Origin of the sequence: Clostridium saccharoperbutylacetonicum N1-4(HMT) (assembly GCF_000340885.1) — a bacterium.
Taxonomy (GTDB): domain Bacteria; phylum Bacillota; class Clostridia; order Clostridiales; family Clostridiaceae; genus Clostridium; species Clostridium saccharoperbutylacetonicum.
This window is the reverse complement of record NC_020292.1, coordinates 1-57671: the sequence shown is the minus strand read 5'-3', so window position 1 is coordinate 57671 and position 57671 is coordinate 1. Positions and strand designations below refer to the sequence as shown.

Genomic DNA, 57671 nt, shown 5'->3' with positions numbered 1-57671 from the left:
ATAGGTATATTTATGATCTCTATTATCTTCTATGACATATGGACCTACTTCAGTTTGAGTTATAAATTCACTGTGCTCACTGTCATCGGCAAAAATTGAATCTGAATAAAAGGTAATGCCATCTCCATCGACTTGCGTATAGTCATGATCTTTAACTGGATTGTCCCATTTAAATTGTACATAACCGCTATCTGGTGAAATAGTTTCAAATACACAATAATATTTCTTATTTATTACTGATTTTGACGTATCAAAAGTATTCATATTAACATGAAGATTCTTTAATCCATCCTTACTGCTTTCAAAGTCTCCATTAATTACTCCAGTAAGTGGATCATAATCTTTTGTTGGATACCATTCAACATATTCCTTAGTAAGCTTAGTAGCCTTTGCTCCAACTGTGAACATATGGTCAAAGTAACCATGTTCACTCCAAGAAAAGGAATTATTATTTTTTATAGCTCGTCCACCATATGCCGGGCTATATACCACAGCTTCACCAGAGGTATTAAAAATTTCTATTGTAAATTTATATCTCTTTTTATAATTTTCTACTAAAAGCTTAGGGAAAAATTGATATAAATATATTTCTGCAACTTGAACCTTATCGTCTAAAGTGTAAGTTAAGTTCTTTTTACTTACCATAGGCTGTCCATAAAGCATTTCACCTTTTGAATCAGCTAGGATATTATTGCACTCCTGTGCTGTAACTCTCACTGTAAAGGCTGCGTTATATCCCAGATATGGAACTTCCCCAACTAATTTAAATCTATACTTAAATTTTATAGCATGATGTTTTATATCATTACTTGCCCTTATACCATAAATCTTATTGTATAGCTTAAACTTATGATTTAAACTTAAATCACTTGCTTTGCATAACAAACAGTCATTATCATCTCCAACTCCTGAAGCAAAAGCTTTTAGTTTACTTGGATAATCTTTGTTTATTTCACAAATGGTCTCATCTCTATCTTCAACTTCAAAAACAGGATAAGTGCTTTCTTCTGCTTGCTCCAATAATGTTATGGAACAAGGCAGTGATTGTAATTTTTCTAAGGCTGAATTTACAGCACTAATGTATCTAGTATAGGTTGCACCTGTTTTTAAATCGCCTTCAATATAATATCCAATTCCACTTGGTACTTGATAAATTATATTATCATGTTCATCTTTAAGATATTTTATTTCTTCGCTGGCTTCCCAATACCACTTAACTACATTATTGTATAGCTGAACGCACTTTAATACTGGCTGCACCTTTGTAGCACTTAATTTTGCCATTATAGCAGGTTCAGGACTAAATACATTAGTATCATCAGTATTAAAATAAACCTCTATTCCATCAGTATTAGATGTAATTTCATAACCATATAGTGCTAAATCCTTTTGACTTATGGTATTTCTTGCACAAAATCTTCCTATTTCCCTTGAAAAATAATCTATTAAATTATGTTTTTCAAGCTGTACTGGTTCCGTACTTGATAAATCAATATTTTGTTTTGTAATCGTCTTTGATAAGTCAACTAGGGAATTCATTACCAAATTCTCTATTGTAATGGTTATTTTATATTGAAATTTTTCAATTACCATCTTTCATATCCCCCCTTATCAAAATAGCCATAATCACTAAACCCTTTGATATTAGAATCATATGTAGCTGGGATAAATCCAAAGGTATCTACCTTATATTCATCACTATTTTGTATCCAGCATGCTTCATTATACATAAAATCGTCCCACATAATGCTGCCGTTATTCTTAATATTTTTTACATACTTTAGCATTAAATCTTTGGGCATTCCATTAGCATTATAGGTCTCATTGCTAAATTTATTATTACTATGATCTATTAATGCCTTTATTTCAAGTCCGCTTATATAACTGACATCAACATATGTTTCATTAGTTCCAAGAGCTTTAATCACTAAATATCCTTCTGGTGTATAAAGTATTTCTTCTTCCTTAACAATTTCATTTTTCACTTTAATTAAATTAGCTATAACCATAGAATCTTTAATTACAAAATCTTCATTTGTATCTTTCCATATTTTATGCTTTCTCATACCAAGCTCCCTTGATATACCATTAGCTAATCCTTTTTTACTTGAATTTGCAGGATTTTTAAAGACATCTAATATTCTATTTTTATATTCTTCATTTTTTTCTCCATATAATCTTGGACATGAAAGTAAAGCTCCAAATTCATCAAAGTAATTCCAAATTTGATGAATAGATAATGCAAAAGTATTAACAGTTCCATCTTTTAATTCTACAGTTATCTGACCACCTTCATAATTATCATCAATATCATAAGCTTCCCTTACATAAATAATTTTATTTTCAATGTCCAAAAAATAATAGTCTGGCTGCATAATATTATTATCTATTATTCCATAATTATATCCGAGTCCAAAAAAATCATATAATTTATCAGCTTTACTCAATAGCTCGTGCTTAGTAGAAATAATCTTGATACTACTCATATCATAATAAGAAGGCAGTATTGCTTTATATACAATGTCAACAAACTTAGTATCTGCATCTTCTATTCTTGTTTGCTTATATGCATAATTTAAAATATATTCTATGTCGTCTAGCTGAATTCCAAAAAAATTTAAAAATTGCAACCCGATAGACTCTGCGGGTTGCTTTCTCATTTGAAACCAAAATGGTAACATGGATCTTATTTTTTCAGTATATTTGGCGAACTTAAAATCTGACATCTTTAAATCATCACCCCTCTAAAAACTAATCCTTTCAAATCTCCATTAATACTATTTAGTGTTTTATCTGATTGATCTACAACATCTGTAATTAAAAATAGAAATATATCTAAAATAGTTACAGTTTTAGTATAAGCGTCAGGATAAAATACTGAGCCACAAACATTTTTAATCATATCAACAGCTATGCTTTGTCTATGACTATTCCATAACTGATATTTTTCTAAAACAATTTCTAACACCTTTTTTTCTTCTGTAGAATATGATGTATCACTTATGTAAAAATAATTTAATTCATTTATTATTTTACTAAGCACCTCAACACTTCTATTTTCCAATTGGTTATAATCAATATCCTCATTGTTATCTACATATTTTACAAAGTCTTTTAAGAAAAACCTACAAATATCTAGATGTTTACTGATTATTTCTTTAAATAATATTTCTTTACCCTTATTTTTCATTTCAAAACAATTTCTAATTGTGTTTTTGTTATATTCAATCCTTGTAAATACAGGATGATAAATTAACCTTAGTTTATCATTTTCTTCATCATTGGAATTTTTTCTTCTTTTTCTCTTTATTCCAACATATGTGCCAATTATAGCTATTATTGAAGTTAAAACTGCCGTTACTGCTTTTACTATTTCAACTTGTACTTCTGGCTCACTATTGTAGAACATCGTATTCTCTCCTTTATGCTACTGTAATTGCGTCTGTATCTGTTGATACCTGAAATTTTTCATCCCATCTTAAGCCTTGATTAATAAACAAGCATACTTCATCATTTACCTTCAATAAATTACATGCATAATTAACTATTTCGTTATTATCTTTTGTATTATTTAAAGTAGTTTGCATAATTACTTTAGTAAGTTCATTTATAATAAGAACATCTCCAATAGAAATGGAATTAATATAATCTATAATATTTGTCCTTACAGCAACAGCTAAGGATTGCTTTTCTGTATCTGTAAGATTATTTGAATAAGTTAGAGATATTGATAGCTTAACATATTTCAATGTTGGCAGTTTAATAATCACCTTTTCTCCATAGGAGCATACATCTAATATTGCTTTTTGTACTTTGTTTAAGGTATCATCTTCAGCTTTAGCAAATGAACTTATTATTGGCATAACCGTAAAACTTCCTGGACCATTAGAATATTTCTTCATAACAATATCATCTACATATTTAATTCCTAAAGCTGCAAGCCTTATAGATGTTTCATTAGCTTTTGAAAGACTTAAGCATTGATTAGTTATCCTATTCCTATAATCTACATCTACTTCATTAATTGCTCTTTTGCAGGCTAATAACTTTCCAATAGCGTCTAAAAATTCTCCTGTTGCAGTAGTTACAAAGGCTTGTACATGATTTAACTCTAAAGTGTCATAAAACTCTGCTAGATTCTTTGCTATTATATCTGCAAACAACTTTGCAGTTCCTCCAGGAGTAGTTGTAAATCCGTTCTGACTAAACTGCTCATTCAGCTGCTCACATATTTCATTAAAACTCTTATTGTTTATAAGTTCCATAATTTATCTTTACACCTCCAACTACATCAATTCGTACATTTATTAAAGAAGTTGAATTTCCATACTGGCTGTTTATAAAAACTAATATTCCAATGCTGTTTTTTCCCAGTTGTGATATGCAGTATATTTCCTTTTTAGATAAAAAACCATCATAGGAAACTGAATTTTCTATTGCACTTATTATCTTTTTAGCTGTAGTTTCATTACAGGCTTCACCTATAAACTCTTCAAGATTTGCCCCAATATTAGTGTTAAACCAGTCATTAACTACAGATTTAATCCTGCATAATGCAATTTGTCTAATTAGACCATCTTCTATGGCTCTAGCAGCATCTTTTTGGCTTATATCAAATTTAAGCTCCCCGTTATCACTTATTGCAAAATCCCTTACTATCACTTATTTCACCCCTGTTATATTATCAACATTGAGCTCTAATTCCCTCGCTGTTATGGTTATTTTATCCCTTGCTTTAATATCTATACTATTAGTAATTACCGACCAATTTTCTGTTTTAGTACATACATTATTTCCTAATATCTCGATTGTTTTATTAGTAGGATCTATTTTAATACCTGTGTTTGTTTCTACAAATATATTTATAATGCCCGTATCAGTAATTTTAATCACACTCGACGACACAGGATTATATATTCCAATATCCTGACCATTAAAATTTCCTTTTGAATACATGAGCTTATCTGCATCACTTATAGGATTAGAATTTGAGTATTCACCTGTTTTTATTAAACTTTTATTATCCTTATCTATCCATGTTTTACAAGATGGTGAGGTTATTTCACCATATAAAGTATCTTGATTTACTGTAAGCTCACCTTTTCTTAAGTGCCTTTCTTTTATTCTTGTATTATAAGCATATACTTCATCTGCAATACCAACTATCTTAGGTTGAAAAAGGGAACTGTTTGCAAATTGTATATATACAATATCATTTATACCAAGTCCACTTGAATGAACGCCTTTTGAGGAAATTTGTATAGGAACATCTGTTAGAGTAGTATTTCCTCCACTTGATAAGCTATCAATATAAACATCTGCTAAATTATTTGTGCTATCATAATTTAATACTGTTCCTTTAACTAAATTAATGTTAGATCTAGTGGTATTTTGAACGGTTTCTGATATTTTGTTAATTATACTCAAAACTATTTCCCCCCTGCCTCTTTTCCTTGTAAATCATCACCACTATCACTCACTGGACTTCCTGGAAGCAATGTCTTTTGTCCTGCAACTGATGCACAGAATGGATAAGTTTTTCCATCAGATTTCAATACATATAGTGGTACTAAATTAATGCAGTTTCTATAAGCAAACATATCATAAAGCCATGTAAAACCAATATTAATAATAATATCTAATGCAATCATTATAATTATAGAAGGTGGGAATATAGTACCTGCTGCAATTTCAGCCGAAGAAGAAACCACTGTAGCAACTTCCTTTACATCTTTAAAAACAGTTACTGCCTTTTTAACAGTATTAACTTCTTCTAAAAATTCAGTTGCATTTGTAAGCATTTTAGTTGATTTTACATAATTAAACATAGTCTTTCCTAAGCCATTTACAAAGTTTTTCTTATTTAAAAACATATTTGCTAACTTTGTATATTTACTTCCTTCTCCACCCTTATAGAAAGCTAATATGGATGAATTTATTAATGCAGTAATATTAATTTTAAACTTTGAAAAGGCTTGTACTGAACTTACAACATTGCTGATTCCACTCTTTTTTAATGTGTTATTTGCAATTAAACCTGGTGTCATTGTAGTTACAAAACCTGAATCTATACTTAAACTGTGAGTTACACTTCTAACAGTGAACAAGCCACTCATATTGGTGTATTCATCATTCATATATATATAATCGTAAGCCCTTATCTGTGGTTGTCCTAAGACAACAATATTTCCATCATAAGTATTTTTCCAAGAGTTCATAAGTTCGCTTACACAGGTATTTATGGCTAATTGCTTTCCATTATCATACATACCTGTCCATGAAAGAAGCTTAGTTATTATTCCTGGTACCCATGAAAAATCTTGAACAGATGTTGTATCAACAACTTTTGTGCTTTGCTTTGACCAATCTATATTTCTGTCACTCATTATAGCCGGTGTAGAACTTAAATCTCCACCTAAGGAATATATCCCGATATAATTAGTATTATGATTTTTACTATTTAACTTAATACTATTATTTGCAATGCTATCTAACGTAGTTATTTCATGAACCTGTGCAAAAGATTTAGCTCTTTCATAAATTCCATCAGAATTAGCCGCATAATCATATTTACAAAGCCATATAGGAAGACCATAAAACATTCTTGTTTCAAAGCCAAAATACCTTGGATAAGCCACAAATTCTGGAACTGCCTTTTCACACATTTTCATAACGTCCCAAGGAGTTTTTCCACTACAAAAAAATCTAAAATTAAATTCACCATCTGCTGGGTTATATGGATCTTTACAAAATGGAATCCCTTCATATGTTCCCTTATATATATTTTTAACTATGTCATATTGCCTGTAATACATATTTTCATCAACAATATTAGTTAATGTAGCTGCTGGAAAGGCTATAAGTTCTCCTAGTGAAATAAGAGCACTACTTAAACTAAATTCATCTCCATCATGTATATGAAGTCCAAAATTCTCTATTCCATATTTAGATTTATACTTAAAGAACTCTGGCTTAAAAGTAAATTCAAAATCACTTTGCCTTGCTACTAATAAAGTAGCCATTATATTACTTACTTCAACTCCAAGCTTTAAATCCTTATTGGTAGCTTCCGTTTTATCTGTTAAAGGTTCATTCATTAATTCACAACCATCTGATTCTGCGACAAAAGTAATTACTTCATCTGCATCAATTTCTGATATTGTTCCATTAAAACAAACTGGATATCTGGATGGATTTGAACCATAACCAAGTCTTATATGAACTCGCGTACCTTCCCCTAAATTTATTTGGTCATATAAATTATTTTTTAAAGCTATCATTTTATCAGTTATTTTTTCATCAAAAATAGTCCCTGTTGCATCAAACATGAATTTTCTAATCCAATCTCCATCGTCAAAGCCTGCACTACTAATGCTTTCCCCAACATCTGAACTTGTCAGATTTCCGTTGAAATTTGTTAAGGAAACCTGAGCTACAGCTATAGGATTATCATCACTTTCATGTATATTAATATCTGTTGCTGCTCTTGATATATAATAATTTGTCCATAGCTTTTGTCCATCCACCCAGTCAGACTGCTCATCTAAAAATACTAATAAATAACTTGGAAAGGCTCTCGCAAGTAATCCATTTAAATTGTACTGAATAGAATCATTGTACATATGCTCAATTACATGATCTTTATCATTTGCTTCTTTCGTACTTTCACCAATCTTACCATAATTAAATTCTCCAGTACCACGATCAAGTATTTTTTCAACAAAATCCGTACCATATTTATTTGTATCTATGGAACTTAATTTATCTCCATGCTTAGTCCCTGCATGTGGATTCTTGTACATTGCAAGCTTATAACCATATGGATTGGTGGTATCTATTGCTACGGACTTTCCACTAGCACCAGTTGCTGAATATGGGGTTACTGTACTGCCTCCAATTTTAGGTGTATTTGTACTTCCAGATTTACCACCTCCAGCCAAACATTCCCCATAAACTCTTGCTATTTTATTTATATAATAATCCATATGTTGTGTACTTCCACCATTCAAGTTTATGTTTTCAGGACTGACCTTAATAAATCCTTCACCTGGATTATAAGCTATTAACATTTTAGTCATATCGTAACTATATTTTTGTCCGAAATCTGCAAGCATTTTTATACCATAATCTAAATTAAAATCTGCATCTAATAATGATTCCTCTGATAAATTATGGGCTGAACGATTTATTTGCATAAGACCTACACAATTAGTACCTATACCTTCAGTGACATTTCCTCTTGATTCCATAAACATTACAGCTTTAACAAAATTGGGGTCTATATTATATTTAAGTGAATGCGCTAATATTTTATCATCCCAATTATTCATCTGAACTTCATAATTTGAACCTAATTTACCTACTACAGCATCGCCACCTCCAGTTCCACTTGTAGGTGCTGTAGTAATATCTACTGTAGAATCACTTGTATTATCACTTTCAGTTGAACTGCTACTTGAACTTGAATCTCCTGAACCTACATAAAAACCAGGATGGTTTGATAAAAATGCCTGATTTAATTCATTTAAGTTAGGTATTCTCATAACTCTATTGAACGGTCTATCGCTTCTTACTGCAACTCCATATCTGCATCCTGTTTTACTACTACTTGCTTCTGCTGTCTGCCCATTACCAATATATAAAGCTGCATGTCCAGCATCTTCTGAACCATGGTGAACTAGTATATCTCCCAATTGTAAATTGCTTATGTCTATTACTGATTCTGTAGATATCTTTTCTCCTACATTTTCTAATCCATTGGTATCTAAATATGAATGGAGAACTCCAAGCGCTATAAGTCCATATGATACTAAAGATGAACAATCAAAGTATTGCCTACCATTTACAATTTCTCCTTGCCTATGATGTTGATCATATCCACATTTTGCATCCACTCTATCACATATTAAATCTACAAAGACGTTACCTGTTTTTTTATTTATATGTTGTGGCATTTGTACACCAGCACCTTCTATTGAAGTTCCAGTACTCATGGCTACACTAGATTTTTGTGAGTTTTTAAGATTTTCCTCACCTTTGTTTTCCCACTGTGCTAAAAATCCATGATGATTATTTAATTTAAGTGTTTCATATCCATAAGCATAATCTGGCTCTGTAGCTGCATCTGGGGTTATGGTTGGAGTTATAAACAAATCACTTGGATCACTTACCTTAGACATAAGAGCTGAGATTGGATCTGTAGAACCTGAGGAAACAGTGCTTGAAATATCGTTAGCCTTCAATTTATCTGTGTTGTTTATTGTGATATCAGAATATGCAATAAGAGACATTACATAAAAATCTGGATCTAAATAACCGTCATACTCTTTTTCAACTATGCTATCAGGCATTATACACTTATGCCTCGGATATTTTGTATACATAGGCATTTCAAGTAAATTATTTCTTTCTCTAAATGACCTTATTTTAGCAATGGCATCATCAGCTTCTTCATATTTTGGAAGATGCATATCTGGATATAATTCTAATTCTTGAAATCTAGACATTATAGTTGTATCCTGAGATGCCTTGTTTAAGAAGCCACCAGGCTGCATTGAAATTAAATCTCCTCGAGTGCCCTCCCTATTACCTTCAAAGGGTCTCATTGCTATTAATTTCTCTCCCTTAGATTGAGTCGAGCCATAGCTTGTACACATTACTGTAATTGTATAAAGGCCTGGGAAATTTGGAACAGTTTCTACTTTTATATCACTTATAACAACACAATTAATTCCTGTTAACTGCACTAGTTCGTTTTCTATTCTCAAAAATCCTAATCCATTAGCATCTTTGTTAGTTCTTATTAACTGCTTATTTTGTCTGTTTAATTCATTAAACTTCCCTGCAAGATATGAATTTGAAGTTTGAAAAATAAAGCCATACTCAGTATCTGTAGCACCTAAAAACTGCATTGTTGGTGCTTCATGATACTCAAGCTGTATGCTTGGCATAATATTCCCCATAGAAAAGCTCATTTTAACTAACGTAATATCATCATCACTGCTTATAAATTCTGTATAACTGGATTCATCATATATCTTATTTTGTATATCAGAATCTTTTGCACTTTCTTTTGTTAAAATACTAAATTTAAAATCATTAGTTAAAGCTGAAGTAGTTATTGCATGAAGCTTTTCTGGGAAATCCTCATCTACTTCACTAGACTCCGTTAATGGCTTTTGAGTATACCATCTAAATAAATCCCAATCTATTGCATTATCGAAGAAGGCATTAGGAATTCTCAAGTATGGAGTTACATTAAATTCATCTAAGGTTAATACAACCTGAAGAGCTTCTGGGAATCCAGCTATAGTTTCAACATATATATTTCTTATTGCAACATTGTTTACACCATGAGTGATATTTACAACAGTATTTTCTATAGGCATAAAAGGAGTAAATTTCATTTGAGCTATTAAATTTCTAAGACCATCTACATAATAGCTATAATTCATTGGGCCTTCTACTTTATAACCATTTATCTGATTCATGCCATTTAAAATCATGCTTATTTGAATATCTTTTTTTGAATAACCATTTTCTATTTTTATACTTCCTGTTTGTCTTAAAGGCTGAATTGATTTATCAGTAGATCTAGTAGTTACAGTAATAAACTCTGGTGGAATTACTGCAAAAAAGTCCCCTATTCTAAGGATTCTATTTATATCTCCTGTTACTAAACCACTATCACCACTGCTATTACTTTCTGAACTTGAAGAAAGTATTTTTGTTGGATCTGCCATATTATATGCATCTTGTCTATGAGGATATATTATATAATCGTAATATCCTGGAGGAGCAGCTTCAAAATGTCTTTCCTCTGCATATTTATCAAATCTGGATTTTAAAGCATTCATATCACTTCTGGTTGTTTCCTGGGCATTAGCTCCAAAATAAGACATGGTTTTATGTTTACTTACATTAGTAACCTTAGCCATATTTACATGAATATCTTGTGGACTATAATCATCTTTTTGTGCTTTTTCAGTAGTTTTGGGTTCACCTGTAGCATTTGTATCGGCAGTACTTGCACTTGTGCTTGCAGTGGTTTGCTCTTTTGCTGCACTTGTATCCATTTTATACCTCCTACTTTATTGAATTTTCTATCATGCTGTTAATTTCAGCTGGAGTCACTTTTCTTCTTGAATCCATAAAATTAGTGTTAATATTTAAGTGCTTTCCACCTACAGCTTTACTTATAAGCTGTGACATATCACTTTTAGTCGAATTCGATGGTGATTTTGCTGAAATATTAATAGCATTTCCTATTTTCTGCTCTGCATAATATCTTGTATTACTTCTTGGAATATTTTCATAATTTGCATCAACCATATTTATAGGATTACTAACTTTATTAATATTTTCCTTTGTTTTTGCTACTATATTAGGTTCGAATTTTCCATTTAAATTTTTAGATGATACCATTTTGCCTTGGGTTAATGGTTTATTTATGGCCAATACTTTATTTGTATTCTTAGATTTATTTTCAAAGGCTGCTTTTACAGAATTTGAAGCTTTCTTATATCTTCTACTATTTTTCCAACCTTTAATGGCTTCATTTATTGTATTTTCCATTTCATTTATATAAGTATCACCTAGAAAAATTTTTAATTTTTTCTTTGTTAAATTTTTAGCTTCTTTATTAATAATACCGTCTTTATTTAAGCGTTTAGCATTATATATTACATCCTTTGTCTTCTTTATTAGCTCCTTGTTTACCTTGTAATCTAACTCATCAGAATAATCTTTCTCTAGTATCTCACTTAGGGATTCATTACTTAATTCGCCAATTGCTAATCCTGCATATTTTCCATAACCTATCTTCACTTTGTTAATGCTTTGAATATCTTCTTTTGAAGCATCCTTAATATTAAGAGCCTTGTTTAAAAATTCAGGATTATATGCATTTTCTCTGTAGATGGAATTTAAGATTTTTTCATTATTTTTATCTTCTTGCTTTAGGTAATTAATATAACTCTTAACAACCTTTTTCCCTGGCAACTGCAAACTATCATCTTTTTTAATTATGCTTTTTGCTTCTTCCTTTAAAATTCTTTTGGCTTCCCTTATATTTATTCTTGGATACTGTTTTTCTTTTTTTACTGCCTCGAATATTCTTGCATTTTCAATGCTTTCCTTTGTTATTACAGTCTTAAGAAAGTTCTCTACTTTTGGAATAGTATCAATGCTTCTTTCTTTAAACTTTGAGCTATTCTTTAAAAGATTATATAAATTCTCCTTATATTCTTCTTTAGAGGTTCCTGATTTTAGCTTCTCATTAATTGTTTCTGATACCTGTGTTATTTCCCCTTCAGTTATCAGCTTCTTATTTTTTAGCACCTGTATTGTATTTACATAATCTGTTGCCTTAGCTTTATCATATTCTTTTCTTATTTCCCTAAAGGCCTTTATATGAATAGGACTATCTTCTAAATGACTTCTATTAAAAATCTTGTCCAAAATCTCAAAGGATTTAGAAAAAATATTAATATATTCATTTTTTATTTGGGCTTTTATTTTATTTAATACTGTTTCATCAGTTTCCTCTGGCAATGCAATTTTATACTTCCTTACCATTCTTGATATATCAGCAAAGCTTTTTTCTTGAAAGCTTTTTACATGATTTCCTTGAATGTCTTTTAATTTTAATTCTGCATTTCCTTTTTTGTTTCTATAAATTTCTAATACTTTAAAGAGGCCTGCATCATCAATATTTAAAGAATATATTCTATCTCCCTTTAATACCTTTTTACCAGCTATACTAGGAGCATTTTCTCCATAATTTCTTGAATATACTTCGTTAAATATCCCTTTATCTTCAAATTGAACTTTACCCATTGCTTTTTCACTTATACTGTCCATTTTTTTATATAAAGGCACTTTATTTCTTTCGCCTTCAGGGAAAATTCCTTTTTCGTAGAATTTTTCATTGATCAAAGCATTGGACTTTGGATCTTCAATTACCTTTTTTAAATCCACAAGTACATCATTTATTGCTACAGCTCTACCTTGTTTTAAAGCTAGTGAAAAAGCATCTTCTTTAAGCTCCTTAAAAGCCCTTGACCTATTTTCTGGTGAATTCTTCAAATTACTTAAAATATTTATATTATTTATATAAGCGTCTGAAGTTTTAAGCTTTTGTTTTATGTGATCAGAATTTATGTTTAATTTATTATCTTCAGGCTCATCTTTGAAATTATCTTGAGGCTCATTTTTAAAATTATCTTCAAGCTCACTTTCAAATATGCTCATAAAAGTATCCATATTTTTATTCAATTTTGAAGCATCATTTCTCTCAAAATGTGAGCTTTTTCCTTTGTTTAAGCAATAATTATAGTCATATACTTTATTTCTTTGCTTTATTAATAATTCTTGCATAATATTAGCATCATTATTTATAGGACTATTATTTTGGTCTACTTTATAATGACTATCTTCACTTATATCAAAGGATTTTCCGTTTATTTGTTCCTGATAATCATCATTTTCAAGTAATTTGATCATATCAGCTATGTCCTTAGTCTCTTCTTTGGATCTTAAGAAATATTTCCCGTTTTTACTTTTTCTTATTCCTTCGAAAAGAACTTTTATTTTTTGATCTTCACCTAATTTATTCCAAGTACCTGGCACAACCTGAGCATATCCCTTTGGTACCTTTTCATTAACGCAGGTTTTTACAAAGTGTACTAATGGTGAAGTTTTCTCTAAATGGCTTAATACAATACTATTTATGCCAAATTTCTTTAAATAACCTTTACCTATGCTTTCTAAGAGCGTTTTTTCCTTTAATAAAGGCCCTCTTTTTTTCTTTATCTCAGAAATATTTTCAATATCCTTTGTAAAGTTCTCCTTCATATAATTATAAAATTCAGGACTTTTATCTATATTATCAGTGACAAGCTGCTTTCCTATAGACTCATAAGCAAGTTTATAATCTTCTCCAAATATATCTTTGGGATTAACATTATATATGGCCTTGTTATCCTTTATGTCCTCTTTATGATCTGCAGTTTCACTTATATTCAAGGATTTTATCTCATCCTCATTAAGCTTACCACCTTCTAAAGACTTTTTAGCTTTATTTTCTGCTATTGGAGCTTCCGTTGAAAGCTTTAAGGACGCACTATTTTCTATTTCTACTTTAAGGCTCTTTTTAAAGTATCCATTACTATCATTCATTTCATAAATTAAAGCTTTATAATAATCCTTTAATTTCTTTTGAGCCTTTACTTTAAGTACTGACTTATATCTATTTTCTTTAACTGGAGCAATACTTTCATAGCTGCACTTATCCAGCTCATATAAAACATTTATTAAATCTGCACTTGTCTTTTTTAAATTTATCAAATTATCTTTTAAATCTCCCACTAAAGCTTCTGCTTTAAACGCTGGAATAATAATTTCTGATATTTCCGATTTTATTTTAGACTTATGGGCATATTCCTTTGGCTCATAATTGTGAGAAAGGTTTTTATAAATATAGGTTCCCTTCATATCCTTAGAAAATAAATCTTTATATAGTGGATTTTCAAGCTGCAGCTTTTCTATATTTATCTTATAAGCATTTACTCTTTTTTCCTTGCCTTCTTCAATTACTGTATCACTAAAGGTTTCGCTCATATCATATGGCAGAATATATTCTTTATATGTAACTGCATCTTTAATAGATATATCCTTTATCTCTGCTCTTTTAAGCCTATTTTCATAAATTCTTTCATGGTTCTCATTACTACCTTTTTCATTAGCATTAATTTCGTCATATTTTGAAGCATTATCTTGAGCTGCTAATGCAATATTAATATTTGAAGCTTGCTCCATTTTATGTATGAAGTTTTCATTTTTAAACATGTTATTTAAATATCTTTTAGCTATGCTCTTTAAGCTTTCATGCTTATAACCTGTCTTATTATTAATATCCTCCACAGCTCTTTCTATGGCCTCTAAGGACTTATAATTAATTTCTTCTTCCTGCAAATCATGGCCATAATATTTAAAAATTAAGTTAGCCTCATCCTTCATATCCTTTAGCATATCTCTATACTCTTCCTTTGACATTCCATTTATCTTTGCAGCAATAGCATATGCATTTTCTAATTCTTCTTTTAAATTAATTAATTTATCCTTTTCTCCAAAGATTTTTCTTAAATCCTCTAAATTATTTAATTCTTCTATTTCCTCTAAATTAAATATTAAAGAATACATATTCATATATTCTTCAATTTCTTCAAAGGCTGTTTGTTTATACTTTGTACATTTTAATAAGTCATCTTCAAGTTTATTGAAATAGTCAGTATAAGTTATAAAAATATATCCCTTATCATCTATGAATTTAATTGTCTTTGAAATGTCTTCTTCATTCTTAGCTGAATAATATTCTTTGTTTATTATATTATCAATAAATAACTTCACATTTTCTTCAGGAAACTTAAATTTTTCTAAAAGAAATGTTTTTAACTTTTCCTTTGAACTATTATCATTAAGGTAATAAAGCTTTTCCTTTATATTATCAAAATCATCATCCTTTAATAGCTTGTTCTTTAAGTCATCTGCCTTAAGATATTTAATATAATCATTTTTTGATATATTCTCAAAAACATCAATGCCATTTTTAGTTAACATTGATGTTTCCTTATCTGTATAACTTGAATATTTCTTAATTATTCTGCTCTTTAGGCTTGATAAAATATACTCATCTAAATTATCCTTTGCAATATATAAAGCTTTTGTATTAAAATTCTCATAAGCTTCCTCTTTAGCCTCCTTAGAATTAAAATCATCTAAGTATTCTTTAGATTTACTTTCTACAGCAGCTTTGAGGATCTTATAATAATTCTTGTTTTTATCTATATCTTCATATAAATTTATAAAGCAACCCACTCTATCATTAACTAGATTGCCTTCTGTATTTATTAATTCTGGTATGACTTTTTTTATTTCATCCTCTTTTGAATTTTTTAGGAAGGTCTTTAAGTCTTCAGTATAATTATTTTCATATTTATATTTATTAAAACTTTCATATGCATCAGTATATAATTTAAAACTTTTATATCCTGAGCCTATTAAGCTAGTCCATTCTTCTTTTTCCTTTAATGCATTTTCTTTTATATTCTGCCTTGAAGTAGCTAATGCTTTATTTAAGGTTTCCTTTGAAGCTCTTAATGTCATTATTTTATTCATGAATTTTTCTAATTCTTCTTCATTATCTAGTACGATGTAATATATTTTAACTCCAAGTTCTGAAGAATAATCTCCATAGTTTGGTAACATATCATCTTTTAAATAATCATATAAATCTATAATTTCTAACAAAATCTTATTTTCATACATGTTTTTTATTATTTCATTTTTATCTTGTCCTTGTATATCTTTTAAATTATTATAAGTAATCTTGTATGCTTTAAATTTATAAATATGCCCTTTTTCCATTACTACATCCCTATTAGAACTTAAAAGATCGTCATAAGCATTAGAAAAATAAAGGTTTTCCTTTTGCTTAAGTCTTAAAGGTTCATTGACCTTATAAAAAGACTCCTTACTCAATAGAGGGTTAATAATTTCATTTAAAGAAAACATATCTTTAAAAGTTGATTCAGCTAAGTATTTTCCATATTGAATTTTAGATATACTCTTTTCATTTTTAATTGTAGCTAAAGAATTTATATTCATAAGGTACCCAGCCTTTCTTTTATTTTATTTTGGAATTTATCTTTATTGCTTTCATAAGCATTTAAATTTATTGCAGGTGACGTAGAACCATATTTAAAATTTATATTTATATCGGTAAATCCTGCTTCACTTAAAGTTTTTTCCAGCCTATATTTAGCCTCCTGAAGGCCTTTTATTTGATTTGAAACACTTATAAGTTCATTATTATTAATTTTATTTTGAACTTTATTTGTACTTTTAATGGAGTAATTTTGTGCTATAGTCTCTTGAGTTGCTATTAATTTAACCTTCATGACTTGACTTTGCTTATCATCTATATAATACTTAGCTATATTTTCTATAGGAATTATTGACTCATTTATTTGTTTTTTCTTTAGCAAATTTTTAATCTTTTGAGCATCCTTAATCTGAGTACTTTTTAAGTATTTGTCTTCCAACATTCCTATTCAACTCCTCGTCATTCCATTTAGGTCCCATTATAAAGGGTTCATCAATTAAAGGTTTTTTTAGCTGAAGTTTATCAATATTATAAAGCATAGGATCAATTCCATTAGCCCATAGCTCCTTATCTGTAAGCTCCTTTTCAGTTTCTTTAATTTTTTCTTCATCTATTTCATATTCGACTTTGATAAGTGACCCATCACTATTTCTACAGCCTCTAAGAGAAAGTATTTTTTCCGCATCAGCAGTCATTTCCATCATTTTTACATAAGACATATCGTTGATTTCCTTTAAAGATAATTCAGAAAAAGCAGCTTTAATAATAAGCTTACACTCTTTTATAAAGGTCATATTGTTTGTGCGGTTTTCCTCTAGAATTTCTGTTAATCTTATATCCTCAAATATCATGGATTTATCTATAATAACTGATGCTGTAAAATCTGAAAAGCCTGCTATTCCAAGATTAGAGAAGTCTATATTTTGTGGATATACTATTGCTAGCTGACATATGGCATCATTAGAGGTAAAGTTGTCTTCTGCAAACATCTTACATTCTTTGTATTCATAACTTGAAATCAATCTGAATAAATATTCACGATTATTAAATTTAATATATATCAATTTCTCTCCATTATATTTTTCTTTAATAGAAAGAATATCATAAAGTTTCATAGTTTATATCTCCTGTATGACATAATCTTCTGTAAAGCCTGATTTCTCCATAATAACTGCTGCCAAGGTAGATGCTATTCCTGCCTTTTGAGAAGACATTACATTATAATCATAATTCTCTGGCCATAGTACTGCTGCATTGCATATACTTTCTTCTCTTTGAAGAGCATTTATATCTATAAAGCTTACAAGCTGCTTATATTCAAATCTACCTAAAGTTCTAAATACAAATGAATACTTACCTAAAAGCTCAATAGCGTATATATCATAGCCTTCCCATTCCTTTTTCCATAAATCTACTTGAGATTTTGTAGGACCTCCTGGAAACACTTCTTCATCATATGGATTAAGTATTTTTGGTTCTTCATAGGTAGTATTATCCAAAGGCTTTTCCTGCAAATTATTGTTTAATTTATATTCATCCTCTTTCTGTACTTCCTCATCTTCATTGAATTCTTCCATAATCTTTGAATAGTCAAAAGACGCATCTGCATCCCCTTTGTTTTGCTTCATCAATTGCTTTTTAGCCATAGCTGCCATTGCGCTTAATTCTTCTCCACTTGTATTAAATCCACCCATGATTAAAATCCTCCTCTAAACTTTTTTATTATATTATCTAATTTTTAATCATCTTCACTATATACAACATCTCTTGCAACAAATTCATAAACATCATATATTGGCTCTCCACTAGCATTCATTTCTTGAGTCACACTCATTGGAACTACTTTTATTAGCTTTCTTGCTTTCTTCCCTTTAGCTCCATAAACTATAGTCATATCAAATTTACTTCTTCTAAGGGAAGACATATTATCTGGACTGAAAAATGGCTTATTATTTGAACGTTCATAAGACCCTGAATAATTTTCCAAAGTATCTATAGTCGAATTAGATTCTTGAAGGGGATTTATATATCCACCACCAGAATAAGCAGTATTTGCTAAAAGATTGTAAATAAAATCATAATCTCTTTGGTAGTCATTATCATTTAATCTGCTTATGCTCGTATCATTCCATCTGTTATTTCCATCTGTTAGGTTATCGCTTCCCATAACTACTATTTTTTTACCTAGAAAATTATAATCTCCAGGATCGATTGAAGATATACTGCCATCTCTGACATATTCATCTGGTCCAGAATATACATATCCTCCATTTCCTGTAACATAGCCATCAATAATGTCACCACCTCTAATATTTCTTATATCTGTTATATAATTGTGCAGGTCTTCACCATACTTTTCTCCATTTAAGTCATCACTTAAGGTATAATTTCCATCATTATTGAAATTAATACTGCCAGCACTATTAGGGTTATTATCATTTCCATCGTCATTATAATTTTCATTTCCTTGTGGAGGAACTGAGGTTACAACATAATTTCTATCTAAGAAATTATCACTATCTACTATGGTTACTTCTTTCTCTCCAGTTTTATCTAGTTCAACACCTTTAGTTAAGGCAAGGCCATTAAATATAGCATTCCAGGTTGGTTCATTTAAAACACCTTCAGCTGGTTTCATTTTATTAATTATTTGAAATCTTTTAATCATCTTTTGAGTATTAGCATCATAATATCCAAAGACTAAATCATTTATATTAATATCTGCTTTACTATTATAATCCTGGAGATATAAAGCGGTTTGAATAGCATGAATCCCAATATCATAGGGTACCTTTTCCCTAAAATCTAATTTTGAATAAGTATCAGTATATAGTGTTGCGATATTTTCATATTTACCCAAAGTTAAACCACCTCACTCTTTTTTATATATCCTGTTGTACCTTCATCAATTTGTACATAATACCATTCATCATCTAAATCCTTTAATATTACAACTTTATTTTTCGCTTGTATTGTAAAATAAGCTGGTGATTCCTCTGTAGGTTTGTATCGTAATTTTATAATACCTGTTGTGATTTTTACATTCTCCCCTGATAAATCTAATCTGTTTAATAAAACAATATCAATGTTGCTGTTAACTTCCAAACTATTTGCTTTTTTATATTCAGCTACAGCCTTTTGAGTTTCCAAATCATTTGTACCAGTAACTTCAACTCCGAGTCTATGCTGAACATCTGCTATAGTGCTTGATTTCACATCCTTGTATTGTGGCACAACATTAGACGACCCAAGCGTATCCTTATCAGTTGTATATTTATAAACCCAATTTGGAACATTAGTACTTTTTGTATTGACTAATTTCTTATTTCTTATATCCTTATAATCATTTGTTATATACTTATTGGGATTTGTATTTCTTACGGGTACTTTAATAACTCCTTGTACAATTCTTGTTCCTATTGCTAAATCGTCATATCTCCTGCTTGAATATCCATAAATAGGTTTAACATTTTCACTTACAGAAAATTGAACTGCACTTATATCTTCATATAATTCATCATTAATATATATAAATACATCAGCTCCTCCAAAGAACTCTTCAGTATATATATTGTGTTCTCTATTATTGCTTTCATTATTAAATGCTATAGTTTTTGGTGATGTATCTGGCATATTATCTCTCCTTTAACTTTACAGTCCATTTAACACTAGTTCCACCTATAGGTGTTATGATGAAATCCACTTTCAAAGGTATTGCTTTCTCTTCCATATTGTATATAAAGGCAGTTGATAAATAACTTAAAAGAAGCTCCCTCGACTCTGCTGCTTTTAATGAATAATATCTGCATGCAAAGGTGGAAACATTGTTCTTAAAATATGCTATTGCAGATATTCTAAATTCAACATCACTATTTACCTTTACAGATGAACCTATTAAATCTGGCTTAAATTCATCTATATAATAACTGTACATCTTGCCACTTTCAGTTTTTTCATGGTAATTTACAATAATGCTGCTTGCAGGAGCTTTTGTATCTTCCTTTGCAATATATCCTGTATTACCATAAAAAGTTATCTTTATAAATTCGCCACAATCATAACCAATATAGTCATCAAGATATTTTGTTATTCCTATTATGTTATCTTTATCTGTATTTGAATAAACATATGCACCATTTTTATTTTGTATTTGAATTATTACCTTCTGCAAAACTTCGTCTAACTGTGACATTGCTGCATCTTTAAAGAAACTTTCTTTGTCAGTTAATAGGCTATACGTAGCATCTGTTAATTCTCCTGTGACATTTAATTTATTTTTTGACTGAAAATCCTTTATTGCAAGTATTGTTTCATTATCAGCTATTCCATTTAAATCAATCTCATAGCCTTCAGCCTTTAAGGCTGTTTGTGCTGCTTTCAATTTACCATAAGAAGAGGTTTTTGCTGAAGCTAAATTATTATATAAATCATCATAATCACTTTTTGAAAAGGCATAGCCAACCAAGGCCTCCACTGTATAATTGCTTCCAAGTGCTCCGCTTTGAACTATTGGATTTATTCTTGAAAAATCATCTATATCTCTTGCTACAAAGCTAAAAGTATTTTCTATATAAATATCTTGTACTGATATTACTTGCCCATCTTCATAAAATTCAGCACCATAAATATATAGTTGTGAAGCTGCACCATATTCATTTGCGCAAACAATCATAATATCAAAGAAAGGTAATTCATCTGCTTTCAGCTTCCCATGAGCCTCTAAATAAGGTATTTGTTCCTTAAGATCCTCAACTAAATGCTGATTTACTAGAGTAAAAACCATTGTTCCTGCAATGCTTCGCATACCTCTTGTATATCCACCAGTATTAATTTTTCCAAGTAGTGGAACAGGTTTCTTTTCTCTATATACTGAATGTGATATGGTACTTAAAGAGCCTAATAATATCGGTTTTGACTGAGGAAATATTAAGAAAGCAACAGCATCAGAACCAGAAAAAGTTTTATAAAAAGTATTTAAATTGCTCATCATCTATCTCCTTTTTCTCTTAATTATATGCCTTACTAAAAAAAGATTGGCTAGGAGCCAATCTTTTTAAGCACCAGAAAGAAAATAATCTATAAAGATATTTATCTATTATTTTCTTTATTGTACCTTAATACTTTTCTTAAGAAACTTTAACAACAGATTGTCCTGAAACAGTACCGTTTTCATCTCTAAAATATACACCTTTAACAAGTGGTGAAATTCTTCTAGCAATATAAGTTAATTGTCTAGACATTACTGTAGTATCTACTGATGCACCAGAGCTTTCATTTAAGATGTCTACATCATAGATCTTTTGGAATGCACATTGACCATATTCATTACCAAAAGTTAAAGTTACATCAAATGGAGGTAATGTATCAGCATATAATACATTTTGTCCTCTGATTGGAGAAAATCCAGCTGGCACTCTTACATTAGTTTCTGAATCTGTCCATCCTGAAACTTCATTATTACTGTCTAATGTTGGTTTAGAATTAGAACCTTTTACTGTAGTTGCTTGAATTTTTGATGTACCAGTATATCCAAAATCACTGCTTCCATTGGCTCCACCAAAATTATTTTTGATTGCTTCTTCTGCTGTGATATTCCATCTTAGCATATCAACTGCATTTAAAAAGTTTTCTGTATTATTTACAGATACATTTCCAGCTGCTGTAAACATAGCTGCAGGACTTATTTTATCCCATACTCTCTTAAGAGCATTTACTAGGCTGTCTTCATCAAATACAGCAAATACTAAACTTCCTGCAATACCACGTTTACCTCTTGAAAAACTTCTTGCATCTGAGCTTCCAAGTGTAAATACTGGAGCTTTTTCTCTTTCAATAGCCCATGAAATTTGTTGTAGTTCTCCTACAACTTGGTTAGCAAAACTTACTACTAAATCAGCTCCGCTAAATGATGTCATTGTGCTTATGTTTGGACTTGACATATATCATACCTCATTTTTCTATTTACTTTAGGAGGAGGGATTACCTCCCCTTGCTTTTAGCTTTTATTAAGCTTGTGAGCTAGTAAGACCTATTACTGTAGTAATCTTTCTTAATTCTTGTGGTGGAACAATTCCAAGTTCAAGACTTGCTTCACCTAATACTTCTTGTTTAGCTGTTGCTACAAGGCTGTAAGAGTATTTTTGGATTACTCCATTTTGTACAAGTAAATCTAATCTCTTAGCTATTGCTGCTGATAAAGCATTTCTCTTTTCTATAGTGTTAGCTTCACCAATATATGGATCTGCTACTTCTCTCATAGCATCTGCAACATCTCTTATTACTCTTACAGTTGATAATCTTGCATAATCACTGTTTTTAGCTGCAGCTGTTGGTGCATCAACTACATATGCTCCTGTTGATGCATTTCCAGATTCTAAATACTTCAATTGGAATGCAACCATTCTATTTCCTATAATGTCATTTAATTGACTGTTAGAGAAGTTAAATTTAAGACCTGTAGTACCAAGCATTTTCTTGTTAGTAGGTGCAGATTTAGAAGCTAGAGTAGATGTATATGCCATATACATTACTGCTGCATTTCCTTCTCTTAAAGCATTTACTGAATGATTAAACAAAACCTTTGGTCCTGCTACAACAGATATATACTTACCAAGATCAAATTTATTACCTTCGCTATCCTTAATTGGAGAACCAGCTTCATCTAACATGTAATAAGTGTTATCATATGTTGCAAGATACTTAGCATATTTTTGAATATTAGCTAAGGTTGTATCCTTAATTGGCTTCATAGGTATTGCACCTATTGTTGTTTTATTTCTGTAAGATGATATTGCACAATATAAAGCTAATTCATATGCAAAGTTAGCATTTTTATCACTTAATTTATCATCTGCATATACGCCAACTGGAACAATTTGGTCAACTTGATAATTTTCAAGAATTTGATATGCTCCTTGAGCTAAAATAAATCCATTTCCATCTCTCTTACCAGATAAAGCTTCAAATAATTCATCTGCAGTTAAATCTGTTCCATCTTCACCATTTGATAAATATGAACTTGAGGCTACTAAATTAGCAGTTAATTCATTTTCATCTTCTGTATATGCTTCATATATATTATTATTAGCAGTAATTGCTTCTGCTAATAATCCAAAAGTCGGATAATCAATTGAAGTATATACTTGAGGTGCTTCTGATAAAGTTTGTTTGCTTTCAGGTTTAGTTATAATAACTTTTTTCCCCATTACACTTCCATCTGAATTTATTAAATCTTTTACTTCAACAATTCCTTCGTTATATATTTCTCCACCAAAAATTGATTGAATTTTAATTGAAGAATTAACGCTAGCTGTAGTTTGAACAAAGTAACTTACAGAAATTGTTTGGTTCATTTTAAAGTTTTCTTTAATTATTTTTATAGTATTTGTTGCTGCATCAAAAGAATAAGCAGAAGGATCAAGAACCTTTGCATTATCTATGTATAATACTGGTTCTGAACCTGTGGCAGCTGTATTTTTTAAAGCAACTACTTGTAAGCTTGTAGCAGCTGTGGCTCTAACATCATGTCTTGCATAAGTATAACTTTCATATTGAACTGTTATAGCATCTCCAACCTTTACTGATGTATCACTAATTATAATAGTAGTTTTATCACCATCTAAATTGTATAAAGTTACACTTGAAGCATCTGCTTTAGCTACACTGACAATTTTATCAGCATTATTACTTAATACTACGCCATTTTTAATACTTGATAAAGCTTCAACTGTTACAGTTTCAGTATTTGCATTAGTTTTAACTTCCTTGTACTTAACTTCAAGAGAAGCTCCAGCATCACATGCATTTGCATTTAATTTTAATTTTTTATTTGCGTCATCCAAGGTGTAAGCAGTAGCGTCAACTTTTCTACCTTTTGCATATACTTCTAAACTAGTTTTGTCATAAGCTGTACCAGCTGTTATTGGTAAGCTTATTTCTGTTGCATCATTTCCTGAAATATAAGCAATCTCATTTTCATCAATTCTTTTTGTATTAGTAACTGAGTCGCTAGTAGTTTGTATAACTGTTGATGCTTTTGAGCCTGATATTCTCATTAATCTTATATCTCTGCATCCTGCCTCATATGCTTGCTTAAAGGCATGCACGAGTGTTGCTCCATTTGGAACATTATTTGAATCTGTGTCAGAACCAAATATTAATTCAGCTGATTTATAATCTACTGCTACTGGTTCCATTATTGGACCATCAACAGCAGTTCCTAGAAGAAGTAAACTGTCTGTAGATGCATCTGTTTTTTCAAATCTAAGTGCAGATCCACCATCCTTAAATTCGATTAGCATTCCAGGTAAATTTGGATATAAATTTCCTAAGCTTGTTGCCATTTAAATATCCCCCTTATAGGTTATATTATTTTGTATAACATCAGATTTTTTTTCTGATGCGAGGGTACTTTCAAGATATATTTTGTCTTCAATCCTTTTAATAGTACTCACTCTTACTGTATTATTTCTTTCTAATCGAAGGAAATAATGTAAACATGTCATAGGTATGCTGCTCATATAATTTAGACTATTTTGAGCTGGAACTTCTTTAATAAAATAAATTTCCCTAACTCCATTCTTTTTTAAATAGCCGGTAAATGTCAGCATAGTCTCTTCAAATCTATTCATGAGATCTCTTGAGTCTTTTGCTTTATCACAGCAAAAGTTGAATTCGACTATGCAGTCAAAAGACTGTCTGTAAACTATAAACGCATCACCAGTAGCTTTGCCGTCTACAACTTCCTTTATTGTCTCTGTCTGCTTAGGCTTTATGTTTGAGCCTGTTGTTATTTCTCTGAGATTAGTTGAATAGATTATTAAAGGCATTGTAATATTTAGTTTATCAATATCTGAAGTAATTTTTCCCCAATCATTGCCCCAGGCTGTATTTAACATATTACTTAACAATTGGCCGAATTCATCAATTGTTTTAATATTCCCTTCAGCAGACAATCTTGTTGAGGTCAAATCTTCAGGTATCTGTTCATTAATTACTGTTTGTTTATCTCCTTTTGTAACACCTATTTTGCTTTTCGAATCAAAATATTTATCTATAACATCATTAAAAATTTCATCATTATCAATCATTTTCTACACTTCCTCTTGTATAAGCTGCAAGACCTGCATAAGCTCTAATACTCTCTGTCATATATACTGTTTTAAAAGATAAATCCAGCAGCAAATGCCCCTTTTCTGGAATTGTTATACTGTTAATTGAAAAGCCCCTTAATATGTTTTTACCAATCAAATACTCTAGTAAATCTAAAAGCTCACTTTGTATTTTTTTAGTTTTAATTAGATAATTAATATCTTCTCCAATATATTTAGATAAAAGATCATTAACCCTAATCATTACAAGCTGACACATTCTTATATTACATAAATATTTAAAGTTTATATCATCACTTGCAGTTACTCCGCTTGAAACAACTACTGTTCTTTTTAATGCACTATATCTAAAGGCAGTAAATCCAAGTTCTCTTATTTTAGACAGGCTCATATTATCAAAATCATTGTAAACTGTAAAGGACTTTGGAAGTGGTTTATTAGTAGTATTTTCTATTACCTGAATACTTGCAATTAATGTGGCATATAAAATATAAGAATTATATACTCTTGTTCCATATGTGGTATATATATCTCCCACACATATGCTTATTAATTGTCTATATTTATCATAAAAGCTATTTTTATTATTTAATTTCTTTAAATACTGCAACTTTAAATAATATTCATCTTGATCCAAGAATACCTTTCCGTTTGGATTCATCCCCATAATTCCATGAGTAACACATCCAAACCTAAGCTGCCTTCTTAAAAACTCCAAAAGTTGATTATAGTAACTTAAATATTCACTGGTATCCGCATCTTTAAGGGTAATATATTCTCTTTCTAAATCAAAATATTTTTCAAGAGCATCAGTATCATCAGTAAAAGTATCATCATAATAGCAATCTACAGGGATTATTATATCTATTTTCATACCTTCTAATATGTTATAAGTATCACTCAAACAATTGTAGATCATATTTTTGTTATAATATATTCCGCTGTTGCCACCCTTTAAGGTGTTGCTTTGTTCATTCACTCCAAGTAATGAAGTATTAGCCATTGTCTTTGGATCACAAGATAAATAGCAGTATACTGCACTATTCATAAGCCTTGTGTCTTCATTTATTTCCTCTACTAAATTATACAAGGTTTTATAAATTAAATTTCCAGCTTCATTTCGAATATCGTTACCATTTTCATCAGTTTCATTATACTTATATTGGAGATAATAATTTCCAAGGGCATCTGTTGGATAATTTATATAAAGAGCATCTTCACGAATGATAATTTGTACATCATTATAGATTTCATTTGCATATTGGGCTTTGAAATATAAGCCATTTTCTTCTATTTCACTATTTGGCAAATTTATATTTAAGTATAATTCTGAATGTTTCCCAGTTACTTTAACCATAAATACTTCACATTCAAGATCACTTTCTTTAATGACTCTAAAAGCATCCAAAAGACTTCCCTTTTCGCCAAATACATTTTTCACATGATTAGCTGATGAAACCTTTATAGGCAGGTTTACCGGTCCGAAATCAGCTGTCCCAAGCAAAAATATTTTTTTCCCATAATAACTATTTGCTTTTTCAGCCATAGCTCCTTCCCCCCTTCCATTGATTTCTTCTTAAATTTAGCAAGAATACTATTAGGATTTCTTTAATATGTTTTAATCCCATGCCCATCCCCATGCATTTAATTTAGCACCTTCATAAAATACAGCTTTCATAACAATTTGATCCTTCTCTGTATTTACATTTGTAAGCTGAGTTTTAACATTTGGTTTTATTTCTTTAAAGTTTAGTCCACCATCTGCTGATGCATAATAAATTATTTTGCTATTAGGATTTTCGCATATTTCATCAACTGATAATAATATGCTCCTTACTTTTTCATTTACTTCCTCTGGCTTTGTTTGAAGATAATTTCCACCTGCATATCCATAAGAATTATAGAAAGTATATTTACTATTTTTCTGATCAATAAAGTTTTCATCTGATAAAGTATCTATGGTCATTTTCATTAATCCATTTTTAGATGCCCTTGTATAAGTATCTATTTTGAAATTTGTCTTTATTAAATTTATTTGTATTTCCTCTAAATCTGAATGTAAGACTAAAGAATTTGTCTTTAATGTATAACTATGAATAATAGGCAGCTTTTTAGCATTATCTGTAACGCTCATTACTGCTTTAACTCTGAAATCTGGTGCATCTAAATGGGTAAATACAAATTCTTCATTTAAATTTATCTTATTATAAATTTGTCCTCCATCATAGCTTACAAACCAATCTATAACTCCATCATTTGCTTCATAATCTGCACTCAAGACACCTTTACCATCATCTTGAACTTCTTCAATTCTCTTTGAATAATACTCTGATTGTCTTGATACACCATTATTATTATTCCAGGTTTGTATTGTTATATTATTTATTGTTGGAGAGCAATCATAAGTGTCAGATTCTAAAACAGCTTTCATATAAACTTCAGATACTGGACTTACAAACTTAACTTCATCCCCGCTGTTTATGTTTGTCCATACTCTTTTTGCATCATCTAAATAATAAAATTTAACAGTTGAAGTTACGTAACCTATTTTTACAGCATAAAGCTGACTGTATTGATTATTTTCTCTAGGATCAGTTCTATCTCCAACTGAATACAACACCAAAAGTTCATCATTAAATATTGATACATTAAAATCTTGTAATTTTTTACTATCGCTTTCCTGTGCATAAATAATAGTTTCCTCAGCTATAAGGGTTAAATCATAGTCAAAGCTCATATATTTTAAACATAATCTTCTAATGGTATCTGATTGTGGAGCCATAAAGAATAAATGAAGTTTATTCTTATGCTCTATAATTTTCATAAAGGTTGAGGAATTACTATTTGGCAGGTTATCATAAACATTAAATTCACTTTCGGCAAAACTACAGGTTTCTAGCTGCACTTTCTTTGAAAATACATTATTTACAACCAAACTTCCTTTTTTTCTGCTACTCCAATCAACAGTATAGCAATTTAATAAACCATCTTTACTGTTTAAAGGACTGTTTCCAAATATATACAGCCTTCCATTAGAAGCATAATAAATACCATTAAAGCCATTATGACTGTAAGTTACTACATCATTGCTTGTACAAGAAAGAGGAACAAAATTCATATCAGTTGCTAAAGTTTCACAACTGAAAGACTTGGTTTCTGTATTTATACCACATTGAAGGGAATAAATTTGATTTATAGAATTGGAAATGTTTGCGTCAGTACAAGAAGGTGATCCCATAAGCTCCTTACTTGCACCAAAAGTATGAAAAAAGTCATTAACATAAACTACATTTGAATTTCTAAAAACTGTGTATCTTGATCCACCAGGTTCCCAACCTGTAATTCTAGGAAATGAATTTTTAAAAGCATTTTTAATTAATCTTACATTTGTCAAATCCGTTAAAGAACCTGTTATTTCATATCCAATAAAATTTCTATTTCTGTAATTTAAATAGCTTGCATTATCACTCATATAACACTTATAAGAACCCGGCATTACAAAAATAAAATCTTTTCCAAGCTCTATTTCTGCAGGCGTACTTCCACAAAGAACATGTATATATTGAGACGCATTATATATATAGTATCCGGAATAAGAACCCAATTTATTATAATTACCAATCTCATTTAATAAAGTAACATAATCAGTAAAGGTTGCATTACTATTTTGTTCAACATGTCCACCATCTTTAAAAGTTGGTATAGTTCTTGTTACAACTACAGCAACATTTTCATCTGTAAACTTAATTCTTGCTGAATTAAATACAGGATATTGTGCTGCTGTATCATTGTCATTAAACAAGGCTTTGTTAGGCAATGTATAACTTTTATAAACTGACATATCTTTGTTGTAAATAACAAAATTTATATTATTAGCTGTACCATAATCAAATTGCTGACAGCTTAATACCCATAACCTTCCATAGTTATCTACTTCAGAAACAAACCATAGGTTTCCATTTATTAAATCCTGTGGCAGCAATGCTGAAATTGTATCTTTATTCTTGTAATCACAATCAAACTTCATTCCTACAGCACTATTAACATTAATTTCTTTTAACATTAAGGTACCTGTTAATGTGGAATCATCATCAATAGCAATTTCCTTTTTTATTTGATCCCAATTGATATGAGTAGAATTATCATAATCTACATAATCATCATCTTCATTAAAATTTATGAAGGTTTTATTTAAATACTGCTTTGGTATAATGCCATTTGAAGTCATAGTTACAGTAGATTTATATAAATCTATGTAGTCATCATTATCAAAATCATAAGTAAAGGTGCTGTTTATGCTCATTAAGTTATTTTCTAATACTGCTACTCTATTTGACAGATTATCATAGTTTCCCTCATTAGCTATACTATTTTTCTTTCTGAATATTTCATAGGTTTCTACATTGAATCCACTCATTCTTTATACCAGCTCCTTAAAAATCGTATTAAATATTAAATCAATATCTGCTTTTGCAATTGGCTCAAAATCACTGGATCCTTCTCCTGAATTTCCGCCAGTATTTGAACCAGACCCATTTGAATCTGAAAAAACGATTGCTACAGCTTCAGTACCATTATCAATTATATTTATAAGCTTTCTATTTTCATCATAAATATACTTTGCACTTTTAGTTGTACCATCTTCTGTAACAGTTTTTGTTAAGACATCTGAATAGCTATTGTAGGTATATTCAACTGTTTTATTTATGTCACCTGCATAAACTTCCTTTATAATATTACTATTTTCATCATAAGTTAAAGTACAAGTAAAGCTTTTAGCTCTTGTCCCATCTATTGGAATGTCAGTTCCTGTATCATCAATACCTATAAGATTACTCTTATCATCATAGGAATAAGTTGCAGTTTTAATAGTATCATCCTGAATAACTGTTTTTTTAGATATATTGCCATTTCCATCGTACTCATATTTAACAGTTTTATTAATATTTCCTGTATATATTTCTTGCAATATATTTCCGCTAGTTTCATCATAAACATATTGCACATTATGAGCAGGTTTTACTACGCTTCCAGAACTATATTTAAGCATCCTATCTTCAAGGATTTTTAAATAATTTAAAATAACCTCATATTCACTTTCACTAACTGGCCCTGAAATATAGTTAATTAAATAGGTTCCATTTTCCTCAAACTTTATTTCTAAAGTTGTATCATTTGGATAATCAACAGTATAATTTCCTTTATACAATACATTATCTTTAATTATGGTTGGTGTTATCACTCTTAAATCTGTATCTAATATAGAAGCTTTAAATACTTTATTATCATCTGTAGCCACAAATTTTTCCTGATGAATAGAGCTGCTTCCATTAAAAATAGTATCCTTGTCTGGAACCTTATTTAATCTATTGCTTATTTCATTTAATTCTATGTTAATTTTAGATATATTATTTTCATTGACCTTAATATCTGCGGTATTTATAGATATATTGTCTGTATTTTTATCTATTAAAATCCTACAAGTTGCATATAAAGACTGCATTACTGCTGATTGATTATCTAATGCACTTTGAGATACATATTTCTCAGCTAAATCAGATCCAGGAATTCCACCTATTGGCTTTATATATTTACTATCTAATGCATCTTGAAGTCCTATTATAGCTGATATTGGATGTTGATTAGGTTTATCTAATCCTTCTAGGAGGAAGTGATCATTATAATGAGTCTTATAACCTTTTACTATAAGTTTTATTGACACTTAACATTACCTCCTATTCTATTATGATACTGAACTTGTATTCATCTTCTAAGTTAGTAATATTAGCATCCTTTATGGTTTTTAATTTAAAACTCTTAGTTTCCCCTGCTTCAAGAGTTACAGTTAACTTAGAACTAAATACGTCGCTGTCTTCTTCTGCTAATTGTGCTAATTTATAACCTGGATTATATACAGAGTAATATGATACCTTTAAATCTTTATCTTTTAATGGGTAGGCTTCTTTATTAGATATTTTAAGATTGAATATTTTATCCTTATTGATAGTTCCTAAATCATATACAGTGTCAGTAAGCATTACATTATCTATAAAGAACTCTACTTCATAAGCATATTCATAAATATCTCCACCATATATGTCTCTCATTTCACCTTCATAATAGACTTCACCAGTTTTTCTGTCACAGCTTTGAACTTTTAAATAATCTATTGGGAATATTAGATTTGTTCCATCTATGATCATTTGTGTATTTTTCTTTTTTACTACAAATTTATCAGTAATTTCAACACCATTAACATCAAAGAGCTTTAATTTATTAGTTCTATCAAAATTATTTATTAGTACATTATTATCTTTGTACATTACACATTTTTTTATATTAAATGGAGCTGCTTTAGTACCTTCGCCAATATAGTAGCCTATTCTATTCATATCTACCATTTTTGTATTCCCATAATAAAGCCACTTTGAACCATCTTTTGAACATTTCGCATCAAGTACTGAATCATCATTAACTATTATTTTTGTATAACTGCAAAGCTTCTCATCATCTCCACGAATTTCCAAATCAATATAATTTTCTGTTTCAGACCGTAGAGTATTTCCAGCGGCTTCCGTCGCTGACACTGGGCTATATTCTATTTCACTCTGCATAACATATCCTCTATCTTTAGGAGCATATATAAGTAGTTCAAGCCTTTGTTCTCCCGGTAATAAAGAGATAGAGTTGTCACTTAAAACAACTCTACTAGGATCATTTGGAGACAGCTCCCAAAGTAAAGAGAGATCTGTCCATGCTTCTTCTTTAAATAATAAACCAGAAGAAGATTTTGTTATATTAGCCAATTATTCTTCTTCCTCGAAGATTATATCAACATTAGCTTGAACTACTTTGCATATTTGAACATTTTCAATTCCATATGTTTGAATAAGTTGTTTTGCTGTCTTCATTGCTGCTTTTATAGATTCTTTTACTGCATATACGGCCCATACGTCACCGTCAATTTTTTTGAAATCTGTTGGAACAATTGTTCCTGTTGAATTAAGTGGCTTTATAAACATTAATGCCATATCATAATTTGTGTTATAGCCACCTGTTGAAGATGTAGCAGCTCCAGTCCAGTCATCTAATGTTGTATTTGTAACTGGCTTCTTAGTTACGGGATTAATGGGTTTAAATTGTACTTGATATTTAACCATTTTCTTTCACCTCATATTATTTTTTAGTTATAAGCCTTTTTCCTTTTAGCTTATTTTCATGGTGTAAATCAAAATATTTCACCATTGTACTTATAGCAACAGTAACAGGGGATACATCTTTAAGCTTTTCTTTAAGTATATCTGATGCCTCGCCTATTACTAACATGCTGTCTAATAATTCCTGCATAACAGCATTAGTTTCTCCAAACTTACCTTTATATTTAACGGTAAATCCTCTTATGCTCTTATTATCAATAACGATATTGGCAATATTAATGCTTTGATACTTTTCACTAGGGACATAATTTACTTCAACTTTATTTTCAAGTTCTTCAGTAATATCATGAATTCCTTGAGTATATGTTTTAATTCTGCTATCGCCATCCCTATCTATTATTGATATACTGCTGGAAGTGTTTATATTGTATAGTCTAAATGATAAATTAAGTGGTAAACCTGGATTTATATTATTATTTTTAAATGTTATGCCACATTTTTTTCTTGCATCAATTGGCTCAATAATATAATTATCAGTAATCTCCATATTATCGAAAGCTATTATATCCTTAAAATCTCCAAGATCCTTGTTATAATAGTCAACACTAATCTTTGCTGTATCGAATTTTAATATATATTCACAATTATTTAAAACAGCCATTTCTGCATACCATCTAAATAGTTGCATGCATCTTACAGCTTCTTTTCTCTGCTGCTTATCTAGGCCATAATCTATAAGCAGATTATCTACTTCAACCATAATATGCTTTAATGAATCATGAGCTGAAAAAGCTATATATTTATACATGTTATCTCTCCATACTTTTTGGACTAAAAATATTACTATTTCAAGTATAGCTACATCAACGTCTATGTAATCTCTTCCTATATCTGCATATATTTCTATAGGATTTTCCATAGGTATTGATACAGTATATTCTCCAGTGGCTGAATCATAGTTTTTAACATATGTCCAATCTAAGCTTCCATCAGCCTTTATTAATTTCTTAATAAAATTGCTATATTTATAATCTTTGTGTGGCAAGATAAGTTCATCTATATTTCCAGTCATTATAACTGGAGGCTTATCTGGATCTGGATCTGGAATGTGAATAACATCTAAAAAATTAAACTCATCGGGAAGATAAGTATCCTTTTTCTTCTTTGTGAGATTTTCTCCTTGATAATCAAGGTTTCCATGCTTTATGGCATTTTTTAATCTAATATCAGAATCAGTATAGACTCCGCCTTCTTCTTTTGTAAGGCCAAAGTATTTGCAATAATCATCAAACCAAATTTCTCTACACTGATTTTCGAATTTAATTTCTTCTTCAATAAAAATTCCCTTGCTATAATACTCAATTGACATTTGTTTAAATAAGTCTATTGCCTTGGAATCTATATCTACAAATTCAATTTTCTCAATTACAGCTTTTTTTGAATCATAATAAACTGTAAGTTTATTTTCATCTATATTAATCGGTAAACCATGATGTGATATAGAGAAATTTTCTTCGATTCCTATTTCCTTTGCATTTTTATCAATAGAAATTATTTTGTCATCAAAGCCAATTCCTTTTGAATTCCTATTTATGTGTATATTTTTATCAAAATATATGCCTCTGGAATATTTATCTACATTCAAGATATAAAAATTAACATAAATGCCTTTTCCACTTTTAGCTACAAATTGATTTTCATTTGTTATAACTGAAGCATATCCACTTTTTTTAATCCAAGGATACTCATAAACGATGGAAGAATAATGCATATTTTTGCTTATCCATGTGTACTCATAAACCATAGAGGAATCATGCATATTTTTATTTACCCAAGTATATTCATAAATCATGGATGAATCGTGCATATTTTTGCGTATCCAAGTGTAATCATAAATCATAGATGAATCATGTCTGTTCTTGTTTATCCATGTATCCTCATTTATAAGAAAAATTGCCTCTGCCCCTTTATCTATAACAAAGGTATCCTTATGAAGGAATACACCTTCTGACCCCTTATCAATGAACACTGCATCTTCTTCTGTGATTCCCTTAGGTGCTTTATTAAAATTAATATAATAATTATAAAGATCTATTCCTTCAAAAGCTTTCCCTAAATGTATATCTCCTTCATTTATCCTTATGGCTTCAGCATTCTTATTTATATTAAATACTTCGTCCATTCGTATTCCCTTATAATTTTTAGCTAAAAGACTGCCTGTATCATAAAAATTAATTCCTTTATCATATAGATTTAAACTAATATTTGGGTCAATAAATATAGGTCTTTCATAAGCATGATCTAATTGAATCATCTCATTATACACATTGACTTTCTTACCTATCCTTGTAGCAAACTCATAAAAGGAATTAACCTGTGTTCCATGTCCTTCTTTCCATACAGATAAAAACGAATCGTATTGTATTCCATGACTATTTTTAGATATTAATATTTGCTCCCCTATCTTTGAAAGCTTCTCACCAATTCTAATTTTCTTTGCATTTTTATCTATAGAAATTATTTTGTCATCAAAGCCAATTCCTTTGGAAGTTCTATATATTTGTATGTTTTTATCAAAATAAATGCCTCTAGAATCTTTATTTACATTTAATATATAAGAATTAACATAAATGCCTTTCTTATTTTTAGCTACAAATTTATTTTCAGGAGAAATAAATGAATTATATCCACTCTTTTTAATCCAACTATAACCATCATTTATTGATGAAGCGTATCCATCCTTTTTAATCCAAGTATACTTATCATTCATGGATGAAGCATATCCATCTTTTTTAACCCAAGTATAATAATCATTCATGGATGAGGCATATCCATCCTTTTTAATCCAAGTATAACCATCATTCACGGATAAAGCGTAGCCATTCTTTTTAATCAAAATATACTCGTCATTTAAGTATGAAGCCTGTCCATTCTTTTTAATCCAGGTATACTTATCATTTATGGATGAAGCATAGCCATCTTTTTTAACGCAAGTATAATCATCAGCTGCAGATAAATTATATCCATTCTTATTTATCCATATGTCCTCATAGGTGATGAAAATTGGTTCAGGTCCTTTATCTATAGCAAAGGTATCCTCATGAATAAAAATACTTTTCTGCATCTTATCAATAAACACTGGATCTTCTTCAGTAATTCCCTTAGATCCTTTGTTAAAAGTAATATAATACTTATAAAGATCTATTCCTTCAAAAGCTTTACCAAGCTGCATGTCACCTTCATTAACTCTTATGGCTTCAGTAATTCTATTGATGCTAAATACATCGTCCATTTGTATTCCATCAGAATTTTTACCTAAAAGAGTGCCTGTATTATAAAAGTTAATTCCTTTATTATATAGGTTTAAACTAATACTATTCTCAGTAAATATATTTCTTTCAAAAGCATGCTCTAACTGAAGCATCTCGTCATGCACGTCAACTTTATTAATTATCCTTTTAGCAAACTCATATAAAGAATCAATTTTCAATTCATCTTTAGGTCTCCATAAAGATATATAAGAATCAGAGTATATTTGATGATTATCTTTAAATATAAATAATGGATCTATTACCTTAGATAGTTTATTTTTAATTCTAAATAAAAATTTATCAGTTTTTGTTAGATTTAAATTGTCATAAGACTTTAATAAATAAATACTATCAGTTTCAAATCCTCTAGAATAATCTTTATTTGCACTCATTAAATATTTATTCAGTTCAATTTTATTATCTTCAACATAAGCCCAAGTCCAAAAATTATCTATATATACTTCACTATTATCCAATTTACTACTGATAATATTTCCGTCATAATTAATTTTGAAGTCATTAATTCCTAAGCTTATATCAGCAGAATTTGAGTAATTAAAGTTTTTATCATTAATTTCTCCTTGAATATACTCGTCCATAATAAGTTTCTTAGACCCAATATCTACATGAAAACCAATATATTCCTCTATATAATGAAGCTCATTTGAATTATGTCCAAGTAATGACCATTCATTATTAACATGAACCTTATTATTCATTCCATTTTTAACTTCCAATAAAGGATTAATATAAATATTATTATTTAGCCCGTTTTTAACTAATAGCAAAGGATTAATATAAATATTTTTATTCAATCCGTTTTTAGCCAATAATAAAGGATTAATCAATATATCTGGATGTTTATTCCAAAGAAAATAATTCATAGTGTCATAATACAACTTCTTATTTCTCAAAGAGCCTTTAATATCATCCATCTTAAATATTTCTGGAATATTGAAATTAATAAAAGTTTCAGTTAATTTTTTATTTAAGTTAGGTTTATTTGTTTTAAACAATACATCTTTATTCATATTTGCTGGATATTTATTTTCATACTTGTCTTTGATTTTTATTGGATCAAATTTAAAAATATTGCTAGGGATATATTCTATTTTCTTTGCTTCTTCAATACTATGAAGATTTATATATTCTTGAAAAGCAAAAATTTCATCAAAACGGTAAAGCCTTCTAATGTGATTTGGAATATCAATATGAAAAGTTGTATCAAGACTTTCTGTTTCATGAAGATTTGTTACATAAAATGAAATGCCTACATACTTTCTTTCAGTATTTCGCCTTGACTTTATCAGTGGAAAATTTTCATTTCTTACATCAAGAAATTTATCTTTCTTAAAAAGTTCCTTATTTTCAGAACTAAGCATACTTTGATTTTTTCGTTTAAAACTAATATAAGAATTATTAAAGCTTGAATCTTTATATAATTGCATAAACAGATATTCTTTGCTTACAAATAACTCCAATCTATCTGGCAATGTAGAAAAACTAAGGGAATGGTATTCGCCATTCCCTAAGTTAAATTCAATACCATGAGATATAGATGTATTATATTTCATTGTAATTAAACGTTCCAATTATGCTACCTCATTAAGATGCAAGAATTATAATATCAAAGTATTTTGGATTAGGATCAACATATGTTTTTCCATCACTGCTTATAACTGATATAACTGCCTTTAATCCTATTGATTTATTTCCATCTTTATTTGAAGGTCTAGATATTTGAACAGCACAGTTATCAGCTGTATTTGTAAGTGTTATATATATACTTGATTGTAAATCTTTATGATCAACGTCTACTAAGCTCCATGTAATAATAGCTCTTGATGCATTTGAATCAGTTGATTTAATTGGTAAATTCATGGCAGTAGTTATCTTTGTTGGTGAAACATTATCACCTAAGTATGGTGTAAGTTCAAGTATGTTTTTAGCATACTGAGCAATTTCGGCATCTGTAATATCCAATGGTGCCATAATGAATGGAGGTAATAGTTTTGTCTCTGTTTTACCTGATTTAGTTAATTTACAGCTAATTTGGAAAGTAACTTGACCTTGAGTATAAGTAGGTCTAGTAATAATACCAGTTGTAATATCAATCTTACCATTTTTACTTCCATTATCTGCCGAACTTGAAACAAGTATCCATTCAGCTGTTACTCCTCTAGTACCAACTTGAGTTGATAATTCTAAATCATAAGTAATCGCTTGTGAATTAGTATTTTTTCCTTTAATTAAATCCCAAGAAACTAAATCATATGCTTGTTGTAATTCTTCGTCTTCTGTCCAATTCTTTACTGTAACTTGGAATTTCTTTGGTTGTGGACTTTCTTTTCCTTTTGTAACTGTAGCAGTAAGTGTTACAATCACATCCCCTTTACCAACATCTGGTCTTGTAACAGTACCGTCAATAGCAATAACAGCTGCATTATCTGTATCCCATTTAATATCACAACCATTTTTTCCCTTTGTAGGTAGGATTATATTGTCTGTAGCTTCCTTTGGAAGTACTAAATCATTTAAATCCCAAATTATAGATTGAGAATCGCTGACACCAAGCATTTTAACTATAAGAGCAAGATCATATTCCTTAGTTACTGATCCATGAGTAACTACAGCTGTAAGTGTTACTTTAGGATTATCTTTTTTAGGATCAAAGTCAGGTCTATGAACTTTTGCTATATTAATATATGCTGGATCCTTAGACTCTGGTATTTCTATTAATGTAGCATCAGTAGATTTCCATGTAATTTTTGCTCCATATTTACTAGATGAAATTAATTTAATATCTTCTGTAATGTAACCTAAATCACTATATTTTCTAGCAATTTCATTAACAGCAAATCTTACGATTTCCTCATCTGTTACTGGAATTGGATATCTTATATCTTTAAGGATACCAATACCATGTCTTCCATTTGGTGAATTAGCAAATGGACAATATGGTGCTGTAATAGGAAGATATACATATAATTCTTCTGGTTTATCTTGATATTTTTCAAAATCTTTATTAACAATAAGTTCATCGAAAGGATAAAGACTTGAAGTATCTATTGTAATCATTCCAGAAAGAATTCCTCTTGGACCTTCTGAACTATGAACAATTTTAATTCTGTCAGCAAAATATTCTCCTGTATATGATGACTTACCATATAATTCTTTTTGCATATATTCTTCAGTAGAAGCAAACATTAAGAAATGTCTTTGGAAATAATCCTTTGTAAATGTTGCATACATAGCAAAGTCTGTAATACCATTAGCTGTATTTTTACCATAAGTAGTATCTAATATAGCTGCAACTGGATTACCGAATTTATCTCTCTTAACACCACCAGTTTGTACTGTATATTCTGTATAGTAAGAGAAATTATATTGAATATTTAATGTAGCTACAGCTTCATTATAAACACTATTAGCATATCCATTATAGTAAACATATAAAAAGCTTATTCCTTTGCCTGCCATAGCTAATTTTGTTTCTGCATCTCCTATGAAAGCTTTAAGTAAATCTTCTAAAGTTAAATTTATCTTAACTCTATGTCTATTATTAGGATCTACTTCTATACTTGATGGAGTAATTGCTACTGTTCCTGGACATCCTATACTTCTTCTTACAGCGGATCCTGCAGCATTTGTATAAGTAATAATTGATGGTGCAGCATCAAATGTACAATATAATTTTACTGTACTTGTATCTATATATCTTGTACCCCAATATACTCCTCCATCAACATTATTATAATCATAAGGAACATTTGCAATTTCCATAGCTGTTAAGTCATATACAGTTCCAGGATTAAAAATTCTAAGTCCAGTTTGGAAATTTGATCTAGTTCCTGAACCAGTTGCTCCAGATCCTGGAGTTACAGTTGAACCACTTATAATTGCTGGTACAGACGCTCTAGTTTTTACTTCTGTCTTGCCCATTGCTGGAGAAGTTGAGCTTGTACAGAATAAACCAAAGTTTCCTGCTGTATCATTTATAGAAAAATCAAAACTATCTATTTGTCCTACATAAGCACAGCCAATTAAATATCTATTATCACTAAAATCAACGTTTGGTGAACCCATAACTCCTAAAGCAAATCTTGAAGCATTTACATTAATCCAAAGTTTAATTTTAGATTCTGAAGTTAATCCGCCTAATACTGGCAATCTTACTGTTCCTGACTGCATTCCATTTTCTGAATGCCCAAGAAGTGGTGCTTTAAATTTATCTTCAAAGTCAGTATACCAAGAAAGTTTAGACCATGAAGAACTTCTTGAATTCCACTTTATTACATCTCTTGTAACTGAATCAATAACATTTTCAGCTGGAGCAGTTCCTGCTTCATTTATGTTATCAAATATTCTCATAAATAAATGATGATAGTTTCTAGCAACTCTTGTGTTACCACTTGCAATACCATTAACATCATTTACTTGTGGAACATATCCTGTTCTTTGCTTAATTGGATCTTCAGATTCTGAATCACAAAGGTATGGAGGCATATAAATTTCAAGATACATTTCTATGCTATTCTTATTTAAGTCTTGGTTAACTCCAATTTCACTAGAGTTATTAACCTTAATATCTTTTGGAATTGTTTTAGTTTTTAAGATTACTGTATCTGTAATCTTAGAAATTTTGTCTTCAGTAACCTTTTTATATTCTTCTGGAAGAAGATTATTCCAATCTTCTATTTCTGGATGCTTTGTTCTATCTTCCTTTGGGTAAACTACTTCCCAACACTTATCAATTATTGGAGTAGCTGGCTTTACTAATGTGCCAGATGCATCAATAATTTCTTCTGATTCTGTACCTAAAGCTAATAGTCTTGCTATATCCTTTACAGCATTGTCTGAATCAGTTAAAACTTCATGATAAACAAAGTTTTTTTCTAAGTTCATACTTAATAGTGAGTTGTCCATTTTATTTTCTCCTATCTTTATATATAAAATAGTATGTTATTAAACTAACATACGTACACCTAGCCATATTTTCTTTTGAGTTCCGCTATCATTTTTAAATATTAACTTAATAGCTGAATTGGCTGGTGCTGCATAAACATATGTTGATGTACCAAGGAACAATCCTTCTTTTACTTCTGAACAATACCAATCCTTAAACCACTGCACATCATTAAAAAATAAATCATAATGATCATCTTCGCCATATCCACTACAAGTCAGTGTTATGGCTAATATTTCACAGTCAACACTTGGTAAGTTCATTGTAAAGGTATAATTATCTTTAAGTGCAGGTATCTCAAATTCTTCCATGAAATTATAAGGTTGTGTTTTTGTAGCAAAACCTCTTATTTTTCCTATTTCATTTAAATACTTGACATTTTCTACATCTTGAAGGTTGTCTATATTTTTTATATTGTCTACATTCTCTACATTGTCTAGTTTTTCTATTTCTTCTAAAGCAATGATTTTCTTTACTTTATCTATGTCACCACCGACATTATAATTTGCAGTAAAAGAACCACTCAATAAGATCACTCCTTATAATGCATCCAAAATTTCATCATATTACAGCCGTAAAATAATCTTTATATCTTGATTATTAAAAATAATTATTTGTATAAATAATATACCTACAGCTTTTTTCCAATTGTAATTATGATATTATTGTTTTTTCTTTTTACTTTTGCCCTTTTTACTCATTTCTTTATTAGGAGTAAGTGAGCAATATGTTGTGATTCCCATTTCTTCACTTTTCTCTTTTTGCTGTTGTGTATTACAATTTCCACAAAGAACACAATGTCTACATGCAATTTTTTTAGAGTCATTTATTAAATTTAAAATATTTTGTTTTTTTCTACTTCTAGCTTTTACTGCCATTTTTAATTCCTCCAATGTCATTTGGTTTACGTAATTTAATTACCTGCCCATCGTATATTTTTGTATCACTTATTGAAAAAAACTTCTGTATTTTGCCTTATTCAAAGCAGATACAGATACATCTCCAGAGAATAAGTTATAATTCATGTAAGCTTTAACCAAGTTATCAAATCTTTTTTCCATTGTATCCTTGCAGCTATTTTTCATTTCTGCAAGCTCTGTCTTACCATCTTTAAACGAATATATCTTAGTGAAGGTATCCAAATAAGATAAGAATTCTTGTTTCTCCAGATAGAAATTCTTAATTGAAATAAGCAAATCATCTATGGAGTTAGATAAACTTTGATTTAAAGAATCCAAACTAACAGTTTCTTTATTAAAAGTTTTCTTTATTAAACCTTTCGCTGCAGTATCCAAATCAATTCCTTTTGCTGCTATCTTTATACTTTTTAAATCGTAGCAAGTAGTACTAAGTACTGAAATAAAGTCACTTAACGCATAAGAAGCTAAAGTGTCATAATACAAACTTGCATAATTTACTTTTTCATACTCATAATTTGATTCTAAAGCTTGAATCTTACTCAAATACTCTTTAACTATGACATCTGCATCAGATGGATTCACATTATCTCCAAAAACACATTTAATGTATAAATCTAAAACCTTATTTATATGGTCATAAATTTTCTTTAAATATGAATAGGTTTCTAACTTATCAGAGCCAAAGTCTATATCGACTTTATTCTTGTCTAAAATCTTATTTATTTCCTCTTCTGTCTTAGCAGCAAGATAATCTGCCTCATATTTATTGCCTGTGAACTCACCCTCCATTGCTCTTAAATAACCATTTACATCTTCCATAGCAGATAGAAATGAATTAACAGTACTAGATGGGGAATTACTTAAAAAAAGCCTTAAACTTCTAGTTTTTGAATTACTACCTTCGTTGGAATAAGTAATATCATCACTTCCAGAAGCATATCCACTATCTGATATTTTGCCCGATTTTCCATATATATTTAAATCAGGTTTATATGCTATAATTTCTTGTTCAGTTCCCATAAAAATCATAAGACCTTTCTTTTAGATAATTATTTATAATTTGGCTATACGGTCTATTGCAAACTTCATTGCATCTTTTGATGAATAACCAAGCTGTCCAAGAAGTGTATCTTCTGAGTCTAAGTCATGCATAACTTGTCCTGCTGCAATAGCCCCTACTGCAGCTATGGATGTTCTCATTGCAAGCTGCTTTTTAGCATGATTTTTCTCAGCTTGAGTTGCATTAGAGCTTAGAATTGTTTTAGCTGGTTCTTTAAACCAATCTGTTCCAATTTTAAACTTTGCCTGCATATCTATATCTTTTTTTAACTGCTCAGACGCGTTACTTACCTCTTCTTTTGTTATATCCCTTAGATTAGAATTCTTTAAAAGCTTCTTAACTGCAAGATTTTCATAGTTTGTTAGATCATTTTTACTCTTTCCCATTTTTTTAAGTACAGAATTAAATTCATGCTTATTAACACCTGCATACTCAGAATACTTTTTATTAATAATTGAATTAACAGCCCTTCTTCTTGTACCATCTGGCATTTTTAATAAATCTACAGCATCTTTTAATACTTTATGCACTATATCTCCCCCCTTTTTTAAGCCTATAAAAATTTTCTTGGCTTAGTAAGCTATCTTCATAGCTCTTTTTCTTGCTTCACTTCCAAATTCCTTACTCTTTTGCATATCTGAACTCATATTTTGAAGCTGTCTCTGCCTCATAGTTGCAGCAATTTCGCTAGAATTAAAAAGCTTATTACCAAGCTGTCCAGATGCTACAGCACCTGCTAAAGCTTCATGCTGAGCCTTTTCCCTTCCATACTGAAAGACTTTATCTACGCCTTTCATTACTACTTCTGCTCCCTCAACAAGAGCTACTGCTTCTCCCCCAAAAAGTCCAGTTGCAATTTCTGATATAGCTGTCTCTGCCACATTGTCCCCAAGAGTCCTTATAAAACTTTTATTATCATCTGATGCTTCTTTAGCTGAATTCATAATTAAATCAGCACCATTTTCACGAATAAACTTAGTGCCAATATCTTTAAAAAATTTATAATTTGCCATGTTATAATCACCTCAATTTATGCAGTGCTAATACTATTTCCCCACTTACAGCTGAATCCATAACATTGCCCTTGAAGCTTTTTTCAGCTAATTTTTTAGCTGTTTCTTTTATAGATTCAGGTGCTTCTCCTTTGCTTTTGCCTGATTTCTTTGTAACTTTTCCTGTTTCCTTAGAATTTTTACCTGCATTTTTTACACTGTCATATATTTCTTTCATATTTGTGATTGTATCTTTTATAGTGTTATCTTCTTTTTCAGTGTCTTCTTTTGGTTCTTCAAGCATCTTAGTTAATCCTGGAGAAAGGCCAACACCATCAGTCATATCAGATAATCTTCCAGATGTAATAGGACCTAATTTAGCTGCTTCATTAAGCTTTATTGCCTCGGCAACTGTAGCGCCAACTACTATTGCACCATTTGTAATAGCAGGACTAATTCCATTTGAAGCTTTTAATGCTTTACTGCCTAATACTTTTCCTAGTGCATTATATACATTCAAAAAACCACCCCAAATTCTTAATTATAAAAATAAACTGCCCGCTTAAGCAGGCAGTTATAAAAGGAAAGAAAAGAATAGATTAACAAACTCCACTCGTTTATTAATTACCCTAATCACTATTAATTTTGTTATAGATATTTAGACCTATAAAATAATAAAATTTCTCCTTATCAACAATTTTACATACTATATAATTTTTCATAACTATTAAATAATCACTTAACTATAAACTACGTTTATCCTATAGTTTAGTTTACATAATAATTATTATATAACGTAATATCTATTTTCAAACTCTTCATCTGTTTCTGGAAGCCACTTAGTTTTGCCATCTTTATTTACTATAACGCTTCCATCCTTATGAAAAAGTGCAGGTGAATAATCATAAAGGCTAAGATAAACTCCCTCTCCAAAGATTTCATCATTATATACCTTTTTCCCATTAATTATTTGTTCATAGGCCTCTTCTGATGTTAAGTTCTTGTCTTCTTCATATACATAAAAGTCATCTGCATTTATATCATCTATAGAAATTTCCCAGGTATATATTTTTTCCTCTCTTATTCCCTCATATACTGTAAACTTATTATCTTCAATATACCCTAAATCCAAAATTACTGTATCACCAAGTTTTCTTATACTTTCTTCATCTAAGTTTTCATATTCATTAGGGTCAACTATTTTAAGCCTCATTTTTGGATCCTTATGTCTTCCCACTTCTTTCCCAAGCATTAATTGACTCATAGCTTCATTTAAATTCATTTTCTGCCTCCTGCAATTTATTTTCCTACAAGACACAAAAACAAAAGACTTGTCCTTCTAAGTGTCTTTAATTATCCTTATTAATTACAGGTATAATTTTCTATTTTGCAATTTTTATATTACAATTGCTAATGATTACTTAATTGAGAAATCTTTTTGGGATTTTTGAGATAGGGATATATAATTTTAATTAGAACTTATATCAATATTAATTTCCAATATTTGTGATATAATTAAATGGTACAATTGGTCACGGGCTACTTATACCACAATCCCTTAATGTTAGGGGGTGGTAATGTGAATGATAATTTAATGTTACTTTTATATGCAGGTAATTTTCTACTTGCATTGTTAACATTTATAGTTTTACTTATCAATAACATAAAAAAATAGTAGCCCATAGAGTGCAAATCTTGGCTACCATTTTCTAATTACTTAAATTTTTAAGTGCTATCAGTTACTTGAACTGATTGTATACAGGGCTAAAACATACTCCAATATGTTTTAGCTCTTTTAATTTCCTCTTATCTTATTTTTATTATATCATATTTTTATTTTAAATATACAACAATAATTTTCAAGACTTATTTAAGTTTATAATTTAGATTATTAAGCATATATTCACCAATCTTTAATAAGTCATCATTATCTATTGCTCCATTTATCACTTGATCAGTAACATATTGTGGAAGAGAATTTGGATTTTCGCCTAAATGTCTAGCATCGATTGCTAAATCAAGAAGAGTAAATTCTCCACTGCGATTTACATCGTCTGGTATTACGATATCATCTATAGTTATGGTTGCTTCTCCACATTCATCATATGTTAAATCTTTTTCCATCTGAATACCGTCAGAAACCTTCCCCTTAATTATATCTACTAAGGCTTCTCCTGAAGCTATACCTTGGAAATAAAGCTTTAATAATACTCTCTTAGCATTAGCTATACCTTCTAATCCTTCACTTGCAGTTATTATTCTTAATTCATTATCATCTTGATCTAATTTAATTAATTTTATACCTTCTACTTCATTTGTTCCTATGAATTTTAATTTAGTATTATCATATTTTATTAATGCATCTTCTGCTGCTATTTCTGTTATATTTTCTATAACTAAATTGGCTATTACATTTTCTTTTATATGAATTTTATCTTTTTTGGGCTCTATATCTAAAATTATATCTCTTTTCACTGTAACAACACATGTTGCACTTAAACCACCCCAGATTGTAGCTGCTGTTATAGTTACTTGTCCTGGTTTAATACCTGTAATTTTACCAGTCTCATCTACAGTAGCTATTGAAGTATCACTTGAAGTCCAGGTTACTCCTATACCAACTGGATTTGTTGTTGCTGTTATATGTTCTTCTCTTCCCTCAAGCATTGTTATTTCTGTTTTATCTAAAGTTAAACTGCTCACATATTTATATTCATAATGAGTAGTTTCTGATACATTACCTGCATTATCTATTGCTCTAATATGAATATATATTGGTTTTAATAAATCTAAACCAGATAAAGGTACAGATATTGATAAATCTGAAGTGTCTATTTTATTATCAGGTTCTGTATTTTCTATATTATCAATAACATATGAATATCCTGCAATTCCTAATGTATTTACAGCAGATACTGTATTAGAAATTATATCATTTGTATTATTACCAGCACTAGCCTTAACATAATATTCATAGCTTGTCCCTTTATCATTTGGCTTTGAATAACTCACCTTTAAGTCTTTATCATCACTTAATACATTTGTAATAGTGACTTTATCAGGACCTGTTACATCCTGACCTTTATGATCATCACAAGAAGTATTACTTGTTAATTGAGCTAAATAATATAATGTATTTGCAATAATACGAGTTTCTGCTTGTGATATCTGTGGGAAACTATGTCCACTATTAATAATAGCTGTATTGTTATAAGTATGAACATAAAAATTATTTGTCCCATGATCTCCTGTTAAAGGTGATACATTTATTTCTTTAAATGTTCCATCAGTAAATCCTGTTGGGTTTACTGGGGTCATCCAAACATCTCCTTTTCCAAAAACTGATAAACTATGTTGAAGAGGAATATCAAAAACGGTTCCTATATCTCCAACTTCAAATGGATAATTGTCTAGTAATCCTTTTTTAGCCATTTGCACTTTTGATGAATAGTTCCAATAAACTGTACGATCTGCATTACTTAAGCTTGATGGATCATCAATTTCAAAAGATACTGTTGGAAATAAATTACCGCTTGAATCCCTGCATGTATATGCACTATTACTATTTGCTTGCTTACGTCCAAATATTTCAACTCCAAGTTCCTTTGCTAGTTTATTAACTCCTCTATCCAATCCTCTATATCCTATAGTATGGTGAGAAGTCATAAATCCTCCGCCTTCATGAATAAATGTTCTAAGATATTCAATAGCATTATCATTAGGATACATTGTCTCAGGTAATAAGTTCCACATTCCATAGAAAATACAATCATAGTTCCACTTACCATCAACTTTTTGTAAGTACTTAGATGGGTTTGCATTAAAACTTGTAAGTGAAATAGATTCTATTTTAACTTCGTTTATATTCTCCTTTTCTAACCATGTCTTTAAAATACCACTATCAGGAATAACATTTCCATCTAAATCTTTTGCTCCGCCTGATAATCCTGTATTTTGAACTGGACTTGGATAGATATTTAATACTACCACATCCCCTTTTGCAGGGATACTTTGATAAATTTCCTGATCTTTTTCTTTTGAATAAACTCTATATGTATATCCCTTTCCAAGATCTGTCCATTGAAGGTGAACATAATTCTGTCCTTCTACTGGTGTAGCTGTAACTATTAAATTTGTTTGCGTTGAATCAATATTTTCATTCATTGTCTTTACCTCCTGAAATAAATTAATAATTTTTTAATTCTTACCGAATTATGGATTTTTTACAAATATTTGATTTATTTAATAATTACAAGGATATTAATTGAATTTGTAATAGTAATTTAAAACATAAGAATATAGGAATATATATTCTTTTATGTTTTATAAAAGCTGATGTAACAGATTTTTTACTACTAGCAATAATTAAATTTTATCTTGTTAATATATTATCTATAAGTTCATATATTTATCTAACTATTAATTAATTATCATGCTATTAATATTATTTACTTACAGTTTATCGAAAAATTGAATATAGCCTTAGACCTTAGTATATAAAGGTTTTAAGTAAATTTTATTTTTATCAAAATTCAAAGAAATTTAATAGAAAGTAATACTATTTATATAACTTTAATTATAAATTTTAAGACTTTATAATTAATTTTTATAACTTTACATAAAAATGCTTTAATAATAAAAAGTAAAATGAATTAAAGCATAAAATTAAGATTTTTGTATAAAAAAAGATAAGAATAATTAATTTCTTATCTTTAAATCGAATATTAGGTTGTTAATTTTCTAAATTTTTAAAATTAATATAAACACCAATAAGCCTATGGCTTTTTAGAAAAAAACAATAGACTCTAGTATAGTAGTGCTAAATTTTTATTAATATTTTCTGTAAGGCTTATATAAAATTTATCATCCATATAATTATTAAAATATTCACCGGTTTCATAGGAATTTTTATTGAGCTTCTTAGTATGTATGAAATTCTTATATTCACCCACTACAGATTTTACAACTGCAGCTGCATATGCAGGCAGAGATTTAATATTTTCACGGCTTTTATGTACTTGGATAGCCCTATATTTATTTACTACAAGCTGAACTATTCTTTCTTTTAAAAACCATTCCTTTAAATTTGCTATTGCACGAATAAGATGCATTATGAGTTTCTTAGATAATGTAATTTGTGCAAAGCGAATTTTATCCATTACAAGCTCATATTCTTTTGGGTTCTTAGCTATAACAAGTTCAATATAAGTGTCTTCGTTAGTTTTATCCTTGATTGCTTTGCAGTCAAAGGCAAACTTGAAATTTTTAATTCTTTCTGGAGAATAATCCTTTTCACGCAAGGTATCACTATTATCTTCAAAAAGTTCAGAGTAAGTTGAAAGCATTTTGCAGATAGTATATTTTGCATAATATTTTGATTTTGTTTTTAATACATTAAGCCATGAAGAATTAGGCTTTAAAAGATTCATGGAAAAACCAGTATGAAAAGCTGATTTCTTAGAATCCTTAAGTTGAGACATATATATTAAAAGACGTTTTTCTCTTGCTTTCATAAAAGTAAATTCTTCAGAGAAAAAGAACTTTCTTATATTTGTATAACCAGTTGCAGTATAAGAATCTTCGTAATCTAAAGCTTCTGTCTTAGCTTTTGTCATGTTTTCCATATCTTTAAGTGTCCAGCAGTTTAAAGTGCCATCATAAATTAAAACGTTTAAGTTAATTAACTTTTCCAAACAATTAAAGACAGTTTTATAAGATACTTTAAGATTCTTACGTATGAGGTTAATAAGATCTGACATTTTATCACTAAATGTTTGAATCAAATATTTATCATTAACTTCTGAACTTATATGTACCAGATTTATATAAGTATCTAATATATAATATTCATTGCAGGACAATATTTTTGATAAATGTGAATTATACATTTTAGTTGCCATAGATCTCTGTCACCTCCTTATAATTTCTCACTATGCCTATTGTATTTCATAATGGAGATTTAATCAAAATTTCAAAAATTCCACTCAGATACGTTGATTCTGAGACACTTCTCACGAAAGAATGCGCCTTTGAAGGCATTTTTCCACTCAGATACGTAAATTTAGGGACAGTTCTCTGGAAGTGGCTAGGCTTCTGGCTTAGAGGCAGGTCGAGTCTTAAATTTTTATGAAAAAAAATCAAAAATCACAAATTTCAAAAAAAAAATTCCACTCAGATACGTTAATTCTGAGACACTTCTCAAAAATAAGCCTTTTTTGCCTCAAAAATTCCACTCAGATACGTTGATTCTGAGACACTTCTCAAAAATCCATAAAAAATAGAAAAAAAATTTTTTTTATTTTTCTACTTTTTAAATAAATATTATTACACAAAAGGAAATATATAGGTTGATTTTATCCATTTAATTAATATTAAACCTATATTTGTAAGAGACTATTTGTATTATAATGATATTTCCACTCAGATTTTAAATTTAATTTACTATAGAAATAACAAATCTAAGTGGAATAATGAAAGCTAATTATTATTCTAAAGCCACTAATTTAGCCATTATAAAGAAAAATCTAAGTGGAAAATGCCACTTAGATTTAAGAATTAGGGACAAAATATAAAAAGAAAGTAGAAATCTGAGTGGAAAAATTCAAATGTAGTATGATAATAAAACAAGTGATATAGCCATTATAAAGAAAATCCAAGTGGAAAATGCCACTTAGATTTAAGACTTTAAGGACAAAATTATAAAAAGAAAGTAGAAATCTGAGTGGAAAAATTCAAATCCAATATGATAATAAAATAAGTAAGATAAATGTTATAAAGAAAATCCAAGTGGAAAATACCACTTAGATCTGAAAGGTTAAAGACAAAAATATAATGAATAGATAAAAATCTAAGTGGAATTTAAAAAATGATTAATATTAAGTTATATAATTATCCATGATATCTTTTGAATGTAGTAGCTGTTCTATGCCAAACGATATATCCTGCAACTGTATTTTTATTTAATTCATCTTGAGGATATTGTAATTTAGCAGCAACTATATGTAAATCAGTATTAAGATCAAAAGATATTCTATATTCAATACTACTATCTAGCATTCGTATATCAATATAGCCATCATATTCTCCAATTACTTTATAGGGATGTCCTTGGAATGTTTTAGTTGTTATATCTATTTTGTAGTTAACTTTATTACCTTTAATATCTATTAGCAATACCTATATGGATTTTACAAAAAATAATAAAATTTAGCAAGTGTATTCTTTATTGTATTAAATTTCCTAATAATTTAAAGTTGTTTATCAAAAAGGAAATAAATTATATAAAAACAGATCAAGCTTATTGTGCATTAATATTAAAAGACATCTACATTCTCTGTAAGTTCATTCAACTAATATCAATACTCTACTTTATCACATATTAAATAATCTTTATTACTACCATTTTCAAATTTATAAATTGGAACTAAAGATACCATATTAACTTTATATAAATAAGTAAAAATATATAAATTATATACTATTATATAATTGTATATAATAAAATTTAATAAAATAAAAATTACAAATTAATGAAACGAATATGTAATAAAAGTTACCGATATACCTTTATTAAAGGCCATTATACACTTAAATAAGTAATAAATATAGTTACTAAACTTGTTACTTATAAAGATACATAAATAGTAACATATTGTATAACAATTATAGTAACTTTTAATGCTTCATAAGTAGTAACTAAATATGATACGTATACTGTAACTATATATAAGGGAATAAAAATATTTTATACGATTTTTCCCATTTAAAAATTATAATAATACTAAGTGATTACACTGAAATATGAAAAACTTGGTTTCCTTTAATGTAAAGATAAGCAAAAGTAAAACACCTTTGATGGTACGGATAGTTTCTTATTAAGTTTTACACCCTATCTTCCAATTATGTAGCAACATAAAAAGATACCTACATTTCTGCAAGTACCTGTTATAAATTTTATATTTAATTATCTTTTCAAAAAATCAATTTATGCTATTACAGTTGAAGGTATTTTAATTGTTACTGTTTCTCCAGGTAAAATATCTCCAACGTTAACTATAATATTTTTAGAACTTGAACTTGAATCAACTTTTCCTTGAGTAGTTGTTACTCCACTAACATTAAAATTAATATGATTTGGAGCTGGGTCATTTACAGCTACTGCTTTAGCTGTCTTTGTTCCAGTATTAGTTATTACAAGAGTATATGTGAAATTATCTCCAATCCATACATCTTTTACATCTGCTGTTTTTACTATACTCAATATAGTATCAGCTGTTCCATGAAATATAATTGTAACCTCTCCACCAGGGTTATTGGTATTGGTACCTTTGGCATGAGCAATATTAGTTATATAATCTGTATCTGTTGGTTGAGGATATGGTGTTGGTTCAGTTTTTCTAGTTACATTTATAATGCATGATGCACTTAAATTGCTACCATCTGCCGTAGTTGCTGTTATTGTACAAGTTCCTTCTTTAATTCCATTTACTTTTATAAGTTTACCATTAGTAGGATCTACTTCTATTGTTGCAATTGAAGGATCACTTACTGTCCATGTTACTCCTACTGATGATGGAGTCGTTATAGCTGTTAATTGTCCTGAGTCACCTTCTATTAAATTCATTGTTGATTTATCTAATGTTATTGATTCATTATATGGCAATAATTGCTCATTAGAACCAATGTCCACAGCATCTAATGTCATTACATCTAAAGTCTGGTTAGTAACTACCACAGAATGAATTCCTTCAGCTAAACCAGTTATTTCGAAGCCTATAACACATCTTGATAACCGTGAAGAATACGTAGAGTAAGGAGAATTATTACACACTTTTCCATCGATAATAATCTTTTCACTATTACTATGATCTATATTATAATCAGTCAAAATTCTTAATTTAGTACCACTGAAATTAAATTTATATGAACTATTAATATTAGAATTAGTTGTCCTATAAACTACATGTGTAGCACCCGTGTAATTATCTGAATAACCTACAGTAGTCCATAAAGTTCCGTCATATTTTATATTTTTGTTTGTATCATCATATCGTTTCCATCCTACTTCAGGTAATTTTAATACATTACCAACTTTAGCACTATTTTCAGCAGCATTATTTAAATTGCTTGTTCCTACTACTCCATCGTCAGCTGCAAAGGCACTAATTGACCATCCTAGCACTAACATTAATACCATCACAAACATTATACTAAACTTTTTAAAGTAATTTTTCATCTATCATTCTCTCCCTTATTTTTCAATAATAAATGAATGCGCATTCCATATATTTATTTTAATTGTAGTTCCAATTAAATCCAATAATAATCGTAATACAAATTCCTTTATATCTAAGAAATTTAGTAAATTTTTACATGTTTCATTATCTATATTTATACTGTCTAATTTAAAATTGATAATAAAAAAGACTTTCTAGTTAAGTCTTTAATGTTTTATTACATGGTATATTCCAATTATGTAGCAATATAAAAAGACACATAAATTTCTCTAAGTACCTTCAACAAAAATAAATATTCTATTTTATCTCATATTACATAGTCTTTATTACTAGAATTTTTTACCGAAACTTTGTTATAAACTCTACATATATAATTAATAATGTGCTATTTATATATAATAAATTATTCTATATATATAAATAAAAAAATATTAATTTTATAAAAGATAAAAGCATAAATAAATGAAAAAATTATATAATGATAATTGCAGATATATATTGATTATAAGCTATATATGTGCTTAAATAAGTAACATATATAGTTATTTAATATGTTACTAAATATGATACATAAATTGTAACATATTAAATAACAATAATAGTAACTTTAATAGTTCCATAAGCAGTAACTAAACAAGATACTTATATTGTAACAATACATAGGGAACTAAAAATATTTTATATGATTTTTTTTATTATAAAGGTATAATAATACTAAGTGATTGCACTGAATTATAGAAAACTAGGTTTCCTTTTTAATATAAATTTTCAAGGTAAACGGCAGGGGTTTGTTGATGAATGAAAACTTTAAAATACAGATAATAGATAAGTTTAAAAGTAAATATGAAGAAATCACAAAAAAGAGTATTGAAAAACTTTTAAAAGCTCTTGAAGATGATTTTGCAAATATCGAAGATGTAGATAAAAGAGAACTTATTACAAAGAATCTTTTAAGTGCTGTTAAAAAGACAAAATACAGATATGTAAAGAGAATTTTTGATGACAGCGAAAGTGATTATAATAAGGATATCTTATTTGCAAAACAACAGTATGAACAGGTATTGTCAAAAAAAATAAGTCAAAAGAAATTTAAAGAATATTTCAATACTAAAACCTTCAAGGAATATGAACAAAAGAGAGAAGAATTGATAATCAACTGGCGAAATGATGAAATGACTTTGCTTACTGATTTTCCTTATTTTGAAGGTTGTAAGAAGGCTGCGATTAATTCGGCTTTTAAAAATGATATATTGGTTTTATTTTATAGGTTTATAGAAAATGCAGACAATCTAAAAAATACCACAAAGGTTCCAAGTATACTTTCTTCCATTCCGATTGATACTACCTCTAGGACATATTTTTTGACGGATGAACAAAAAAAGAATTTGGAGGTGTGCGTGGATATTAATGAACCTTCAACAATAGATAGATATATAATGATTGATGAAAATGAGCAAAATGAGCTTTTATTGCAGCTTGAACAGAAAACCTATCTTCAAATAAAAAATGGAGAAAATTCTGAGAAAGTTCTAGATTTATTAACTCAAATTGCCCTTATTAAATCAATAAAATACTTAAATAGACTGGATGTAAAGATAATAAGTTATTACTATACTCATTTTCATAAAATAGTTCTTGAAGAACCTATTGTAAAAAGTATAAGCAAAATAACAACAGATTTAAAAATGGCAAATACAACTAAGAATTATGATGCTGTAGAAAGCTCCATTGCTAAACTTGGAAGTACTCGTCTTTCCTACAAGATGGAAGGAAGATCGATTAATGGAATCTTTCTTGAAAGCTCCATCTATGAGCAAGATGGCATAAGAATGGCAAAAGTTTATCTTGGTAGCATATTAAAGGAACTTATCTTGAAGAAAAGTACCCTTGAATATGATGAACTTTCCTTTGACTCTCTTGGAGCAGATGCACAGCAGCTTGCTATATGGCTTCAGAAGAGAAGATATAGATGTGCTTTGTTAAAGGTGAAATATAATGAAATAATAACATTAAATAAACTTTCAACTGCAATCTACTGGAATACTAAACGAATAGATAGAAAAAGGGATAGATTAAAAGATGCCCTTGAAGAATTATCTAAAAATAAAATTGTAGTTCGTGAGGCTTCATATTCGAAAAAAGATATATCCTTTGATATTACTTATATTCCACTTTCACGCAATGAAATGGCAAAGATTAATGTTGGTTATGATGAAGTTGATTTAATTGAAAATAACGAAAATGTTTTAATATAAGATATTAAAATATAGATAATATTTAAACAATAATACTAGTATATTACTTGTATTAGCTTAATTAATAAGGTACATAATGTGTAACACTATAGGCTACGTTTTATGTACCTTGTTATGTTACTTAATTATTCTCTTAACTTGGATAAAGTTTGAATTAATGTTATAATATAGCTTGTTAAGTAAGGGGGAATATATTAATGAATAAAAAATTAAAGAAAATGTTTTGTAGCACTATTTTGTTAAGTTCTATTTTTTATCTTTCACCATTAGCACAAATAAATGCATATTCGGAATCTGGATTAAGAAATCAATGGAAACACGACAGTTATTATGCACCATATGCAGGACATAATGTTGAAACCTGGAATTACTATGGAAATGATGGTAAACCTAAAGAAGGCTGGTTTACTGTAGGTGGTAGATGGTATTATGGAGATGAAGCTCATGATAATGATTTTCATGGAATTTACATAAATGAATGGGTTGTCAGCAACGGTAATTATAATTATTATTGTGGTTCTGATGGAGCTATGAAAACAGGGTGGTTCCAAGCACGTCCAGGTAATAACTATGACGCAGGATTTAAATGGTATTATGCAGGAGCCGATGGTAAAATACTAAGAAATACATATACACCAGATGGGTACTGGGTTGATTCAAACGGGATTTACAAATAAATTTTAAAAATATTATCAATAAAAATGTATACATAAAAAATAAATAGATAGAAAAATACCCCAGAGAGAGTTATTAATTTACACTACCTCTGGGGCATTTTTATTTCTTTTCTTTTTTCAAGGTTTCAATTAATTTGGGTAAGGTTCCATTTAAATATATATCTAAAAATTCAGCTTTTTTATAGCCTAATAACTCGCTAATTTCTTCTATTTTTTGAACTGTTTCTTCTGATAAATTGTAATTAGGCCTTACAGTTTTATTGCCTGTAAAGTGAGCTGTTATCTTTTTTTTACCTATGATTAGGTTCTTTGTAACTGTAACAGGTGCTGTTCTCTTTTTTGTTACTTTTTTTGTTACCTCAGTTTCGATAAAGCTGGTAACTAAGTTTGTAACATTATTTGTATCGGAGTTTGTTACAGTTTTATTTGGAAGTGGTCTGGCTGAAATTGGTTTTACTTGTTCTTTCTTACTTGCCATTTGCTTATCTCCTTTGCAACATTTTTATATGCTATTGAACCATCGAATTTTTCTCCAGCATATTGACTTATGCTTTTAAACTGCATAACAGCATCTTTGAATTTAGTACTTGTTTTTACATAGCTAGGGAATACATAATATTTTTCTTCAAGCATTTCAACAACTTCTTTCCCATGCTTTGCACGGCTATCATACATTGTGATTAAAACTTTAATATCATTTAGATCCTTATTATATTCTTGAACTTGTTTCACAGTTTGTTCTAAGATTTCAAGTGCTCTTACTGAAAGATAAGACGCATCAACTGGTGCAAGGGCATAATCACTTGCAAATAATGAATTTATAGTTGTATTTCCAAGAGAAGGACTGTTATCTATTAATATAAAATCAAAGTTTTCTTGTACTTTTTCAAGAGCCTTTTTAAGTACGTTTTCTCTTCCCATTACGCCCATAAGGTACATTTCTACAGTTGAGAATTCTATGCAGCTTGGAATCATAAATAAGTTAGTAGTTCCAGTTGGAACAATAACTTCATCTATATCCATATCTCCTCTAAATACATTTTCTATACTTGCGTATTTTTCAAGTGGATTTAATCCAACATAAACACTTAAAGAACTTTGAGGATCCAAATCAATAATTAATGTTTTCTTGTTTAATCTGCTTAGTTCATATCCAAGGTTATAAGTTGAAGTAGATTTCCCAACCCCACCTTTATTATTTAAGACGCTGATTACAGTAGCCATAATATTATCACTCCATATCAATTCAAATTTTTATCTATTAACGTTAGTTCTTAGCTTTAAATAACTTATTAACTTAATTTTCATTAATTAGTTATAAAGC

At 29.3% G+C, this 57671-nt stretch carries 40 protein-coding genes (1 of these 40 running past the window's edge); 3 read left to right on the top strand and 37 right to left on the bottom strand.

Going from position 1 to position 57671, the window contains the following annotated elements:
- The 31 genes from CSPA_RS28610 to CSPA_RS28460 form a co-directional block, all read right to left on the bottom strand.
- Positions 1-1593 carry the beginning of an Ig-like domain-containing protein gene (locus CSPA_RS28610; RefSeq protein WP_015395906.1) on the bottom strand. 2427 nt of this gene lie to the left of the window's left edge, so the window shows 1593 of its 4020 coding nt (coding positions 1-1593); the start codon lies at positions 1591-1593; the stop codon falls past the left edge of the window.
- A complete protein-coding gene (locus CSPA_RS28605) occupies positions 1587-2726 on the bottom strand; it encodes a hypothetical protein (RefSeq protein WP_015395905.1) in 1140 nt (379 codons plus the stop codon). Before CSPA_RS28605 ends, CSPA_RS28610 begins: the two co-directional genes overlap by 7 nt.
- Positions 2727-2728: 2 nt before the next feature.
- Complete coding sequence (locus tag CSPA_RS28600) at positions 2729-3409, bottom strand: hypothetical protein (RefSeq protein ID WP_015395904.1); 681 nt, start codon at positions 3407-3409, stop codon at positions 2729-2731.
- A 13-nt stretch (positions 3410-3422) separates the two neighbouring features.
- Positions 3423-4265, bottom strand: a complete 843-nt coding sequence (locus tag CSPA_RS28595; RefSeq protein ID WP_015395903.1) for a baseplate J/gp47 family protein — start codon at positions 4263-4265, stop codon at positions 3423-3425.
- On the bottom strand, positions 4246-4662 hold the full coding sequence (locus tag CSPA_RS28590; protein WP_015395902.1) for a hypothetical protein: 417 nt from the start codon (positions 4660-4662) through the stop codon (positions 4246-4248). Before CSPA_RS28590 ends, CSPA_RS28595 begins: the two co-directional genes overlap by 20 nt.
- Positions 4663-5427 carry a hypothetical protein gene (locus CSPA_RS28585; protein ID WP_015395901.1) on the bottom strand — a complete coding sequence of 255 codons (765 nt, stop codon included), beginning with the start codon at positions 5425-5427 and terminating at the stop codon, positions 4663-4665.
- Positions 5428-5429: 2 nt separating this feature from the next.
- Positions 5430-11075 (bottom strand): transglycosylase SLT domain-containing protein, encoded by a 5646-nt coding sequence (locus CSPA_RS28580; RefSeq protein WP_015395900.1) that lies wholly within the window; start codon positions 11073-11075, stop codon positions 5430-5432.
- A 10-nt stretch (positions 11076-11085) separates the two neighbouring features.
- Positions 11086-16665 (bottom strand): hypothetical protein, encoded by a 5580-nt coding sequence (locus CSPA_RS28575; RefSeq protein WP_015395899.1) that lies wholly within the window; start codon positions 16663-16665, stop codon positions 11086-11088.
- Positions 16662-17105, bottom strand: a complete 444-nt coding sequence (locus tag CSPA_RS28570) for a hypothetical protein (RefSeq protein ID WP_015395898.1) — start codon at positions 17103-17105, stop codon at positions 16662-16664. The genes CSPA_RS28575 and CSPA_RS28570 overlap by 4 nt, the downstream gene beginning before the upstream one ends.
- Positions 17068-17778 (bottom strand): hypothetical protein, encoded by a 711-nt coding sequence (locus CSPA_RS28565; RefSeq protein WP_015395897.1) that lies wholly within the window; start codon positions 17776-17778, stop codon positions 17068-17070. The genes CSPA_RS28570 and CSPA_RS28565 overlap by 38 nt, the downstream gene beginning before the upstream one ends.
- A gap of 3 nt (positions 17779-17781) precedes the next feature.
- Complete coding sequence (locus CSPA_RS28560; RefSeq protein WP_015395896.1) at positions 17782-18357, bottom strand: hypothetical protein; 576 nt, start codon at positions 18355-18357, stop codon at positions 17782-17784.
- A gap of 44 nt (positions 18358-18401) precedes the next feature.
- Positions 18402-19523: a peptidoglycan-binding domain-containing protein gene (locus tag CSPA_RS28555; protein ID WP_015395895.1), complete on the bottom strand. Its 1122-nt coding sequence runs from the start codon at positions 19521-19523 to the stop codon at positions 18402-18404.
- Between the two features lie 2 nt (positions 19524-19525).
- On the bottom strand, positions 19526-20296 hold the full coding sequence (locus CSPA_RS28550) for an SH3 domain-containing protein (protein WP_015395894.1): 771 nt from the start codon (positions 20294-20296) through the stop codon (positions 19526-19528).
- 1 nt (position 20297) lies between these two features.
- Positions 20298-21650, bottom strand: a complete 1353-nt coding sequence (locus CSPA_RS28545) for a peptidoglycan-binding domain-containing protein (RefSeq protein WP_015395893.1) — start codon at positions 21648-21650, stop codon at positions 20298-20300.
- A 139-nt stretch (positions 21651-21789) separates the two neighbouring features.
- The gene (locus tag CSPA_RS28540) at positions 21790-22602 is read right to left on the bottom strand and encodes a hypothetical protein (protein ID WP_015395892.1); all 813 of its coding nucleotides are present in this window, start codon (positions 22600-22602) and stop codon (positions 21790-21792) included.
- A 66-nt stretch (positions 22603-22668) separates the two neighbouring features.
- A complete protein-coding gene (locus CSPA_RS28535) occupies positions 22669-25005 on the bottom strand; it encodes a hypothetical protein (RefSeq protein WP_015395891.1) in 2337 nt (778 codons plus the stop codon).
- Positions 25006-25752 carry a hypothetical protein gene (locus tag CSPA_RS28530; protein WP_015395890.1) on the bottom strand — a complete coding sequence of 249 codons (747 nt, stop codon included), beginning with the start codon at positions 25750-25752 and terminating at the stop codon, positions 25006-25008.
- On the bottom strand, positions 25745-27319 hold the full coding sequence (locus CSPA_RS28525; RefSeq protein ID WP_015395889.1) for a hypothetical protein: 1575 nt from the start codon (positions 27317-27319) through the stop codon (positions 25745-25747). The genes CSPA_RS28530 and CSPA_RS28525 overlap by 8 nt, the downstream gene beginning before the upstream one ends.
- A gap of 72 nt (positions 27320-27391) precedes the next feature.
- Positions 27392-30190 (bottom strand): hypothetical protein, encoded by a 2799-nt coding sequence (locus CSPA_RS28520; RefSeq protein WP_015395888.1) that lies wholly within the window; start codon positions 30188-30190, stop codon positions 27392-27394.
- A 3-nt stretch (positions 30191-30193) separates the two neighbouring features.
- Complete coding sequence (locus CSPA_RS28515) at positions 30194-31495, bottom strand: hypothetical protein (RefSeq protein ID WP_015395887.1); 1302 nt, start codon at positions 31493-31495, stop codon at positions 30194-30196.
- Between the two features lie 13 nt (positions 31496-31508).
- Positions 31509-32579: a hypothetical protein gene (locus CSPA_RS28510; RefSeq protein ID WP_015395886.1), complete on the bottom strand. Its 1071-nt coding sequence runs from the start codon at positions 32577-32579 to the stop codon at positions 31509-31511.
- Positions 32580-32933, bottom strand: a complete 354-nt coding sequence (locus tag CSPA_RS28505; RefSeq protein ID WP_015395885.1) for a hypothetical protein — start codon at positions 32931-32933, stop codon at positions 32580-32582.
- Positions 32934-32949: 16 nt separating this feature from the next.
- The gene (locus CSPA_RS28500; RefSeq protein WP_015395884.1) at positions 32950-37833 is read right to left on the bottom strand and encodes a hypothetical protein; all 4884 of its coding nucleotides are present in this window, start codon (positions 37831-37833) and stop codon (positions 32950-32952) included.
- Between the two features lie 13 nt (positions 37834-37846).
- Positions 37847-41167: an immunoglobulin-like domain-containing protein gene (locus CSPA_RS28495; RefSeq protein WP_015395883.1), complete on the bottom strand. Its 3321-nt coding sequence runs from the start codon at positions 41165-41167 to the stop codon at positions 37847-37849.
- A gap of 39 nt (positions 41168-41206) precedes the next feature.
- A complete protein-coding gene (locus CSPA_RS28490) occupies positions 41207-41743 on the bottom strand; it encodes a hypothetical protein (RefSeq protein ID WP_242838594.1) in 537 nt (178 codons plus the stop codon).
- Between the two features lie 126 nt (positions 41744-41869).
- The gene (locus tag CSPA_RS28485; RefSeq protein ID WP_015395881.1) at positions 41870-42085 is read right to left on the bottom strand and encodes a hypothetical protein; all 216 of its coding nucleotides are present in this window, start codon (positions 42083-42085) and stop codon (positions 41870-41872) included.
- Between the two features lie 69 nt (positions 42086-42154).
- Positions 42155-43147 carry a hypothetical protein gene (locus CSPA_RS28480; protein ID WP_015395880.1) on the bottom strand — a complete coding sequence of 331 codons (993 nt, stop codon included), beginning with the start codon at positions 43145-43147 and terminating at the stop codon, positions 42155-42157.
- A gap of 33 nt (positions 43148-43180) precedes the next feature.
- Positions 43181-43717 carry a hypothetical protein gene (locus CSPA_RS28475; protein ID WP_015395879.1) on the bottom strand — a complete coding sequence of 179 codons (537 nt, stop codon included), beginning with the start codon at positions 43715-43717 and terminating at the stop codon, positions 43181-43183.
- A gap of 42 nt (positions 43718-43759) precedes the next feature.
- Entirely contained in the window at positions 43760-44200 is a 441-nt protein-coding gene (locus CSPA_RS28470) for a hypothetical protein (RefSeq protein WP_015395878.1), read from the bottom strand.
- A gap of 7 nt (positions 44201-44207) precedes the next feature.
- Entirely contained in the window at positions 44208-44699 is a 492-nt protein-coding gene (locus CSPA_RS28465; protein ID WP_015395877.1) for a hypothetical protein, read from the bottom strand.
- Positions 44700-44966: 267 nt separating this feature from the next.
- Entirely contained in the window at positions 44967-45461 is a 495-nt protein-coding gene (locus CSPA_RS28460; protein ID WP_015395876.1) for a hypothetical protein, read from the bottom strand.
- Between the two features lie 297 nt (positions 45462-45758).
- Here CSPA_RS28460 and CSPA_RS28455 point away from each other — a divergent pair, with 297 nt between their 5' ends.
- A complete protein-coding gene (locus CSPA_RS28455) occupies positions 45759-45854 on the top strand; it encodes a putative holin-like toxin (RefSeq protein WP_017810920.1) in 96 nt (31 codons plus the stop codon).
- A gap of 191 nt (positions 45855-46045) precedes the next feature.
- On the opposite strand, the gene CSPA_RS28450 is transcribed toward CSPA_RS28455, so the two are convergent.
- The 4 genes from CSPA_RS28450 to CSPA_RS28435 form a co-directional block, all read right to left on the bottom strand.
- Positions 46046-48343, bottom strand: coding sequence for an Ig-like domain-containing protein (locus CSPA_RS28450; RefSeq protein ID WP_015395875.1), 2298 nt, complete (start codon positions 48341-48343; stop codon positions 46046-46048).
- 641 nt (positions 48344-48984) lie between these two features.
- Positions 48985-50079 (bottom strand): hypothetical protein, encoded by a 1095-nt coding sequence (locus tag CSPA_RS28445; RefSeq protein ID WP_015395874.1) that lies wholly within the window; start codon positions 50077-50079, stop codon positions 48985-48987.
- Between the two features lie 988 nt (positions 50080-51067).
- The gene (locus tag CSPA_RS28440) at positions 51068-51352 is read right to left on the bottom strand and encodes a hypothetical protein (RefSeq protein WP_015395873.1); all 285 of its coding nucleotides are present in this window, start codon (positions 51350-51352) and stop codon (positions 51068-51070) included.
- 811 nt (positions 51353-52163) lie between these two features.
- On the bottom strand, positions 52164-53414 hold the full coding sequence (locus CSPA_RS28435) for an Ig-like domain-containing protein (RefSeq protein ID WP_015395872.1): 1251 nt from the start codon (positions 53412-53414) through the stop codon (positions 52164-52166).
- Positions 53415-54209: 795 nt separating this feature from the next.
- Between CSPA_RS28435 and CSPA_RS28430 the strand changes: the two genes are divergently transcribed.
- Both CSPA_RS28430 and CSPA_RS28425 read left to right on the top strand, forming a co-directional pair.
- Positions 54210-55670 carry a hypothetical protein gene (locus tag CSPA_RS28430; RefSeq protein ID WP_015395871.1) on the top strand — a complete coding sequence of 487 codons (1461 nt, stop codon included), beginning with the start codon at positions 54210-54212 and terminating at the stop codon, positions 55668-55670.
- A 197-nt stretch (positions 55671-55867) separates the two neighbouring features.
- Complete coding sequence (locus tag CSPA_RS28425) at positions 55868-56347, top strand: hypothetical protein (RefSeq protein WP_015395870.1); 480 nt, start codon at positions 55868-55870, stop codon at positions 56345-56347.
- A 100-nt stretch (positions 56348-56447) separates the two neighbouring features.
- Here CSPA_RS28425 and CSPA_RS28420 read toward each other — a convergent pair whose 3' ends face one another.
- A complete protein-coding gene (locus CSPA_RS28420; protein WP_015395869.1) occupies positions 56448-56825 on the bottom strand; it encodes a hypothetical protein in 378 nt (125 codons plus the stop codon).
- On the bottom strand, positions 56801-57571 hold the full coding sequence (locus CSPA_RS28415) for a ParA family protein (protein ID WP_015395868.1): 771 nt from the start codon (positions 57569-57571) through the stop codon (positions 56801-56803). Before CSPA_RS28415 ends, CSPA_RS28420 begins: the two co-directional genes overlap by 25 nt.
- Positions 57572-57671 lie beyond the last annotated feature (100 nt).

Excerpts from the sequence above, each read along its gene's own strand:
- CSPA_RS28525 (WP_015395889.1), bottom strand. The coding sequence starts at position 27,319 with ATGGCTGAAAAAGCAAATAGTTATTATGGGAAAAAAATATTTTTGCTT.
- CSPA_RS28560 (WP_015395896.1), bottom strand. The coding sequence starts at position 18,357 with ATGGGTGGATTTAATACAAGTGGAGAAGAATTAAGCGCAATGGCAGCT.
- CSPA_RS28505 (WP_015395885.1), bottom strand. The coding sequence starts at position 32,933 with ATGGTTAAATATCAAGTACAATTTAAACCCATTAATCCCGTAACTAAG.
- CSPA_RS28480 (WP_015395880.1), bottom strand. The coding sequence starts at position 43,147 with ATGGGAACTGAACAAGAAATTATAGCATATAAACCTGATTTAAATATA.
- CSPA_RS28445 (WP_015395874.1), bottom strand. The coding sequence starts at position 50,079 with ATGGCAACTAAAATGTATAATTCACATTTATCAAAAATATTGTCCTGC.
- CSPA_RS28450 (WP_015395875.1), bottom strand. The coding sequence starts at position 48,343 with ATGAATGAAAATATTGATTCAACGCAAACAAATTTAATAGTTACAGCT.
- CSPA_RS28530 (WP_015395890.1), bottom strand. The coding sequence starts at position 25,752 with ATGATTGATAATGATGAAATTTTTAATGATGTTATAGATAAATATTTT.
- CSPA_RS28570 (WP_015395898.1), bottom strand. The coding sequence starts at position 17,105 with ATGTTGGAAGACAAATACTTAAAAAGTACTCAGATTAAGGATGCTCAA.
- CSPA_RS28605 (WP_015395905.1), bottom strand. The coding sequence starts at position 2,726 with ATGTCAGATTTTAAGTTCGCCAAATATACTGAAAAAATAAGATCCATG.
- CSPA_RS28545 (WP_015395893.1), bottom strand. The coding sequence starts at position 21,650 with ATGAGCAATTTAAATACTTTTTATAAAACTTTTTCTGGTTCTGATGCT.
- CSPA_RS28550 (WP_015395894.1), bottom strand. The coding sequence starts at position 20,296 with ATGCCAGATACATCACCAAAAACTATAGCATTTAATAATGAAAGCAAT.
- CSPA_RS28535 (WP_015395891.1), bottom strand. The coding sequence starts at position 25,005 with ATGGCAACAAGCTTAGGAAATTTATATCCAAATTTACCTGGAATGCTA.
- CSPA_RS28435 (WP_015395872.1), bottom strand. The coding sequence starts at position 53,414 with ATGAAAAATTACTTTAAAAAGTTTAGTATAATGTTTGTGATGGTATTA.
- CSPA_RS28520 (WP_015395888.1), bottom strand. The coding sequence starts at position 30,190 with ATGAGTGGATTCAATGTAGAAACCTATGAAATATTCAGAAAGAAAAAT.
- CSPA_RS28415 (WP_015395868.1), bottom strand. The coding sequence starts at position 57,571 with ATGGCTACTGTAATCAGCGTCTTAAATAATAAAGGTGGGGTTGGGAAA.
- CSPA_RS28565 (WP_015395897.1), bottom strand. The coding sequence starts at position 17,778 with ATGAAACTTTATGATATTCTTTCTATTAAAGAAAAATATAATGGAGAG.
- CSPA_RS28495 (WP_015395883.1), bottom strand. The coding sequence starts at position 41,167 with ATGGACAACTCACTATTAAGTATGAACTTAGAAAAAAACTTTGTTTAT.
- CSPA_RS28580 (WP_015395900.1), bottom strand. The coding sequence starts at position 11,075 with ATGGATACAAGTGCAGCAAAAGAGCAAACCACTGCAAGCACAAGTGCA.
- CSPA_RS28460 (WP_015395876.1), bottom strand. The coding sequence starts at position 45,461 with ATGAATTTAAATGAAGCTATGAGTCAATTAATGCTTGGGAAAGAAGTG.
- CSPA_RS28430 (WP_015395871.1), top strand. The coding sequence starts at position 54,210 with ATGAATGAAAACTTTAAAATACAGATAATAGATAAGTTTAAAAGTAAA.
- CSPA_RS28540 (WP_015395892.1), bottom strand. The coding sequence starts at position 22,602 with ATGTCAAGTCCAAACATAAGCACAATGACATCATTTAGCGGAGCTGAT.
- CSPA_RS28470 (WP_015395878.1), bottom strand. The coding sequence starts at position 44,200 with ATGGCAAATTATAAATTTTTTAAAGATATTGGCACTAAGTTTATTCGT.
- CSPA_RS28485 (WP_015395881.1), bottom strand. The coding sequence starts at position 42,085 with ATGGCAGTAAAAGCTAGAAGTAGAAAAAAACAAAATATTTTAAATTTA.
- CSPA_RS28420 (WP_015395869.1), bottom strand. The coding sequence starts at position 56,825 with ATGGCAAGTAAGAAAGAACAAGTAAAACCAATTTCAGCCAGACCACTT.
- CSPA_RS28425 (WP_015395870.1), top strand. The coding sequence starts at position 55,868 with ATGAATAAAAAATTAAAGAAAATGTTTTGTAGCACTATTTTGTTAAGT.
- CSPA_RS28595 (WP_015395903.1), bottom strand. The coding sequence starts at position 4,265 with ATGGAACTTATAAACAATAAGAGTTTTAATGAAATATGTGAGCAGCTG.
- CSPA_RS28575 (WP_015395899.1), bottom strand. The coding sequence starts at position 16,665 with ATGAATATAAATTCTTTAGCTACAATTAAAAATGAAAAGAGTATATCT.
- CSPA_RS28600 (WP_015395904.1), bottom strand. The coding sequence starts at position 3,409 with ATGTTCTACAATAGTGAGCCAGAAGTACAAGTTGAAATAGTAAAAGCA.